The organism is Acinetobacter bereziniae LMG 1003 = CIP 70.12, assembly GCF_000368925.1.
Taxonomy (GTDB): Bacteria; Pseudomonadota; Gammaproteobacteria; order Pseudomonadales; family Moraxellaceae; genus Acinetobacter; species Acinetobacter bereziniae.
The window spans coordinates 748771-806441 of sequence record NZ_KB849756.1; the positions used below are offsets into that span (position 1 = coordinate 748771).

General features: G+C 37.3%; 47 protein-coding genes and 1 pseudogene (2 of these 48 only partly in view). 17 read left to right on the forward strand and 31 right to left on the reverse strand.

Annotated features, from left to right (window positions below):
- Together nirB and F938_RS13580 are read right to left on the reverse strand one after the other, a co-directional pair.
- Positions 1-519: the beginning of a nitrite reductase large subunit NirB gene (gene nirB, locus F938_RS13575; RefSeq protein WP_005032535.1), read on the reverse strand. It extends 2028 nt beyond the left edge of the window; only the first 519 of its 2547 coding nucleotides appear in the window; it begins with the start codon at positions 517-519; the stop codon falls past the left edge of the window.
- A gap of 46 nt (positions 520-565) precedes the next feature.
- Positions 566-1945: an MFS transporter gene (locus F938_RS13580; protein WP_005032536.1), complete on the reverse strand. Its 1380-nt coding sequence runs from the start codon at positions 1943-1945 to the stop codon at positions 566-568.
- Positions 1946-2395: 450 nt separating this feature from the next.
- Between F938_RS13580 and F938_RS13585 the strand changes: the two genes are divergently transcribed.
- Both F938_RS13585 and F938_RS13590 read left to right on the forward strand, forming a co-directional pair.
- Positions 2396-2983, forward strand: coding sequence for an ANTAR domain-containing response regulator (locus tag F938_RS13585; RefSeq protein ID WP_005032538.1), 588 nt, complete (start codon positions 2396-2398; stop codon positions 2981-2983).
- 3 nt (positions 2984-2986) lie between these two features.
- Positions 2987-3976 (forward strand): ABC transporter substrate-binding protein, encoded by a 990-nt coding sequence (locus F938_RS13590; protein ID WP_005032540.1) that lies wholly within the window; start codon positions 2987-2989, stop codon positions 3974-3976.
- A 177-nt stretch (positions 3977-4153) separates the two neighbouring features.
- Here the strand turns inward: F938_RS13590 and F938_RS13595 are convergent, their stop codons facing one another.
- Positions 4154-6256 (reverse strand): TonB-dependent siderophore receptor, encoded by a 2103-nt coding sequence (locus F938_RS13595; RefSeq protein ID WP_005032542.1) that lies wholly within the window; start codon positions 6254-6256, stop codon positions 4154-4156.
- Positions 6257-6866: 610 nt separating this feature from the next.
- On the opposite strand from F938_RS13595, the gene F938_RS13600 reads away from it, so the two are divergent.
- Together F938_RS13600 and F938_RS13605 are read left to right on the forward strand one after the other, a co-directional pair.
- A complete protein-coding gene (locus F938_RS13600; RefSeq protein WP_010590981.1) occupies positions 6867-7364 on the forward strand; it encodes a MarR family winged helix-turn-helix transcriptional regulator in 498 nt (165 codons plus the stop codon).
- A gap of 62 nt (positions 7365-7426) precedes the next feature.
- Positions 7427-7768 carry a DUF6616 family protein gene (locus tag F938_RS13605; protein ID WP_005032546.1) on the forward strand — a complete coding sequence of 114 codons (342 nt, stop codon included), beginning with the start codon at positions 7427-7429 and terminating at the stop codon, positions 7766-7768.
- A 171-nt stretch (positions 7769-7939) separates the two neighbouring features.
- Here F938_RS13605 and F938_RS13610 read toward each other — a convergent pair whose 3' ends face one another.
- The 3 genes from F938_RS13610 to F938_RS13620 all read right to left on the reverse strand — a co-directional run bounded on the left by F938_RS13610 (position 7940) and on the right by F938_RS13620 (position 12489).
- Positions 7940-9331 carry an amino acid permease gene (locus F938_RS13610; RefSeq protein WP_005032548.1) on the reverse strand — a complete coding sequence of 464 codons (1392 nt, stop codon included), beginning with the start codon at positions 9329-9331 and terminating at the stop codon, positions 7940-7942.
- 164 nt (positions 9332-9495) lie between these two features.
- Positions 9496-11061, reverse strand: coding sequence for a CoA-acylating methylmalonate-semialdehyde dehydrogenase (locus tag F938_RS13615; RefSeq protein WP_010590982.1), 1566 nt, complete (start codon positions 11059-11061; stop codon positions 9496-9498).
- A gap of 51 nt (positions 11062-11112) precedes the next feature.
- Positions 11113-12489, reverse strand: coding sequence for an omega-aminotransferase AptA (locus F938_RS13620; RefSeq protein ID WP_005032552.1), 1377 nt, complete (start codon positions 12487-12489; stop codon positions 11113-11115).
- 102 nt (positions 12490-12591) lie between these two features.
- Between F938_RS13620 and F938_RS13625 the strand changes: the two genes are divergently transcribed.
- Positions 12592-13512 carry a LysR family transcriptional regulator gene (locus F938_RS13625; RefSeq protein ID WP_005032554.1) on the forward strand — a complete coding sequence of 307 codons (921 nt, stop codon included), beginning with the start codon at positions 12592-12594 and terminating at the stop codon, positions 13510-13512.
- 125 nt (positions 13513-13637) lie between these two features.
- On the opposite strand, the gene F938_RS13630 is transcribed toward F938_RS13625, so the two are convergent.
- From F938_RS13630 to F938_RS13655, 6 genes are all read right to left on the reverse strand, one after another.
- Positions 13638-13943, reverse strand: coding sequence for a hypothetical protein (locus tag F938_RS13630; protein ID WP_004829019.1), 306 nt, complete (start codon positions 13941-13943; stop codon positions 13638-13640).
- 116 nt (positions 13944-14059) lie between these two features.
- Positions 14060-15070 carry a fimbrial protein gene (locus F938_RS13635; RefSeq protein WP_005032557.1) on the reverse strand — a complete coding sequence of 337 codons (1011 nt, stop codon included), beginning with the start codon at positions 15068-15070 and terminating at the stop codon, positions 14060-14062.
- Positions 15067-17640: a fimbria/pilus outer membrane usher protein gene (locus tag F938_RS13640; RefSeq protein ID WP_005032558.1), complete on the reverse strand. Its 2574-nt coding sequence runs from the start codon at positions 17638-17640 to the stop codon at positions 15067-15069. The genes F938_RS13635 and F938_RS13640 overlap by 4 nt, the downstream gene beginning before the upstream one ends.
- Positions 17641-17778: 138 nt before the next feature.
- Positions 17779-18510: a fimbrial biogenesis chaperone gene (locus F938_RS13645; protein ID WP_004829024.1), complete on the reverse strand. Its 732-nt coding sequence runs from the start codon at positions 18508-18510 to the stop codon at positions 17779-17781.
- Between the two features lie 78 nt (positions 18511-18588).
- A complete protein-coding gene (locus tag F938_RS13650) occupies positions 18589-19128 on the reverse strand; it encodes a fimbrial protein (protein WP_004829026.1) in 540 nt (179 codons plus the stop codon).
- A gap of 632 nt (positions 19129-19760) precedes the next feature.
- Positions 19761-20591 (reverse strand): alpha/beta fold hydrolase, encoded by an 831-nt coding sequence (locus F938_RS13655; protein ID WP_005032559.1) that lies wholly within the window; start codon positions 20589-20591, stop codon positions 19761-19763.
- Positions 20592-21009: 418 nt separating this feature from the next.
- Here F938_RS13655 and F938_RS13660 point away from each other — a divergent pair.
- Positions 21010-21915: pseudogene (locus F938_RS13660) on the forward strand (acetoacetate decarboxylase family protein).
- Positions 21916-22040: 125 nt separating this feature from the next.
- On the forward strand, positions 22041-23399 hold the full coding sequence (locus tag F938_RS13665; protein ID WP_080740827.1) for an amino acid permease: 1359 nt from the start codon (positions 22041-22043) through the stop codon (positions 23397-23399).
- A gap of 167 nt (positions 23400-23566) precedes the next feature.
- Here the strand turns inward: F938_RS13665 and F938_RS13670 are convergent, their stop codons facing one another.
- From F938_RS13670 to F938_RS24500, 6 genes are all read right to left on the reverse strand, one after another.
- A complete protein-coding gene (locus F938_RS13670) occupies positions 23567-24652 on the reverse strand; it encodes a serine hydrolase domain-containing protein (protein ID WP_227567554.1) in 1086 nt (361 codons plus the stop codon).
- Positions 24653-25138: 486 nt separating this feature from the next.
- Positions 25139-26818, reverse strand: a complete 1680-nt coding sequence (locus F938_RS13675; protein ID WP_005032566.1) for a zinc metalloprotease — start codon at positions 26816-26818, stop codon at positions 25139-25141.
- A 621-nt stretch (positions 26819-27439) separates the two neighbouring features.
- Entirely contained in the window at positions 27440-28888 is a 1449-nt protein-coding gene (locus tag F938_RS13680; protein WP_005032567.1) for an NAD-dependent succinate-semialdehyde dehydrogenase, read from the reverse strand.
- 15 nt (positions 28889-28903) lie between these two features.
- Positions 28904-30166 (reverse strand): 4-aminobutyrate--2-oxoglutarate transaminase, encoded by a 1263-nt coding sequence (gene gabT, locus F938_RS13685; RefSeq protein WP_005032568.1) that lies wholly within the window; start codon positions 30164-30166, stop codon positions 28904-28906.
- 365 nt (positions 30167-30531) lie between these two features.
- A complete protein-coding gene (locus F938_RS13690) occupies positions 30532-31710 on the reverse strand; it encodes a hypothetical protein (RefSeq protein ID WP_005032569.1) in 1179 nt (392 codons plus the stop codon).
- A gap of 91 nt (positions 31711-31801) precedes the next feature.
- Positions 31802-31939, reverse strand: coding sequence for a hypothetical protein (locus F938_RS24500; RefSeq protein WP_005032571.1), 138 nt, complete (start codon positions 31937-31939; stop codon positions 31802-31804).
- Positions 31940-32240: 301 nt separating this feature from the next.
- Between F938_RS24500 and pdxR the strand changes: the two genes are divergently transcribed.
- The 4 genes from pdxR to F938_RS13710 all read left to right on the forward strand — a co-directional run bounded on the left by pdxR (position 32241) and on the right by F938_RS13710 (position 37591).
- Entirely contained in the window at positions 32241-33743 is a 1503-nt protein-coding gene (gene pdxR / locus F938_RS13695) for a MocR-like pyridoxine biosynthesis transcription factor PdxR (RefSeq protein ID WP_010591298.1), read from the forward strand.
- Between the two features lie 372 nt (positions 33744-34115).
- Positions 34116-35564, forward strand: coding sequence for an amino acid permease (locus F938_RS13700; RefSeq protein WP_005032577.1), 1449 nt, complete (start codon positions 34116-34118; stop codon positions 35562-35564).
- 506 nt (positions 35565-36070) lie between these two features.
- Complete coding sequence (locus F938_RS13705) at positions 36071-36703, forward strand: TetR/AcrR family transcriptional regulator (RefSeq protein ID WP_004829051.1); 633 nt, start codon at positions 36071-36073, stop codon at positions 36701-36703.
- A 54-nt stretch (positions 36704-36757) separates the two neighbouring features.
- A complete protein-coding gene (locus F938_RS13710) occupies positions 36758-37591 on the forward strand; it encodes a phytanoyl-CoA dioxygenase family protein (RefSeq protein WP_005032580.1) in 834 nt (277 codons plus the stop codon).
- Between the two features lie 191 nt (positions 37592-37782).
- Here F938_RS13710 and F938_RS13715 read toward each other — a convergent pair whose 3' ends face one another.
- From F938_RS13715 to F938_RS13765, 11 genes are all read right to left on the reverse strand, one after another.
- On the reverse strand, positions 37783-38031 hold the full coding sequence (locus F938_RS13715; protein WP_004829055.1) for a hypothetical protein: 249 nt from the start codon (positions 38029-38031) through the stop codon (positions 37783-37785).
- A 1-nt stretch (position 38032) separates the two neighbouring features.
- Positions 38033-38617 carry a recombinase family protein gene (locus tag F938_RS13720; protein ID WP_005032583.1) on the reverse strand — a complete coding sequence of 195 codons (585 nt, stop codon included), beginning with the start codon at positions 38615-38617 and terminating at the stop codon, positions 38033-38035.
- Positions 38618-38932: 315 nt separating this feature from the next.
- A complete protein-coding gene (locus F938_RS13725; protein ID WP_005032585.1) occupies positions 38933-39973 on the reverse strand; it encodes a Csu type fimbrial protein in 1041 nt (346 codons plus the stop codon).
- Positions 39970-42480: a fimbria/pilus outer membrane usher protein gene (locus F938_RS13730; RefSeq protein ID WP_005032587.1), complete on the reverse strand. Its 2511-nt coding sequence runs from the start codon at positions 42478-42480 to the stop codon at positions 39970-39972. Before F938_RS13730 ends, F938_RS13725 begins: the two co-directional genes overlap by 4 nt.
- On the reverse strand, positions 42480-43295 hold the full coding sequence (locus F938_RS13735; protein WP_004829065.1) for a fimbrial biogenesis chaperone: 816 nt from the start codon (positions 43293-43295) through the stop codon (positions 42480-42482). Before F938_RS13735 ends, F938_RS13730 begins: the two co-directional genes overlap by 1 nt.
- A 4-nt stretch (positions 43296-43299) precedes the next feature.
- A complete protein-coding gene (locus F938_RS13740) occupies positions 43300-43806 on the reverse strand; it encodes a Csu type fimbrial protein (protein WP_026040330.1) in 507 nt (168 codons plus the stop codon).
- A 9-nt stretch (positions 43807-43815) separates the two neighbouring features.
- Positions 43816-44370 (reverse strand): spore coat protein U domain-containing protein, encoded by a 555-nt coding sequence (locus F938_RS13745; protein WP_004829068.1) that lies wholly within the window; start codon positions 44368-44370, stop codon positions 43816-43818.
- Positions 44371-44432: 62 nt separating this feature from the next.
- Entirely contained in the window at positions 44433-44969 is a 537-nt protein-coding gene (locus tag F938_RS13750; RefSeq protein ID WP_004829070.1) for a Csu type fimbrial protein, read from the reverse strand.
- Positions 44970-45861: 892 nt separating this feature from the next.
- Positions 45862-47262, reverse strand: coding sequence for an aminotransferase (locus F938_RS13755; protein WP_004829071.1), 1401 nt, complete (start codon positions 47260-47262; stop codon positions 45862-45864).
- A gap of 22 nt (positions 47263-47284) precedes the next feature.
- Positions 47285-48688, reverse strand: coding sequence for an APC family permease (locus tag F938_RS13760; RefSeq protein WP_005032590.1), 1404 nt, complete (start codon positions 48686-48688; stop codon positions 47285-47287).
- A 51-nt stretch (positions 48689-48739) separates the two neighbouring features.
- Complete coding sequence (locus tag F938_RS13765) at positions 48740-50029, reverse strand: flavin-containing monooxygenase (protein ID WP_005032592.1); 1290 nt, start codon at positions 50027-50029, stop codon at positions 48740-48742.
- Between the two features lie 399 nt (positions 50030-50428).
- Here F938_RS13765 and F938_RS13770 point away from each other — a divergent pair, with 399 nt between their 5' ends.
- The 6 genes from F938_RS13770 (at position 50429) to F938_RS13795 (ending at position 56428) form a co-directional block, all read left to right on the forward strand.
- Positions 50429-50842: a RidA family protein gene (locus F938_RS13770; protein ID WP_004829077.1), complete on the forward strand. Its 414-nt coding sequence runs from the start codon at positions 50429-50431 to the stop codon at positions 50840-50842.
- A 24-nt stretch (positions 50843-50866) separates the two neighbouring features.
- Positions 50867-51538: a DUF1028 domain-containing protein gene (locus tag F938_RS13775; RefSeq protein WP_004829078.1), complete on the forward strand. Its 672-nt coding sequence runs from the start codon at positions 50867-50869 to the stop codon at positions 51536-51538.
- Positions 51539-51573: 35 nt separating this feature from the next.
- The gene (locus tag F938_RS13780; RefSeq protein WP_005032594.1) at positions 51574-52560 is read left to right on the forward strand and encodes a LysR family transcriptional regulator; all 987 of its coding nucleotides are present in this window, start codon (positions 51574-51576) and stop codon (positions 52558-52560) included.
- A complete protein-coding gene (gene argE / locus F938_RS13785) occupies positions 52553-53695 on the forward strand; it encodes an acetylornithine deacetylase (protein WP_005032595.1) in 1143 nt (380 codons plus the stop codon). The genes F938_RS13780 and argE overlap by 8 nt, the downstream gene beginning before the upstream one ends.
- A 206-nt stretch (positions 53696-53901) precedes the next feature.
- Positions 53902-55383, forward strand: a complete 1482-nt coding sequence (locus F938_RS13790) for an aldehyde dehydrogenase (protein ID WP_005032597.1) — start codon at positions 53902-53904, stop codon at positions 55381-55383.
- 346 nt (positions 55384-55729) lie between these two features.
- On the forward strand, positions 55730-56428 hold the full coding sequence (locus F938_RS13795) for a DUF1826 domain-containing protein (protein ID WP_005032599.1): 699 nt from the start codon (positions 55730-55732) through the stop codon (positions 56426-56428).
- A gap of 405 nt (positions 56429-56833) precedes the next feature.
- On the opposite strand, the gene F938_RS13800 is transcribed toward F938_RS13795, so the two are convergent.
- Positions 56834-57388 (reverse strand): hypothetical protein, encoded by a 555-nt coding sequence (locus F938_RS13800; RefSeq protein WP_004829124.1) that lies wholly within the window; start codon positions 57386-57388, stop codon positions 56834-56836.
- 101 nt (positions 57389-57489) lie between these two features.
- A protein-coding gene (locus tag F938_RS13805; protein ID WP_005032601.1) for a hypothetical protein crosses the window boundary here: on the reverse strand, positions 57490-57671 show its 3' portion. Its footprint extends 115 nt past the window's final position; only the last 182 of its 297 coding nucleotides appear in the window; the start codon falls outside the window, past its right edge — the gene reads right to left on this strand; the stop codon is at positions 57490-57492.

The following is a 57671-nucleotide window of genomic DNA, read 5'->3' on the forward strand; positions in this document are numbered from 1 at the left end:
TGCAAACTCAACCACATGCGTTTCAAGGTCTAAATCTCTTAAAGCTTTTGCTGCTTCAAGACCAAGCAAACCACCACCAATAACAACACCTGATTTGGCATTTAAACTCGCTGCTCGAATTGCATCCAAGTCATCAATGGTTCGATAGACAAAACAGTTTTCGCGTTCATTTCCCGGAATAGGTGGGACAAATGCATAAGAACCTGTGGCAAGTACCAATTTATCATAGGCAATGACATCTCCCTGATTGGTGGTGATACGTTTATTAACTGTATCAATTGCGATGGCTTTGGTACTTAAACGAAGATCTATGCCATAAGCATCAGCAAAGTCTGTGCGACAAAGGGTTAAATCTTTTGCTGATTTTCCAGTGAAATATTCTGTTAAATGCACCCGATCATAAGCGAGGCGTGGTTCTTCTGCCAAAATCGTAATTTCAATTTCATCACCCGCATGTTCCAACACAGATTCAATAAATTTGTGCCCAACCATTCCATGACCAATCATGACAAGTTTCATCTTCATTCTCCTCAATTCACTTTTGCTTTTGTTATTTGTGATTCAATTAAGCCGCACTGTTGTGTTTTATACTTGTGGTCGCATTTTGTTCCATGCTATTGCGTTCAAGTACAGCGGCTTCAAATAACTTTTGCTCTTTCTCTTTATGTTCAACTGAGAAGCGGATCATCAACACACAACTTGCAGCGATCACCACTAAACCGCCCAATACCATCAATGTGGTTTGAATATCCAACATGCCTTTTAATAAAAAACCCGCTGCGACTGCGCCCACATTTCCACCAGCACCAATGATTCCAGCAACACCACCCAATGCATCACGATCGATAAATGGCACCAGTGCATAGGTTGCACCACAAGCCATATGGGTAAATAAAGCAAATACTGTCATTGCAAGGATCGCTAAAATCGCTGTATTCATTTGTGAAAACACGATGAGAAAAACACCTTCCATCAAGATCATGGCGAACAGCACTTTCGTACGCCCGTCTAAACCTTTCTTGGTCGCAACTTTGTCTGAAACAATGCCACCGAAGGCACGTGCAAAGAGTGCCAATAAACCAAAAATACCTGCCGCCATTCCTGCTTCTTTTAAACCAAATTTAAAATGGTCTACGTAATACATTGCGACAATGTTATGAATGAAAATTTCTATCCCAAAGCATGCTGCATAAGCACCAAATAAGATCCACACTCGATAGTTTTTTGCAGCATGTATTAAAATCGCCATACCGCCTTTCTTATCACTGCCAACCTGTAGCCCTTGTGCACGGAGTTCTTTAAAATTCCCTTGTGGTGCATCTTGCGTGAACTTCCAGTACATCGCCCCAACAATCAGCATCAGCACACCCGGTACAATCAGTGCAACTCTCCACCCCATCGCTTGCTCTACACCAAACATGACCAATGCAGCGAGCATCAACGGCATCAATGCTTGAGTTGCACCACCACCTGCATTTCCCCAACCTGCAGTTGTTGCATTTGCTGTACCTACGACATTTGGGGCAAACATGATACTGGTGTGGTATTGCGTGATGACAAAACTGGCACCTATAGCACCAATCAATAATCGAAAGAATAAAAAGGACTCATAACTATTTGCAGAAGCTACACCAAAAACTGGAATACTGCCGATAATCAACAGTGCCGTATATGTTTTACGTGGACCGTATTTATCACATAAGGGTCCAACGATCAGACGGACTAAAATAGTGATGGCAACAGCAGCAATATTGATATTGGCGATTTGATCTTTGGTTAAATGAAATTCACCCGCAATCACAGGCATTAAAGGTGCACAGGCAAACCATGCAAAAAAACAGACAAAAAAAGCGAGCCAACTCATATGGAAGGCCCGCATTGCTGCGCTGCTGAAACTAAACAGATTAATTTTTATTGCTTTTTTAGCATCTAAATTTGAAGACATAGCTTCGATCTCCTGAACTGAACGCATATAAGTTGCTGTTATGCACAAGGCATATCAGTAACGATCAGAACGGACGTCGTTGGCCGTCTTGCAAATTTTGAAAGTCTTCTTTGACTTACCCATGTACAAGCATAGTTCGTGCCAATATTTTTAAACCACTGTTTTTAAATTTAATTTCATTCCTTTAGGTTTTATTAAATAAAAATAATCATGACTTCAGAATTAAAATATAAAGACCTAAACACTGATCTCCCCTTTATATTCGCTACACATGCATGTTTAGAATGCAATTTGCTTCAATAGAGTGCATTTTATTTTTCCCTTTTTCCAATTCATCATCCACAAACCAATCCATCATCCATAAACAAGTCAGAGTGCTGTAAAAGAATTGGCATCTTAATTGCTTATCATTGAGTCAATCTTTATGTCTAGACACACTCAAGTCGTTGCATGTCAAAATTAAAAATTGCACTCATTGATGATGATATAGAACGCGCATCTTTTATCAGATCATCGTTAATCGAACATGGCTTCGAGGTTGTTGCTTGCCTAATGATTGACCATTTAAATAGTACAGACTTACAACAGTTACATGCTGATGTAATTTTGCTCGATATGGATCATCCTCATCGTGACATCATCGAAAGTTGCGTCAGTCAGTTTGATTTACCGACTGTTTTATTTACCAAAAATTCGCAAAAAGACACCATAAAAAGTGCCATTGAAGCAGGTGTAACTGCCTACATCGTGGATGGAATCGATCCTGAAAAATTAGAAAGTATCTTAGAGATATCAATCGAACAATTTAAAAAACACAAAAAATTGCTCAAAGATTTAAACGAGACCAAATGCAAACTTGCAGACCGTAAAGACATTGAAAAAGCTAAAGTGATGTTGATGCACATGCATCAAATCGAAGAGGAAAAAGCATTCAGTTTATTGCGTAAAAATGCCATGAGTCATCGTATGACAATGGGCGAAATGGCGCGAAAATTAATTGAAGCACAGGCTTTGCTTCAATCACAATTTAAGGAATAACCTATGCAAACACTTGAAAAAATTAATATTCAATTAGGTTATATCCCATTATTGGACTGTACTGCAATCCTTTGGGCACAGCATCAAGGCTATTTCACGGCACAAGGTTTAAATGTCACATTGGTCAAAGAGCCATCTTGGGCAAGTCTGCGTGACCGTTTGGCTTTTGGTCTTTTAGATGTAGCACATTGTTTATCGGCAATGCTTCCAGCCGCTGCTACAGGCAATGATCAATTGGGAATTCCTTTACAAAGCACATTAGTACTCAGCACCAATCGCGCATTTATCAGTCTCAGTCAAAAGCTCTGTTATGATTTAGACATCTCTGCTCAAGACACACCACAACAGTCCGCAAGCAAAATTGTTGACTCAATCAAACAAGGTCATCAAATCAAATTGGCGCATGTATTTAAACAGTCTATTCACCACTATTGCTTAAGAGAATGGTTAGCTTTGGCAGATTTAGACACTGCAAAAACACATCAATTGTTAACACTACCCCCACCTTATATGGTTGATGCCATTTCAACTCAACTGATTGATGGCTTTTGTGTTGGTGAGCCTTGGAATATTCAAGCACAAATTCAAGGTCATGGTCTGGTCATTGCGGAAAGCAAGCAAATTATTCCTGAAGTTGCAGACAAAGTTTTAGCAACGACGCAAGAATGGGCACAAACACATCCTCATACGTTACATGCACTTGAAGTTGCCATTCAACAAGCACAACAAGACTTGAGATCACTTGAATCCCTTCAACAAGTCTGGCAAATGTTAGAACACAGTGAAATTATACGTTTTAATTGTTCTGATTTGATTCATACCCAAGCCTTTTATAAGATTCAAAATATTATTCGATCTTTTGGAATGCAAAATGCACCCAAAGCTGAAGATTTTGAATGGATATTGCAACAGATGTGTGCGTGGGAAAATTTAAAATTGGATCAATCACAAATTAAAGCAATTGCTGTTCAATGTGTAGGAAAAGTATCTTAAATTGCTAGATCAATGACCTCGTGAAATACACAAGTTTTTTATATATGTATGCATATGAGGCTTATTTAACCTATCACCCATAAGGATAAATACAATTATTTGTTCTCGCCCCCTGAACATTCACAAAATTCTTTCAGCACGAGACTTTAAAATGAAACTCATGCTGAGAGGAATGGATTAATACTTAAACTTCACATTTAAGCGCACCATCATTGGATCACCCCAATTGACCAATTGAGCATTCGGTGTCGTTCCAGCTAGATATTCTCGATCAAATAAGTTTTTAATACTCAGCCCTACACCCCAATTTTTAGCCTCATATCCTGCATTGACATCAAATAATGCATAACTTGGTAGATAGACGAAGTCAGCATTACGTTGTGCAGTTCGAGAACCTTGATAACGAATGCCAGCACCAATATTCCAACCTAATTTATCTGGACTAAAATAATATTGAGTTGACAATGAACTGGCATTTTTAGGCACATAGTTACTACGCTTACCAATGTCGCTGCTGATCACACTTTCAGTCACTTTTGCCGTTGGGATATAACTGTAATTCGCTGAAATATTCCATTGATTGGTGATTGCTGCTGCTATTTCAGCTTCAAACCCTTTAGTGACTTGTTCACCTGTTTGAATCGAAAAATTTCCAGAAGCATCTGTTTCTGTGACATTTCTGCGAGTTAAATCATAATAGGCTACATAACCTTGTAAACGCTGATCAAGTGCTTGTAATTTAACCCCAACCTCGGCTTGTTTACCCTTTTCAGGATTCAATAATTGTCCATTTTCTCCTGCATCGGTCACAGGCATAAATGAAGTAGAGTAGCTGATGTAAGGTGCAAACATATCATTAATGCGGTACATCACTGAACCACTACCAGTAAATGCACGATCTGAGTTCTTAGTGCTGGTATTTTTTAAAACATTATCAATTTCGATTTGTGTCCAATCATGACGACCTGATAGCCCGATAATCCAATGATCATCCACCTTAATGGTATTGCGGAGATAGAGCCCTGCGTACTGACTATAAGTCAATGCTTGAGTTGGTGTACCTAATTTTGTGCTGGTGATTCCATAGACAGGACGATCTGCATTAAAAGCATTAATGGTATCTGTTCGACGTGCATAATCACTTCGTTCACGCATCATATCGCCCCCAACCATCACATCATAATTGACCTTTCCAAGATCAAAATTACGTTGCAAATTGTTGTCTAAGGTATAGTTCAAGTCCTGTTTATCTTGGTTGTTAATTGCACGTTTTATTGTCGGTAATGTATTGCTTCCTGATGCCAATATCGGATTGCCCTGTGTATCTGTTTTAGTGATGGCAAAGTTCTGTTTAAACACCCAGTCATTGTCAAAATAATGGGCATAATTTGCACCGAGACGATAAACATCAACATCATAACCATGATCAAGTTCACCAAAAAATAGGCTTGATGGATAGTTTTTATAATTGCCTTTGCTATATGGAATGCCTTGTTGACGAATATATTCACGATGTTGATAACTGGCAATGACAGAAAGATCGTTTTTATCACCTAAATCAAAATTGTAAGATGGTGCGATATATTGATTTTTAAAATAAACGTGATCAGTAGGGTCATCCTGATCAGATACTCGTCCGACAACTCGAAAAGCACCTTTTGCACTATTACTGGGTGCATAGTTAAGATCAAATGTTCCTTCTTTTAAACCATAACTTCCATAACTCAGTGTACCTTTATAGGCTGTTTCAGCTTGTGGACGCTTAGTCGTTAAATTTACCAGTCCTCCAGGCAAGGCAAGTCCAAAGCCCACGGAAGTTGGTCCTTTGACTACTTCGATGGATTCTAAACCCGAAATATCTTCAGCACGCAAAACATTATCAGATGCCTGTATCCGTAGACCATCAATAAAAGTTTGCGAACTTGAAATCTGCCCACGAATAATAAAGTCATCCCACCCACGGCGACCATATTGTCCTGACGTGACCCCTGCCACACCTTCCAAGGCTTCAGCAACAGTTTTCGCTTGCTTTTGTTCAATCTGTTGCTGACCGATTGCACTAATCGACTGAGCTGTTTCAAATAAAGGCGTATTCGATCTTAAAACAGCATTTGCTGTTTTTGCTGCATAAGGCTGCTGATTATTTTCTGCTTGAACCGTGATGGTGGGCAGTTTTTGAGTATCTGCATGCTGTTCAAGACCAACTTCAGTTTGTGCATAGGCAGTACTTGCCATGATGGCAAGTACAGAAAATGTCAGGGAGGATTTGTTAAATTGCATTAAACAACAGCCAAAAAAAATTTAATCGCAATTATAATCATTTTCATTTAAATTTCTAATAATTTTACATAAAAAACTGACTTTTAATATCGTTAAATTTAGCCCTTTAAATAAAATATAGAAATGCTAAGTTATTGACATATTCATAGTTATTCTTGAACTCAGGACATATATTGAATTGTATCTAACACCTACCGATGAGCTTAAAGATATGCTCACTCCAAGGTTTTCATTCTATTCTGCTCTAATTGATTTATAGTAATTGTAAAAAAATCTGTCAAATTTTCTAAGCTTTTAACTACTCTATCCATGATTGTTTTTGATCCACTTTAGCAAATATCTATATTGACTGATTTCTAGACTCCAAAAAAATAAAGATCAAAAAAGCAATCCAATCACCCACTTTTATTCAATCATCAAAATTTGATTATGAAAAATATCTTTATAAAAACTTAAAACACATCATTTTAAATTTATTCTTTAAATAAAAAATTCAACAATTTCATCAATATTTTTTGACTCAAATTTAACTAAAGCTTGACTCAATTAAGTTGACAATATTTGATATGACGCATATAGTTAGCCACCATACTATATGGCAGCTAACAAAATGAAGCTAGAACAAAAATACCGAGCCCTCTTGGATGAAGCGAGCAAACAAAACATTGCGAACCTTGAAAGTATAAAACTATGCTTTCAAACCCTTTCACTCGCATCTTTGATTGATCATGACTGTGCAATGCAACTCGCCCCACATGGTTTAACCGAAGGTCGTTTTATCGTTCTATTCTTATTAGATGCATCACCTCAAGGTTTAGCTCCAAAAGATATTGCTGATAAAGCAGGTATTACGCGTGCAACAGTGACTGGTTTGTTGGATGGATTAGAACGGGATGAACTCATCATACGTCATGCTGACCATGATGACCGACGTGCTTTAAAGATTCATCTGACCAAGCAAGGCAAACAAACAGCGAAAACTGTGTTTGGACAACATAGTCGTTGGATTGCACAGATTTTTGGCAACTTAACGATACAAGAACGCATACAGCTCACTGCGCTTTTGGAAAAAGTGAGTCAAAACCTGATTCATGAAAAAGAAGCTTAAAACATCAAAATCAAATCACGCACAATTAAAATTTTAAAACCACCGAAGAAAGGAAAAATTATATGTATCATTATCTCGTTGAATTATATACACCAAATACCACTTGGCAGACACTTCCAAATGAACAACGAATGGAATATCTGAGTAAAGTTGGCGAGGCTTTAGGAAACTTATCAAGTATGGGGGTTGAAGTTTTGACTCTAACGGAAACCATTTCTCCAATTGACCAAAGTACAGCTCATCAATATTTAGGAATTTGGCGTTTTTCCAATTCACAAGCGCGCGAAGCACTCCTTGATGGTATTCGTGCCAGTGGTTGGTATCAATATTTTGACCATGTGAATGCTGCAGGTGCTGAAGCAAATTTCCCTCAACATATTCAAGCTTTGGTCAATGGTGGGTAGAAACACTCAAGAATATCCCTACAATTGATTGAACGAATCAAATTATTTTTTAAATAAAATTTATCCACTTTATCAGCCAACGAATAGAGGCTTCAAAGTGGATAAATTCTGACAGCTTGATCAACTCAATTTAGCAATGTTTGATCTTTTGACCAAACTGGAGCAAAGTCTCTAATCTACTTGTACGACTACTCTTTTGGTTGTTTTATTCTTACGGGTCACCAGTACACCACATATCACTACGATAGAAGTTACACCCAAGGACAAGGTTGTTTCATAACTATACTGTGGTGATAAAAACATATAAGACAACACACTCATGATGATGGCAATTACAAACCAAGTCAGCCAAGGGAACATCCACATTTTAAAGCTAATCTGCGCACCCCTTTTTTCCAACTGATGTCGTGAACGCAATTGCGAAACAGCGATCACCAAGTAAACCACCAAAGCAATAGAGCCTGTAGTTGACAGTAAGAAGCCAAAAACCTGCCCTGGGAACATATAATTCACAGCACAACAAATCAAGCCAATAAAAGTCGAAGCAAATACAGCAATCGTCGGTACACCTGAACCATTAATTTGAGTAACCAGTCTTGGTGCTTCTTGGCGTGCTCCCAAAGCAAACAGCATTCGTGAAGAAGTATAAACCGCCGCATTCATACAGCTCGCAACCGCAATGAATACCACCATATCCATAATCAATTTAGTTTGAGGGACATTTAGGCTCACTAATACATACTGAAATGTACCTAACTTTTGTAAGTCGGGTGAACGCCAATCGACCAAAGCAACAGCAAGAAAGATTGAGACAACAAAGAACAAGATAATGCGATAAAGCACTAAATTGGTCGCGCGTTTAATTTTTTCCTGAGGATTTTTTGATTCGGCTGCTGCGATAGAGAGGATTTCAATACCAAAAAATGAAAATGCAGATATTAAGATCGCTGACAACACACCGCCCATGCCATGAGGCATAAATCCACCATTGGAAAATAAATTTCCCACACCACTTACATCTCGAGCCAAAGGCCAAAGTCCAAATACTGCTGTTGCACCAATCACAATAAACAACAAGATCGCAATCACTTTGATTAAAGCAAACCAGAACTCAAACTCGCCAAAACTTTTTGTGCTAAAGAAGTTGGCAAGACTCAGTAAAATAATAAATGCAAAAGCATAAATCGCACTGGAGACTTGTGGAAACCAAGCATGTAAAATTTCAGCACCTGCAATCGCTTCAATCGGGATCACCAAGACCCAAAACCACCAATACAACCATCCAACGGTAAAGCCTGCCCAAGGACCAATCGCTTTACGTGCATAGGTAGAAAAAGAACCTGTATCGGGTTGTGCAACAGCCATTTCTCCAAGCATGCGCATCACTAAAAAAACGATCACACTGGTAATAATATAAGCAAGTACAGCAGCAGGACCCGCCTTTGCAATTGCAGCAGAAGAACCAACAAATAAACCTGCACCAATTACACCACCGATACTAATCATCGTGATATGTCGGTTGGAAAGTCCTTCACCTAGTTTTGTTGTTTTTGCACTATTCATATTTTTTTCCTTAAAATAATCAGCAGCAGTTTCCATTTAAAATCTGAGCTTTGTCACAACGCTCTGAAAAATGGTCATGCTTTTATAAAACTGTGAATTACATTTTTAAATTCCTATTAAAAATAAAGAGAGAAAACCAAGGATTTTCTCTCTGGATCGCAACGCTAATTTAAAGTTGGCATTGCAAATTGTTTGCACTCACGGATTTGAGCTGAGGGCCAACGTTGGGTAATGGTCTTGCGACGCGTATAAAAACGCACACCATCTGGACCATAAGCATATAAGTCACCAAACAATGAACGCTTCCAACCACCAAAACTATGGTAGGCGACTGGTACAGGCAATGGTACATTTACGCCCACCATACCTACTTGAACATGGCTGGTAAAATAACGTGCGGCCTCTCCATCACGTGTATAGATACAAGTTCCATTTCCATACTCATGCTCATTAATCAATTGCATCGCCTCTTGCATGGTTGCTACGCGGATCACCTGTAAAACAGGACCAAAAATTTCCTGTTGATAGCTGACCATTTCTGATGAGACTTGATCAATCAAAGTAGGACCAACAAAAAAACCTGTTTCATAACCTAATGGCTTCGCATTGCGTCCATCCACAACAATTTTAGCACCTTGTTGTTCAGCACTTTGGATAAAAGCTTCTACTTTCTCTTTATGTGCTTGTGTAATGAGCGGTCCAAAGTCATTTTGCTCATCGGCGTAGTGCCCATACTTTAACTGTTGCATTTCCAGTTTGAGTTTTTCGATCACAAGATCGGCAACCTCATCACCGATTGCCACGGCGACAGACAATGCCATACAGCGCTCACCAGATGAGCCAAAAGCAGCACCCAACAATGAGTTGACTACATTATCAATATCCGCATCGGGCATGATAATGGCATGATTTTTTGCACCGCCTAATGCCTGACAACGTTTGCCTGTTGAGGTTGCTGTACGATAAATATATTCAGCGATCGGGGTAGAACCAACAAAACTCATGGCTTGTACTTTTGGATGATGGAGCAAAGCATCGACTGCTTCTTTATCACCATTGACCACATTGAACACACCATCTGGTAAACCCGCTTGTTTCAATAATTCAGCTAAATATAGGGCTGCGGATGGAGTCTTTTCTGAGGGTTTCAGGATAAAGCAGTTGCCGCAGACAATTGCCATTGGAAACATCCACAGTGGCACCATCGCAGGGAAATTGAATGGGGTAATTCCAGCAACCACACCTAAAGGTTGAAATTCGCTCCATGAATCAATATCTGGACCGACATTTTTTGAAAATTCACCTTTTAAAAATTCAGGTGCTCCACAAGCATATTCAACATTTTCAATGCCACGTTGCAATTCACCTTTGGCATCATGACAAATTTTGCCATGTTCCTGTCCAATTAATTCACAGAGTTTATCTGCGTTTTCTTCAAGTAATTGTTTAAACTTAAACATTACTCGCGCTCGCTTAATCACAGGTGTATCACGCCATTCCGGGAATGCTTGTTGCGCAAGCTCAACGACTTGATTGACCAGTGCAGTATCAGCAAGTGCCACCTGTTTGCTAACCTGACCTGTTGCTGGATGATACACAGCTTGTTTTCTGGTGGTCTTAGCAACCAGACCACCTTGAATAAAATGTCCAACGACATCAACCGTTTCGATTGTTTCTGTAAAACCTGTATCTGATGATGCTGGACTAAAATTTTCTAAATTATTCATCACTTTTCCTTGTCTACCGTCATTTTCCATGAGCTTTGATTTCATCTACAAAACTTATTTCACTTGGTATAAGGTATCTCCAACAGCATTCATTAATCGAGATAGCTGTGCTTCGGTACTGTTAAACATCGGTCCAAATTGAATGGTGTCACCACCAAAGCGAACATAAAAGCCTGCTTTCCACAACTTCATTCCTATTTCAAAGCCACGAATTGTCGCATCTCCATCACGAGGGGCTAATTGTAAGGCACCGATTAATCCACAGTTACGAATATCAAGAATATGAGGTGCACCTTTTAATTCATGAATCAGTTTTTCAAAACTTGGGGCTAAAAGTGCAGACTGAGAAATTAAATTTTCTTTTTCAAGTACATCCAAGGTTGCTAATGCTGCTGCACACGCGACTGGATGCGCTGAATAGGTATAGCCGTGGGTAAATTCAACCGCATGTTCAGGCAGATCTTGTTGCATAAAGGCATCATAGATTTCATGGCTCGCCACCACGCCACCTAAAGGAATTGCACCATTGGTAATTTGTTTAGCAAAGGTCAATATATCTGGGCTCACCCCAAAATATTCCGACGCAGTCCATTTTCCGATACGTCCGAAACCCGTAATGACTTCATCGAAAATAAGTAAAATATCATGTTGATCACAGATTTCTCTTAGGCGTTGTAGATACCCTGTAGGTGGCACAATACAGCCTGCCGAGCCAGACACTGGTTCTACAATCACTGCTGCAATATTAGAAGCATCATGCAACTCAATCAGCTTGAGCAATTCATCCGCCAACGCTACGCCACCAGTTTCTGCACAGCCTTTGGTGAAGCTCAAATGGGATTGTAAAGTATGAGGCAAATGATCAACATCCATCAATTGCCCAAACATTTTGCGGTTCCCACCAATGCCACCTAAACTGGTACCTGCAACATTTACCCCATGATAACCACGTGCTCGACCAATCAATTTGGTCTTACTTGGTTTTCCTTGAATTCGCCAATACGCGCGTGCCATTTTGATCGCGGTATCTGCGGATTCTGAACCTGAATCCGTAAAGAAAACATGTTGTAGTTTTTCAGGCATATGCTGAATAATTTTTTCAGCCAATTGAAAAGCCAGAGGATGACCAAACTGGAACGCCGGTGAATAATCCAATTTCGCCAGTTGTTGACTGACTGCCTGTTGAATTTCAGTTCTCGTATGCCCTGCACCACAGGTCCATAAACCTGACAATGAGTCATAAATTTCACGCCCATGGCTATCAATTAAATACGATCCTTGTGCCCCAACGATCATACGTGGATCTTGATGAAAATTACGATTTGCAGAAAACGGCATCCAGTAAGCTTGATAGTTCAAATTCATCTGCGTATTGGATTGACTTGCTTCCGCTGCATAGTCACGGTCAGTTGATGTATCGATCTCAAACATAATCACTCTTCTTGTTTTAGGGTTATGTCTTGAGTGTACAAAGCGATATAGTTTTGATAAATTCAAATTATCTTGAGTTTAGATATAAAAAAGTAAAGCTAAATGAAACCGAAAAAATTAAACCAAGTGACTGATTTTGATATAAAGTTGCTTAAAATTTTTAAAACAGTATGTGATTGCCACAGCTTTACTGCTGCCGAAAGTATCCTTGGCATTAGCCGATCTGCGATTAGTTTACATATGAGTGATCTTGAAAATCGTTTAGGTATTCGGCTTTGCCAACGAGGGCGAGCGGGCTTTGCACTCACCGATGAAGGGCGTGAGGTTTTACAATACATTGAAATGTTGACCGCCTCGATTGAAGACTTTCGTGCCAAAATCAATCAAATGCACAATCAATTGAAAGGTGAATTCAACATTGGGATCATTAATAATCTGGTCACCATGCAAAGTGCTTATATCACCAAATCTTTGGCGCAACTCGCTGAAGAAAATTCAGAAGTGGTGATCAATATCAGCATGAGTACATTGTCCGATATCGAATGTCGTGTTTTAGATAACCGTTTACATGCAGGTGCCATCCCCTTGGTCAGTCCACTGTCAGGATTGGATTACTTTCATTTATATCAAGAAAACTCATTTTTATATTGTGGGGAAAATCATCCTTTATTCAACCACACAGGTAAAATCAACCCAAAAGACCTCAAGCAATGGAATACAGTGCTTCCAAACTATGCCATTAGCCCAGAAGCAATGAAGTTACATCAGTTATTAAACTGTTCTGCTACTGCAAGTGATCGAGAAGGAATCGCTTTTCTTATACTGACTGGTAAATTTATTGGTTTTTTACCCGATCACTATGCGAGAAAATGGGTCGTAGATGGCTTTATGAAACCTATTATGCAAAATGTTATGCATTATAGTACACCTATATGTCTTATTACACATAAAGGCAAAAATGTTAATATTATTTTAAAAACTTTTATGGATATTTTAAAAAGAATAGTTCCACCGATTCAATAATGTTTACTTCAACAAATATATTAAAAAGTGCTTTAAATATAATCTAATTAAAAACTAAACCATATTTAAAGCCAAACATAATATAAATATTAAAATAAACGTGATGCAATTAACATAATTTCTATTTAGTAATAATCCACAACCAATATTTTATGTAGATCACTTTCTAAATCTTCGATATTGAGGTGAACCATGCTATTGCCTTGCTTTTCAATCAAGCTGTTAAAGCTAAGGCTATCAACGTTTGCTTTGCTTTTAATCGCTTCAACAGTGCTATCAATCATTTTGCAATTTGAATTATTTGAATCTCTTTCACAGGTAAATTCTACTATATCCCCGTAAAACATGATCTCCTCAGCAGATGCATTTAAACTTAAAATCGATATACTAAATGTTATTAATAAAAAGGCTAATTTTTTAATTAACTCCATCTCAATCCCCTTTAAAGAAATGGTGTAGTTAATTAATTACATAACCTTATTATTAATACAAGATTATCCAGTGGATAAATAAAAAAATAATTGAAGTAAAATATGATTTACTTCAATTAATCATATTCAATTGTGACGGTTGCCATAGCTCGGACTTTTCCGGGGGTCACTTTGGTTGCTGTTTGATAGTAACGTGCAGTCATTGGAACATTGTATTGAATGTTGTCATTTGACTTTAAAGTACCCAATTCCAGCTTGTCATTTTTAGCAATTACACGATTGGCATTCTTATATTGAGACTGCAATTGTACGCCCACACCTGAAGCACTGGTTCCAGTAGCGTTAGTATTGGCAAGGACATTCTGCATGCTACTACTCACCGCATCATAATCAAAACTTAGGCTAATTTTATTGGTTTCTTCATAACCTGTTGGATTTTTACCGCCATTACATAAAATGTTCAGGTCAAATGCTTGTTCGCCTTGGGTAGAACCGACACCTTTGAAATCAGCTTTATTCACGGTTGGAAGGTTTACCGTTTTATTGATATTACCTAATATTTCACATGAAGACGAAGCAATGGTAATGGCATTGCCATAAACTGTACTGGTTAACCAAGGTGGGTTTGGGCGATCTGCTGAACGATAGCTACTATATGTACCCGGAACGAGTGCACCCGAGCCTGTAGAAGTTCCAGTTTTTACAATTTCAACAATAAAAAAACCTTCAGCCAAAACACGTCTACCCGTTGCAGTACGTCGGTAAGGATAATAATCAGCAAAACCAGGAGCTGACGGTGCTTCTCGATATAAACGGATACCAATACCATCAATATTGGTATTAAAAACAGAATTACCGATAGGGCTCAATGAATAATTTTGAGTATGAACTGCCTCAAGCGTACCAGAACTGCCACAACTATAGGTTGACCCATTCGGTTTGATTGGAAAGGAAGCTTTTTTCAAAACTTTGCCAACAGCATCGCTTGGTCGAACAACCACACGTCCTACTGCCATACTGACATCTACTGTTGAGAACCCTCGATCAGGTATACAAGCAGCATAAGCCCCTGAACTGACTGCTCCAGCTAAAAGCAGGAATACACTGTTTAAAACTTTATAGTTCATTGACACACACCTTCCGCCATGATCATGGTTTGCTTTTTGTCTGCTGCTTGCGCCGAAACATCATACTGAATGCGACATTGCTCATCGGCATTTTCGCCCCATTTAACCGTTACTGTATCTGCCGTGGTATTGGTTCTCAAGTAAACCATACTGCCCTGCGCAACCATACCGACATTTTCACCTTTTGTATCATATACTTCTGCTGCAAAAGGTAGCGTGTCACCATTCTCTTTCATACTGTGAATATAAATTGCCTTACCCAGTTTAGTCACAAAACTGACTTGTGAAATTGAACCTGCATAAGGAGCGATACGTTGGCTGGTACCATCCAACTCAACATCCGCAGACATACCTTCAGGGTCAAGTGTAATGTCATTTAAACGATAAGGTGTCACATATGGAATAACGGCATAACCTGATTTATTGATACTTAAACCCGTCGCATTATTGACTTTTGCACCTGCTGCTTCAGGAGCATAAACCAAGACCATGGTTTGACCTTGATCAGGTCCAAACAATACGCCTTGAGGATGTGCAACAATATTACCACGTGCTGTCAACATTGCTTGTTCATAACCATCAGCAACACTATAAGAACCACCTACAGTTGCATAGTTTGTACGATACTGTGCATTCAAGTTAGCACTTGGATTGTCGCCATAACGCGTCGATACAGACGTACCATAGTTAAAGCGATCACCAACCACACCACTCACACCCACTGTCGCATTATCTTGCGTCATGATTGAGTTTAAGTTGGCTGAGCTTTTCTTAAAGGACAATGGCAATGATAATGTCAGCATATACTCAGTATCATTACTGGTTACTTTTGTGGCTTTATTTTCGATATTACGATTGATCGCTGACAAGCCATAAGTCAAACCACGGTAAGAATTGCTATAACCGACCTGATATTGACGTGTCGTTTCTTGACGATTCCAATAATCTCCCCATGAACCTGTCACGTACATGTTCCCCCAGCCTTCTGGAAGTCCTTGATTTAACGTGATCTGAAATTCACTACGCTGTTTGCCAACATGCGTAGAACTAATGCCTTTCTTGTCTAAATCTTTAACTAAGATAGCATCACGTAACTTATAGAAGTTTTCAGTAGAGTATCGATAAGCCGCCAAAGTTAAATTGGTATCTGTAGGGGTAATCAACTTACTGTAGCTGATTCGGAAACTTTGCCCACTTTCACTTTTACGGCGCTCAAAATCAGCTTGAGAGTGTGTCACATCGAGTGCGACTGCACCAATCGGTGTAGCAAATGCACTTCCTAGTGTCACAGCTGAATAATCTTCAGAGAACTGTACACCACCATACGCTGTAATTGAGTTGTTGACCCCGCGTTGATATTTACCCTGTACGATAAATGGATCAAGGTCGATATCTTTATCACGGAATTGCCCCATTGAAACAGAATAACGGCTCATTCCCGGACGTAGCATTTGTACAACAGATGCATAAGGAATTGAATAACGCTGAACTTCACCATTGGCTTCTAAAATAGAAACCTCTAACTCACCACCAAAACCTGTAGGATAGAGGTCATTAATCTCAAAACTACCCGGCGCTACCGTCGTTTGATAAATAAGTTGACCTTGTTGACGTACTTCGACTTTTGCATTGGTTTTTGCATTGCCGCGAATACGTGGTGCATAACCAATCATGCTGTTTGGAAGCATACGGTCATCACTGGAGAAATCGACACCACGATAGCCGTATGAATCAAAGATTTCACCATCAGTGAAGCTTTCACCTAAGGTCAATACACCTCTGTATTGAGGAAACGCACGTTGAACATAGGTGCTGATCGCGTCATAACTTGATTTAGAAGTATGATCAACCGTTGTTCGATCTTGCCACTGCCATTGACCATTGTGACGAAATTGCCAACCCGCTAAATTTGCCCCAGCAGTTACTGAAGTAAAGGCATTGGTGGTTTCTTCACCACCCTGCAATTTATTAAAAGTTTTGTAGGCACTGGCATTATATGAAAGAAATGCAGCATTAATGCCACGATCCCAAACACTTGGGTCAACATAGCCTTGTGCATTTTTTTGCATAGCCACTTGTGGAATAGAGATGTCAACACGTAAACGTGAGGTATCAAATTCATAAAACGAATCTTCTACCCACTGTTCAATTTTCTGACATCCAGTTGGATAAGTGCTTTCGCCTTTTTTTAATACTTCTGCTTTAACGCCATATTCTAAAAGTTGGCTTGAGTTAAAGCAGGTATAGGCATTTTGATTATTTTCAGTGGCTTTAAACACCATACGGTGTTTGCCAAACCAATTTCCATTGACATAAATATCGACATTGTAATCGCCAGGTAAAACAGGATTACCATATTTAAAACGATTAACATCAATCTTTTTAGCGTCGCCAATTAAAAAAGCCGAATCAAATTCTGCTTCTGCAGCAGTCGGAGACTGTTCTGTCCCGTCTAAGTCAGTTTCAGTTGCATTAACTAGAGCTGGAATGCTAAGTGTAATCACGCCACAAGCCACATAATAACGAATATGTCGCTTGATCCACTTATAGCTTTGTTCATTTTTTTGCATAAAGAAGTCTGCCTATTGACAAATGAATAGGTTTTTAATTCGCTTACTCTCAGTTAAATGGAATGATTAAAGGTGTTTCATCATTATTCAAAGGTGCTTTAAATGACGCATCACAGTGAAATTTAAAGCCTTGCCAATTTAAGGCAATTTAATATTGCGCTCTACACGACCACCATAATCATTGATTGTGGTGAAAGTCATTTTTGCGACATTCGAACCTTTTAAGTTCACAGTTCCATCAGAAAACGGTTTCAACATTAAACCTTCAGCAAGTAAATCAACGCGTTTACCTGACTGATCTTGCATAATCGAAGTCAAGGTAATATAAAATGGCGTCGGGTTTTTAATTGCCAACTGTGTCCCATTACTGCTCCATTGCAACTTTTCAGGTGCTAAAGCAGCATCTTCTTTAATTCCGCTCGGACGATAGAAAAACTTAATACGTGAACGAATCGCGAGTTGTAAAAAGTTCTCTGGCACAACATTTTGATCTTTAGCGGAAGGCTTCGGTGGAATATCCAAAATATTCAACCAAAACAACGTTTCTTGAGTTTTACTTAATTCATTTGCTTTAGGCATACTGCTAATACGTAAAGACTGTCCTTTTTTTGCTTCTACCCGTGAAATTGGTGGTGCAATCATAAAAGGTGCTTTTGATTGATCAGGTGTAGATTTAGCATCACCCTCATCAATCCATGCTTGAACCAATGCAGGATTATTTCCGTTATTACTCACTTGTAAGGTAATTTCACGTGAATCAGATGGATAAATCACACGTGTACCATGAATAATGATTTCAGCATTTGCTGCACCAAACGGAATTAAAAGTGCCAGTAAACCTTTTTTAAAAAAGGAATGATTCAAGAACATAACGATTATCTCTACCTAAAATAAAGTAAAAGAGCTAAGTGGGCTAACCCACTTTAGCTCTGCACAATTCAATAAAAATTATTGATAGATAATAGTATATTGAACTGAAGTTGTAACTTTACCAGCAGCAGCAGCGTCAGTTGCATAGTATTCAGCATAGTAGTTAAGATCAGCTGAACCTTTATCAGCAACGTCTACCCATTGAGAGTTCGTTTGCGCACCAGAAGCACCAGCAGCAAGTACTGGAATGAATTGGTTGTTAGAACCTAAAAGTTGAACTTGAACGTTTTTAGCACCGTTTGCAGTTGCATTTTGGTTGTTTAAACGACCAGTACCGAAGTCAACAGTTGAACCTGGTTCGAAGTAAGTTGCAACTTTACCTTCTGAACAGTTTGCTAAGTTGATTGTGAAAGGAGTACGACCAGCAACATTACCAGTTTTAGCAAGTGTTTGCTTAGATACAGTTGGAAGGCTTACTGTAAAGTCTTTACCTTGTGGTGTAACGATGTCACAAGTTTTATCAGTAACTAAACCGTTAATTGTAATTGTACCATCTGCTGCAAAAGCACTAGAAACCCCTAAAACTGCAACTGATGCCGCTAAAAAAATCTTTTTCATACCAAGTGTCCTATACAAACAAAAATGATTAGTGTTGGTCGATGTGTATTATGCACACTCAGACAAAAATGTAAACAATGTCACACTTTTTAAAGAAAGAGATACGATTCCTAGCAAAACTATCAATTTTTGAGATCAATTATTTATTTATATTTTTTAATATCTTAAATAATCATTAAATTGATTTTTCAGTTTTAATTAAATTATTATTTTTTTGTAACTGAGCTGTAAACAAGCATAATTCAAGTGATTTTGACTTTAGATTGAAGTTTTAATAAACAAGTTAAAAAGCTCAATGAATTGAATAGATTACTTATTAATGTATAAAAATCATGCTATTTCTTAGCAAATAACTGAATGCCCCAATATGAACAAAAAATAAACAAAGCATACATTAATACTTCCTTTTTATTGTATTACGAGCCGCAAAATTGAGATCAAATATTGTGTGTTTTTATCAATGAAATTTAATATATTAAATAATGCACTTAAAAATCAGACTAAAAATTAAATTAAAAATAATTTCAAATACTTAAATTAAATTTTAGATGAGATTATTCTTCTCCTTACTACATCAACCGAGCAAAAAATAGAGACATCACTGCCTCTATTTTAAATTCATGTCGATTTGATTAAGCACGAATAAATGCTAAAAGATCTGGATTGATCACATCAGCATTAATGGTCAACATGCCATGTGAGTAACCTTCATAGGTTTTTAATGTACCATTTTGAACCAGTTTCGCAGAAAGAACACCTGAGTTTTCATAGGGTACGATCTGATCATCATCGCCATGCATGACCAAAACTGGCACTGAAATTTTTTTAAGGTCTTCCGTAAAGTCTGTTTGGGAAAAAGCCACGATGCCATCATAGTGTGCTTTTGCACCTCCCATCATACCTTGACGCCACCAATTTAAAATCACAGGCTCTAACCTTTTGCTATTTGGACGATTAAATCCGTAGAAAGGACCGGCTGGTAAATCGTAATAAAACTGCGCACGGTTTTTAAATAACTGACTTTGTAAATCATCAAAAACTTCTTTAGCTAAACCGTTTGGATTATTTTCTGTTTTTAACATTAATGGTGGTACTGCACTGACCAAGACGGCTTTAGCAACATTCTCCTCTCCATGTCGAGCAATATAGTGTGCAACCTCTCCACCGCCAGTCGAATGTCCGATATGCACAGCATTTTTAATTCGCAAATGCTTAACAACTTCTGCGACATCATCCGCATAATGATCCATATCATGCCCATCCCAAACCTGACTTGATCGCCCATGTCCTCGACGGTCATGGGCAACGACTCGGAAGCCTTCATTTAAAAAGAACAATAATTGTGCATCCCAATCATCCGAGCTAAGCGGCCATCCGTGATGAAAAAACAAAACTTGTGCATCTTTCGGTCCCCAATCTTTATAGAAAATTTCCACACCATCTTTTGTTGTAACATATGCCATGCTTATTTCTCCCGTTTGAGATTTACATTTCAATTGTTGATCTATGTTTTAATCAATGCGTACAAATCCCATTCCCATTGGAAATGAATTGTTGGATTACATTTCAATACTAAGATTAAAGTAAACTTGATGGTCAACACTTTTAGTTATCGCCTGATAGTAAAAATGTAAATCAAAAAATCAGTTGAAAATAACGGTTTTATGTTTGAGCCTTGATCGCTATCAATTTATTTTTAAATTTCAGTTTTAAAAAAGGTCTCCATCTTACAATCTTGCAACATGCTTCCCAAGCATATTTATTTTTTATATTTTTCGACTTGACCTTAAAGTCCACTTCAAACTTATAGTGATTACATCAAGCTCTAAGCCACTCAATCCATATGGTTTAGTCCTGCTTCCCATGTAAAGGTTAACTAAAATGAATACTGATAAGCAGTTTACTGAAGTTGAATTTGGACAATATAAGGTCAAAGTCCCATCAGGTGGATATTATGATCGCTTTAGGATGAATCCCGATTTGGATCAAGTCGCTTAAGACGCTACTGTTGGAAATATCGATTTTTTTCGAAAAATTCCTAAGAAGCAAATAGCATCAAGAGTCGGACTGGTTTGGGCGCCGAATTTCTATTATAAGAGTTCTAATGTTCAACTTTTAATGTTGGCACCCATTCAACAACTCAGAAACAAACTTCCACAACCATTAGAGCCACTGCAAGCATTCCCTGGTTATGGCTTAGTGGCACTGACATTTTTCCATTATGATGTTTGTGATAATGACCCATATAACGAAGTTTCAGTCGCAATTGTTGTACGCCAACCACAAGCAAAAGGTTCACATGCCTTAGAATTATTCCGTTCCATGCGTCAACGCCATTTCTATGCTCATGTTGTCGCGCTCCCTGTAGATACTGAAATTGCACGTATCAGAGGAGTACATGGCTATCAACTTCCTAAATGGCTGACTGAAATTCATGTCAATATCAATACATCGACAATCCATGCATATCTCACAGATACTATAGGTCAACCAGATCTTAGTTTAACGACAACAACACCGAAATTAAAGAAACTAAAACCAGAATCTCGAATCAGTAAAACAACGATGTTGCATCAAGTTGATCATCAATGGCAGCAAACTCAGGTTTTGACCAACACACTTTCATTCACTCAAAAACTCTTGCCAAAACATGTTAAATTGATTCGTCATGGCGGACCACTAAGTCAGTTATTAAATGAATTAGATGCATCCACCATCTTACGCTTAGATGTTGTTGAGGATGCACAAGTGGTGCTGCATTTGCCAACTCAAGTCAATTTGAAATGAGTTTTTCTACAATGTAAATATAATTTAATTTTCACCCAAAATATCCATGCACTGAGCGCATTTTCGAACTAGGCGGCTGATCATCTATCTATTACAATACCCGTTTTTAGTCAGCGCATTGTATTTTGAACCAATCTTCTCCCCAATTAAAACGTGGACTTAAAAATCGTCATATCCAATTGATCGCTATGGGCGGCGCTGTGGGTACTGGACTATTTTTAGGTTCTGCACAAGTCATCCAATCTGCTGGACCTTCGATTATTTTGGGCTATGCCATCGTGGGTTTGATTGCATTTTTAATTATGCGTCAAATGGGGGAAATGATTGTAGAAGAACCAGTGGCTGGTTCTTTTAGTTATTTTTCACAGAAATATTTGGGAAGATTTCCAGGCTTTTTATCTGGCTGGAATTATTGGGTCGTCTATATTTTAGTCGCGATGACTGAACTCACCGCAATCGCCAAATACATCCATTATTGGTGGCCACATATACCTGCATGGGTATCCACTCTATTTTTCTTTATCGTGGTTACAGGCTTTAATTTAGGCAATGTTAAGTTTTATGGTGAATCTGAATTTTGGTTAGCCATTATCAAAGTGACTGCAGTCATTTCAATGATTGTGTTTGGATTATACTTATTACTTACAGCAGGCGCAGATTCAACAGCAAGTTTTAATAACCTATGGCAACACGGCGGGTTTTTCCCGCATGGATTTTCAGGGTTATTTTATATGCTTGCCTTTTTAATGTTTGCCTTTGGTGGTATTGAATTGATTGGTATGACTGCTGCTGAAGCAGAAAATCCTGAGAAAAGTATTCCTAAAGCCATCAATCAAGTCATTTTTAGAATCCTAATCTTCTATATCGCTTCTCTTGCCATCATCATGTCTTTAATTCCATGGAATCAACTTGATTTGGGTGGTTTGGACAAAAGTCCATTTGTGATGATTTTTAGTCACCTTGGTATTGAATGGGCAGCTCATCTGCTCAATTTTATTATTTTGACCGCGGCACTTTCTGTTTATAACAGTGGTATGTACGCCAATAGCCGTATGCTCCACGGACTTGCTATTCAAGGCAATGCACCTACGATTTTTGCCAAAGTAACGCAACAAGGCGTACCCGTGCCTGCGGTGGTATTCTCTTCTGTCCTTATTTTTGGTTGCGTTTTGCTGAATTATTTTATACCAGAACAAGCATTGAGCCATCTTATGTATATGGCTGTTGCTGCATTGGTTTTAAATTGGGCAATTATCAGTTTTACCCATTTAAAGTTTAAAAAAATAGCTCAGATAGAAGGTACTCAGACTAAATTCCCTGCGTTATTTTCGCCTTTCAGTAATTATCTCGTCCTGACTTTTATCGTGATGATTTTATATATCATGTGGACACAAGGCTTTAAAGAGTCCGTCATTTTAATTCCAATCTGGATTTGCCTTATGTTTGGATTATTTAAAATAATGACTTGGAATAAATCAAACTAATTTAAAACAGGCTTATGAGGAAAAATAAGCCTTGTTTATGATTAATATAGGTTTCGCTTTAAAATTGCACAAGTAAGTGTTTATCCAAGAAGGATTTTTATCACACTTCGCTATTTTTATTGTTCAATTATAGCATTAAACATGTGACTCAAACTCTGATTACAATGCTAAAAGCATATACGCACTGAATTACATAAAATATTAACGATATCACTTTTAAGCATCGTGAATTCAAATACCTTATGCTGATCTGGCAAAATCATATCTGTAATTGGTTGGGCTAAATATAAGCCATTTTCACTATTGGTCAAAAATACAAACCCATCACCCGTTTGTACAGAAGCAAAAACAAAAGATCGATAGCCGGGATTATTTCCCCAATGCCATATATAAGTGTTTTTCTGTTTTTTTTCGACACCCCATCCTAAGCCCCAACTTAGATTAAGTTTAGGCTCGACCATTACAGTTGATTGAGTGATTGCTTGAAGTAATTTGGCATCATTTAATACTGCTTCTAAGAATTTTCCATAATCTTCTGCTGTGGTATATAGAGAAAATGCAGAAACAGGCTCAGTAAGTTTTATAATGTTTCGTGGCTGAGCATTAGACTTAGTTCCGATGAGAAGCTTTTTCTCAATGTCAGTATTCCAAACAAAACTGCTATGTACCATACCAAGCCTGTTAAATACTTTATCTTTCATGACTTGATCTAATGGCATACCAGTCACATTTTCAACAGCGCGCTGTAACAGTATAAAACCTTCCCCTGAGTACATCCATTTTTCGCCAGGTGTTGCATTAAACTTTAAGGGTCCTGATGCCCAATTCGGTAAACCAGAAGTATGATTTAATACCATCCGAGCAGTGATCATTTGAAGGCGACGATCAGTGACCAGATCATAAGGTTGTTTTTTCAAAGGATCATGTTGATGCCGATAGCCTTGAACTAAATATTGGGTTAATGGCGCATCAAGTTCCAATTTACCTTCGTCAACCAATTTCATAACGACATAAGCAAAAACAGGTTTACTGAGTGAAGCTGCTTGAAAAATACTTTCGGTATCTTGTTTAGACGGTTTGGCACATCCGTTGGCAGAATCCAAGGCAACAATTTTCTTATTCTTTATTACAGCAATCGCGAGATTACATACATTATTTTTCTTCGAAATTAATGTTAAACTTTCATGAAAGTTTATAGGCTTAGATTTATTTTTTGGCGTATGCACACATCCGATTAGAAGAATTGATGGCATTAATATGAAAAATAAAAGCTTAAATTTTCTTGTTAAAAATATAATATATTTTAAAAAATAAATCAAAATCCACATAAGATATAACAACTCAATTTTTTTAAAACTCAAAAATAACAGTTAAATAATAATTAAGCTATTAATTTTTCACCCAAAGACAATCCTTGCACCAATACAGTCTAAAATATAAAAAGCAAACCTTAATCAACCTAATTAAAAATATAAAACTTCAACACAATATACCAAAGCATTAAACGATAATTAGACTTCTTTAAAAATTTCTTTTTCAAAAATATAAATCAACATAAAAATCTCCTCATCCTAGCCTTCTCCATAAGGAATAAGGAACTTTCAATATCCATATCAGTCCTTCAAAATAAAGATTCTTTACTTATGAAGGAGACCTACTAGAAATATGATATGGAATAAATCAAACTAATTTAAAACAGGCTTATGAGGAAAAATAAGCCTGTTTGTGTTTTTTACAGTTCAATAATTAGCCTCTTTCCCGACCCAAACCCATAATATAACTGTAATACGTTGATTTAGACGAATATTATCAATTTGATATTTAGATAATATATTCACTCTATTTTTAAACTTAGAAATAGCATTACTTATGGTGTAGTCATAATCCATTAAATTATCTGTATATCCCTGATACGATTCAAATAATTCCCCATATTCAAAAATATGCGTTAATCCTAATGCATGACCAAGCTCATGGGCATACGTTTCCAAAAAGCCTTGTTCAACACCATCTTTAAAGAAAACAATAGCATTATCAAATTCATCTTGACTAGAAAGTTCTCCTTTAAAATAGTTTAGACTTGGATAAGCTTTAAAACTTGCACTTCCTGAGATTCCACCCCAGTTATCGTTTCGATTTTCAGGTGGTACAGCTCTCATACGAATCGGTGTGAAAAAAATAAATGTTCTTCTTTCTAAATCACTATATGGCGATCGTAATTCTACCCACATTTTACGCCAATAGAGTTCTTTTAACTCTCTAATAAACTCTGTATAAATAGCCTCAGTTAGATTAAACTTTTTCTTTCTTTTTAAATTATTTTCCTTAATTTCATTTTCACCAGTTATATTTTCCAAATATTTGATGCCATATTTACTCTTTATCTCATCTTCCCACCATTTTTTTACAAAACTTCGGACTTCTGGATCTGTTTTTGACAATAAATCTAAATCAAAAAGCTCTCTTTTCACAACCTTAAATACCATCAGAGATTGATTAAAATATCTGTTTTTAAGTTCCCACTCATAGTTTTTGGGTTTTTCTAAAATTTCTCCTTTAACTTTAACATCAACTTCAACCATACTAATGACGCTGATCGCAGAATTTTGACCAATATATATCACCCCAACCTCTTTATCCGGACATCCATTTCGTGATGCGATAACTTTAATGTATTCATTGTTTTTTAATACTGCACCCGAACAACGAATTGTAATTGCATTATTTTTTTTATAACTATATCTATTGGTTTCTACAATTTTTTTAACAGTTCCACCATTAACTGTTGTTATGTCTTCACGAGCATCTAGTTTTTTAAATTCTCGTTTTGTGTTGATAAAGCTACTTAAAGGTTCACATAAGGGTTTATATTCAATACTATTTTCATTTTCAAATACTGTCTGAGCATTTTGATTATTATTAAATGTTGATAGTGTGATGAACTTACTCGAAGCCTGAAACTTTAGAATAGTTCCATTATCTGTCAGAGGTTCTTTTTCATCAATCAGTCCTTGGTCATTTTTGTCAGTAAATTGCTGATGAATTTCTATATCTAAACATACACCATCTTTATTTATTTCTTCACTGCCATATATTCCTTTATAATTTGAAGCAAAAAAATAAAGCCAAGATGGGAAATATGAAAAATTATCTTTAAGATGATAAGTACTATCCGTATTACTATACATAACTTGATAAAGTGAACTGTAGTTGGGAACGATTAGAACCGTATCTTTTTTCCCTTCAATATTAAGCAAAGGATAGATATATTCATCACGCACCCAATCAAACCCAAACTCTCCATGATATCGATCAGAAGGTCGACCAATTTCATATGGACGTCTAAAATGGACAGTAAAATTTCTTACACAATCTGCGCTTAAAGTCCCTAATTTAGGGCTAGATTCAATTTTACTCATGAATTAATCCTTAATTTTTGAATTTTGATGAGTGTTTTTAAATTTTATTGTTGTGATTCTAAATTAAGATACCGTAAGTGGTAGTTAATAAAAATATTTATAATCTCAACCCTTTAGAAATAAAATTCTAATTTTCATATCAAATAATATTAACTGAATAGTGCATAAGCATGATCAATTAGATATATATCACATGAAAGATGCTATTCTTTCATAATCACTGATCATTTTTCTATACCTATTAAGCTTTAGTGTATTGCAAAAATGTAATTAAGAAATAAGTGCTATTGGCTTGATCTCTTTTAAAAATCAAACCAAATTGAATTCAATTTTTAAAGAACAAAAATGATTGATAAAAAGATGGACACTTACTTTCGTCTCATTGCTACAGCTGAACAAGAGTTGATTGCAAACAATGGTCATATGAAAATTAGTGTGATTTGTTCTTTATCGTGATGATTTTATATATGATGTGGACACAAAGCTTTATAGAATCCATGATTTTTATTTGCTTTAAGTTGGGATTATTCCAAGTCATGACTTGGAATAAATCGAAACCCATGTAATTGGTTCAACATAATCATTTTTTGATTTATGAAAGAGATTCACTATAAAAATTGCTTATACCGATAAATCTACACAGAGATATTTCATTTCGAGGTATTCATCAATCCCAAACTGAGAACCTTCACGTCCCAAACCTGATTGCTTAATCCCACCAAATGGTGCAACTTCATTTGAAATAAGACCCGTATTTATCCCGACCATACCGTACTCAAGTGCTTCACCCACACGCCATTGACGTGCAGTATTCTGCGTAAATAAGTAACTTGCTAATCCAAACTCAGTATCATTCGCCATCGCCACAGCTTGTTCTTCATGACTAAAGCGGAACAATGGCGCTAAAGGACCAAAGGTTTCCTCCTTTGCTACATCCATATCCTGAGTCACTTCAGTCAAAACGGTAGGTTCAAAAAAAGTTCCACCTATACTTGAACGTTGCCCACCCACTTTTATCTTGGCACCTTTACTGACTGCATCCTGAATATGAGATTGCACCTTAGCAACAGCTTTCTCATCAATCAATGGACCTTGGGATGAACCCTCAAGGCGACCATCACCAACTTTTAACTTTGCGACAGCTTCAGTTAATTTTTCAGCCAATTGATCATATATCCCATCTTGTACATAAATACGATTTGCGCACACACAAGTTTGACCACTATTACGAAATTTGCTCTGCATAATACCTTGAACAGCTTGTTCAAGATTTGCATCATCAAAAACCAGAACTGGGGCGTTGCCGCCTAATTCAAGGGACAGTTTTTTAATTGTTGGTGCGCATTGTTGCATTAAAATACGCCCCACTTGTGTCGAACCTGTAAAACTGAGTTTTTTTACAGTGGCACTTTCACACAGCATTTTACCAACTTCAATCGCATCACCACTGATATGAAGTAATACATCTTGTGGTAAACCTGCCTGAACTGCTAAAACTTCCAAAGCATAGGCAGTTAAAGGCGTTTGCTCAGCAGGCTTCACGATCATAGAGCAACCTGCGGCTAAAGCAGGAGCTGCTTTTCGTGTAATCATTGCTGCTGGAAAATTCCAAGGAGTTATTGCTACAGTCACACCAATAGCCTGTTTAATAACCAATAAACGTTGATGTGATTGCGTTGGTGTAAGCACATTACCGTCAATACGGCGCGCTTGCTCTGCAAACCATCGAATAAACGATGCTGCATAAGCAATTTCACCTCGTGCCTCTGCCAAAGGTTTGCCTTGTTCAGCAGTTAATATCTGCACTAAATGCTCTTGATTCTCTATGATTAATTTATACCAATTCCAAAGTATATCCGCGCGCTGTAATGCTGTATGAGCTTTCCAAGTCGTTTGTGCTGTTTGTGAACGCGTAATAACGTCCTCTACAGCCTCACGATTGTAAGCTTTTACCCATGCTAATGATTGATGTGTTGCAGCATCTTTGACTTCGATATAATAGCCATCTTTAGGCATTTCGAAACAAACGTCTGAATGCTGTAATAAATATCTTAAGTGATTTTGAAGCATTTCAAGTCCTTTTGCTTATGATGCAATTAAGTTTGCAAATCCTTGTTTTAAAATATTCAATGCTTGGCTAAATTGTGTAGCAGGAATCGTTAATGGATATAAGAAACGAATCGCATTACCATGACGACCACAAGTCAAAATCAATAAACCATTTTCCATTGCATAACTTTGTATGATTTTAGCTTGTTCACCTGTCTCTAATTCAACTGCAATCATGGATCCAAGTGCACGAATATCTGTAATCATGTGTGTTGTCGTTTTAATCGTATTTAGAAGTGCAACTAACTCTGCCCCTAATACATTTGCACGATTACACAAGTCTTCACTTTCAATCACATCTAGAACAGCAAGTGCTGCAGCGACACCTATTGGGCTTCCAGCATAAGTCCCACCTAGCCCCCCAGGATTTGGAGCGTCCATGACATCCGCTCGTCCTACAACACCAGAAATTGGAAAACCACCGCCCAAACTTTTTGCCATGGTGATTAAATCTGCTTTCGCTTCATAGTGGTTCATCGCAAATAATTTACCTGTACGCGCAAAACCAGACTGCACTTCATCAGCGATCAGTAAAATACCGTGTAGGTCACACAAGGAACGTAAACGCTTTAAAAATTCAGCAGGCACTACGTTAAAACCGCCTTCGCCTTGTACAGGCTCAAGTACGATCGCTGCAACATCATGTGCAACAATATCCTCTGCAAAAATATCTTCAATGCTTCGAATCGCATCATCTACCGTTATACCTTTCAACTCGGATGGATAACGTGCATGAAACACGCCTCCAGGCATTAAACCAAAGTCACTTTTATAAGGCGCGGTCTTACCTGTCATTGCCATGGTCATAAATGAACGACCATGAAAAGCATTGCTAAAAGTAATAATGCCATGACGCTGAGTGAATGAACGGGCGATTTTTATTGCATTCTCTACAGCTTCTGCCCCTGTTGAAAAGAATGCACATTTTGCCTTGCCATTAATTGGTGCACGTTCATTGATATGCTCAGCAAGAGAGACATAACTTTCATAAGGTACAACTTGATATGCGGTATGGGTGAATTTTGATAGTTGTTCAGTAACAGCACTAATAACTTTGGGATGGCGATGCCCTGTATTTAATACACCGATTCCACCAGCGAAATCAATAAATTGATTACCCTCCATGTCCCAGATCGTCGCATTTTCAGCTTTTTCAGCATACCATTGACACATCACACCAACACCTCGAGGTGTTGCTTGTTGTTTACGTGTATTTATTGAAATGTGCTTACTACTCATGTCATACCTCATTATTTTTCATTCATAAATGGTAAATCTTAGTATCTCAATCATATGGTTGATGAGATGCAGGTCATTGATCCAATTTTGCACTTTTAGCAATAAGAGACGAGAGCCACTTTGGGTGAGTTAAAGAGAACCAATTTATAATTTTTCAGAGATGTATAAAGTTTTAAAGTTAATCAATTGCGAAGCTCTGAACAAAAAGTATTTGTTTATAGATGTTTTTTTGTTGAGCTATTATGAATTAAGATAAGTATGAACAGTGAGACATTTAGATATTGAAAGCGCCTTCTCCCTAAAGGATTTAGGCAGAAGGATTATTTTTGTTGGCTTATATTAAGAATAAGTTTATAACTTTAAAATTAGAATTTATAGATAAACAATAAATTCAACAACTTACCATTCCCAGCAAAATCCCCTTTAGCCAAAGAATTCGCATCTCCCCCAATAAATACATCATTTTTGCCAATGATATATTCAGTAACTAACGAAAACTGATGAATATCCAATTGAGCCCCCAAAATAGTTCGGAAAGATGTCGCAAAACCTGATTGATCTTTATCAAACACTGCATAGCTGATATAGGGTGATAAATCATAGTCTTTATAAAAATCATCAATGTGATAATCAAAATTTGCGACATAATAATTAGCTTTGTTTGCCACATAATATTTTGATTCGAATGAACCTACTGTTGTATAGTTTGGTTCAACCAAAGATTCATTCTTGGCGCGATTCTGCCCAGCTGTCACTGTTAAATTTGCCTTTTGATAATTTAAATGACTAAAAACATTCCATGCATTTCGATGACCTGTTCGTCCATTGTTGTTTTCTAAATCGGAATACCAATAAGATCCTCCTACATTCAGTTTTATTGGAGAACTATCTAGTGGAATTTTTTGATTAACTCTAGCCACCCACATATTTTTTTCTTTAATCGTATCATCGAGACTTGGATTATCAGGTTTAACATAGTTTGCAGAATAGCGGGCAGCGTCCCCAAGACCTCCATAATTCCCCCCATCTCGAGCAAAATAAGCCAAATCTAAGCGGGTATTTTGTCCAAGTTGTTGTTGCCAATTTATCCCTAGATTGTGAGTGTCTTCTAGCCCTACATTATCCAATGAACTACCATACCAACTGCTCGTCCAAAATCGACTAATACCAAAAGGCATGTCTTGTAGACCAACCGTGATTCGACTATCAGCAGTCAGTTTATATCCTAAATTCGCGTTCACGAGTGTTGAAAAATCACACAAAGTATCTTCTTGATAACAACGATACTCCACATTTCCATAAAATTGTTTTGCATCATATTTCAAGTCAATTTTGGCTGCATTGAATTTTAATTTGTGGTCATTATCAGAATAATCTTTATCCTGATAATTCGCCCTCACCCATCCTGATATCGTAAGTTTACCTAAATTTGTATCTGCATTGCCCCATGACACGATTTCCGCTTTTGCTAGAGTTGGAATGGTGACTAATGCAGCACTGTTTACCAATACAAATAACTTTATAAAAAAATGTGGTGACGTCATAAAAGTTCCCTAATTAAAATATGTTTAAATCAAATTATTTATAAAATTAGAATTTCGAGTTTCAATCATTCTCAATAATCAAAATTGAATTTTATCCAACAGGAAAAATATCCTGCATTTTAGTGGGATCAATAAAATCTTGCCTTGGATAGACTTGCTGTTTTAGATCTTGCTTCAAAGCCTTCGCGATTAGTCGTTGCTTTAAAAAACATTGCGGTAAAGTGTTCATTATTTATTCCTATTTTTTATCTGCTGTTGCATTTCCTTGCCTCAGCAAAAGTTATTCATTTTGAGTAATGGACCTATAAATTGATTGACCCATGTTTTTAATAACACAATCTGTGTTATTAAAAATTAAGCTCAGATTTTTTGCTTTTATCAAAAAGTCTGTATATGCTCTGACATATAAAAAAATCATATTTGCCGTGATTGTTAAGAAAAATACGCAGAGCATTGACCTAATCTCATTATTTTGCATCGTTGATATTATGCTCGCGAGAGCCACTTTTAATTTTTGGGAGAGAGCCAATTTGCAAAGCTTACTTGGAGATTATTTACTACAACGCTTGCAGCAAGATGTTGAAGGAACACTACAATTGCGTGTTTTTCGCTGTTTGCGCAATGCAATTATTCAGGGTGTCCTTGCTCCCAAGACTCGTTTACCCGCTTCACGAGATCTTGCAAAAGAAATAAAAGTATCACGCAACACAGTGTTAAGTGCTTATGAACAATTAAGAGCACAAGGATATGTTGAAGCCCGCACAGGGCAAGGGACTTGGATTGCAGAAAAAATACCTGAATCCTTCTTGATCAAAGCAGAAAATAACATTTGCCTCACTGAAGAAAATAAACAAAACGAGTCCTATAACCTATCTCAAAGAGGTTCTTATCTGGTCGGTTATTCGGCAGCATCTCCTTATCAATGGGGGGCTTTTGTTCCAGGTGCACCCGATGTAACCGAATTCCCGCATCATATATTCAGTCGAATCCAGACCCGTTTAAGCCGTGAACCCAGTGTTAGTCAATTGATTTACAGTAATGAAGGTGGATCTATTGAATTACGTCAAGCACTTGCCGAATATCTTACGATTGCACGGTCTGTGCAGTGTGATGCAGATCAAATCATCATTACCGAAGGCACACATCAAGCCATTGATTTAGTTTCACGTACCTTAAGTGATTTAGGAGATGACGTCTGGATTGAAGACCCTGCCTATTGGGGAATTCGTAATATTTTACGCATCAATGGTGTTCACATACGTGCTCTGCCTGTGGATCAACATGGTATTATTCCTGACCTTGATGTTAAAGAATCGCCAAAGTTAATCTTTGTCACTCCCTCGCATCAATATCCTTTGGGATCACATTTGAGCCTTGAACGACGCAAGCAGCTCATCGCATTTGCTCGTCAGCATAAAAGTTGGATTATCGAAGATGATTATGACAGTGAATTCAGATTTTCAGGACAACCTTACCCCTCTTTACAAGGTCTAGAAGACGATTCTCCCGTCATTTATATGGGAACATTCAGTAAAACAATTTATCCAGCATTACGTATAGGTTATCTGGTTGTTCCCAAAAAGCTATTTTCACCTTTACGAGTTGCAGCTTCAGAATTGTATCGAGGAGGTCATTTACTAGATCAGACCATATTGGCTGAGTTTATTCGTGAAGGGCATTATGAAGCACATATTCGCAGGATGCGCCTTCTATACAGTAAACGCCATGCCTTCTTGGTTGACTTAATCCATAGGCATTTGGGACAAAATTTTCTTCACGAATACAATACAGCAGCGGGTTTGCACCTTATTTTAAAATTACCAAGTGACAGTAATGATGTATTGATTGCTGCAAATGCCTTAGAGAAAGGCGTAAAAGTTCGAGCCCTTTCTCAATATTACACCAAACAATATTCTACCCAGCATAAGGGGCTATTGCTTGGTTTTGCTTGTGTCAATGAACAAAAGATACTGATTGCTTTCGGTATCTTATTAGAATGTTTACGTGATGCAGGTATTCAAACTTTAAATTAAGAAATAATCGTAACTCAGTATTTTAATCATAATTCAGCTTTAAAAAATCTCTTTATAAATTTTCTATTCATGCGCTGCCTAATTCGTTTTTTAATACACTTTTCATTATTTAAATAAATTGGCTCCTTTAAATACATAAAAAATGGCTCTAGTCACCTCATAACAAAAAAGAGAGATTACCAACACTATAGCTTAGGACAGCCCGATGGCAACAGTGTGATCACTCAAGCAAGCAGTCGTGTCATCACATTTTAAGCTGGCTAAATTTTAAGTCGATACTTAAGCCATCAGTCATCGCTTCAATGGATAAATAGTTCATGGATGGAGATAGCATCACCTTGCAACCATATAAAGAATATTAAGGGAAATAATATGATAACAAATCAACCTAACTCAATAGATGATTCATCTCAAGGTCTAAAAAGTGGACTTAAGCCACGTCACCTTACAATGATTTCAATTGCTGGAGTAATAGGCGCCGCTTTATTTATAGGTTCAGGAAGTGTGATTTATTCCACAGGGCCCGCTGCGCTTATAGCCTACTCATTAGGAGGGCTTCTCGTTCTTTTAATTATGCGAATGTTAGGTGAAATGGCTGTACTCAACCCAGACAGTGGATCATTTTCAACCTATGCAGACCGAGGAATTGGTCGTTGGGCAGGATTTTCTATCGGGTGGTTATATTGGTCATTTTGGACTTTATTAATGGGTTGGGAAGCATTTGTTGCGGGAAAGATCCTTAATAGTTGGTTTCCGTTTATTCCGATTTGGGGCTATATGTTACTGGTGACAATAAGCCTAGTATGGGTAAATTTACGCAATGTCAAAAACTATGGTGAGTTTGAATTCTGGTTTGCCATGATTAAAGTAGTTGCGATTGTCCTCTTCTTGGTGATCGGAAGTTTAGCGGTTTTACACCTTTGGCCTTGGGGTGATGCCTCTATGCTAGGTGGTGTTACTCATTTGACTTCTAATGAATTTATGCCAAATGGATTTTCAGCCGTGATCACGGCATTACTTGGTGTTATGTTTGCTTACATGGGTGCAGAAATTGTCACTGTTGCAGCTGCCGAGACAAATAACCCTGCGAAAGAAATTCGAAAAGCATCAAACTCAATTGTATGGCGAATCATATTATTCTACGTTGGTTCAATGTTCATTACTGTTTGTTTAATTCCTTACAATAACCCTTTACTCAAAGACCCGACTTGGGGAACATACAGTGTAACTTTAACTGCGCTTGGTATCCCAGAAGCTAGACATATTGTCAATTTTGTAGTTTTAACTTCTGTATGTAGTTGCTTTAACTCTGCGTTATACACCTGTTCACGGATGATGTATTCCCTTTCAAAACGTGGTGATGCACCCAAAAGTTTCGCATCGACGAATCGCAATAATAGTCCTTGGATTGGGGTCATCTTTTCAAGTATATTTTCAATAATTGCTGCATATCTAACTGCAACAGAAAGTATGAATATTTATGACGTTCTTATGCTAGCAACAGGTACCGTTTCATTATATGTCTATCTCGTTATCGCGATTTCACAGTTAAAACTGCGTAAAAAACTTGAAGCTGAAGGAAAAGAAATTCCATTCAAAATGTGGTTGTTTCCTTGGCTAACCTATGTGGTGATCATTTTTATTGTTGTTGCTTTAATTACGATGGTCATTGAAGGAACTTATTTTAAAGAGGTTTCCTATACAACCCTTCTTGCGGTATTTATTGTTGCTCTTGGCATCTGTGCTCAAAAGTTTAATTGGGGTAAAGATTCTCTCAACAAAACGAAGCAAGACAAAATCAACTTAACTGATCATTCTTGATGAGCCAATTTAGCACAAAAACTCACAAGCCCTAACACCATTTTATTGCTAAAACCGCTTTAGCTAAGGCTTATGCATTTTGAAAATAGATAAAGTCTGTTGACACTTCACAGATGCTTGCGACAGCGAAGTGTCAATAGACCCTAAGTCGAATTAAATTACATCGCAGTAACTCAAATACGCCTCATATATAGTGTGTTATTCAGATCGTAAGACTAATCATCATTTCATCAAAATAAATACACAACAAACATTTGTTCGTCATACAAGCCTAGACATTCTCTATGTATAGCTTGGGTACTTATTCTCCTTTCTTTCCAGAAATTATAAAGAAACCGATCTATTTAATCATTGACTCATCGCTATTCAACAGGACTGATCATTTTTCTAGACCTATTAAGCTTTAGTGTATTACAAAAATGTAATTAAGAAATAACTGCTATTGGCTTGATCTATTTCTAAAATCAAACTAAATTGAATTCAATTCAATTTTTAAAGAACAAAAAATGACTGATAAAAAGATGGACACTTACCTTCGTCTCATTGCTGCGGCAGAACAAGAGTTAATCGCAAACAATGGTCATATGGAAATTAGTGCGATTGCTAAACGAGCAAATAGCTCTGTAGGACTCACCTATCACCACTTTGGTTCCAAAACAGGTTTAATCGCTGCAGTTGTTGACCAATTTTATGAACCACTCAGAGAAATTGCTTTAGGTAACGGGATTTCAATAGACCTCGAGTGGCGTGAAAGAGAAAAGGCACGTACCAAAGCAATCATTGATTATTTTTATAGTCATCCTCTAGCACCCTTGATTGCAGGTCGTCTTGCTCGTGAACCTGAAGTACTCGATATCGAACGTGCACATATCCAAGCTTTAATCGAACAAGGTGTTCGCAATATTGCTCAAGGGCAAAAGTTAGGACTAATTCCTCTTACACTTGATCCTGAAATCACAGTAGCCATGTTAATGGGTGGCTTACGCCTTGCCATAGATCAAGCTTTGCTTACAGAGCAAAAGCCATCGAATACAACATTGTTGGAACAGCTTTGGTTACTGATCAGCAATACTTTACAACTTGAACCTATCCCAACACCCCATACATCCAAAGTCGTTATGAATAAAAAACTGAACTAAATACTGAGCATCAATATTTTGTTTTAAGGAACATCAAAAAGGGAGTTTTGAAGGATGAAGCAATTCAATATTCATGAATATCAACAGCGTGATCAAGCACAAACATATCGTCAGTTACAGACAGATTCGGAGCGAAATACAGCTGAAATTGATCAAGATTTCGAAAAATTGATGCGCGATGGCTATGTCATTATCAAAAATTTAATTTCTCAAGAAAGCTGCCAAGCAATTAAACAAGAAGCATATGCCTTGCTTGAGCGAAAAGGACGAAATTCATTCGAGGGACTGCAAACACAACGTGTATATAATGTCCTCGCTAAAACGCGCGTCACTGATCAACTTGCAGTACACCCACAAATTCTAGGTTTAATGGATCGTTTGTTTGAACCAGGCTTTCTACTTTCACAAAGCCAAATGATCAATATTCTTCCAGAAGAGTCAGCACAACATTTACATTATGATGATGCATTCTATCGCCTACCTCGCCCTAGAAAAGCACTCGGTGCAGCAACAATTTGGGCAATTGATGACTTTACTGAACACAATGGAGCGACAGTGGTTGTGCCGAAAAGTCATTGTTGGGGTGACGATCAAATTGCTCAAAGATCAGCAGCAATATCTGCTGTAATGCCAGCAGGCTCTGTATTGTTTTTTCTGGGTACAACATGGCATGGTGGAGGAGAAAATCAGACCAAAGCACCTCGCTTAGCGGTGACACATCAGTACTGTGAGGCTTATTTACGACAGCAAGAAAATTATTTGCTTGAGCTATCAAAAGAGACTGTAAAGTCGCTTTCACCTCCCCTTCAGGCACTGGTAGGATACTCCATCTATCCACCCTTTATGGGCATGGTCGATGGTATGCACCCACTTAGAACATTGGAATAATGGGTTTTAAGTTTTAAAATAACCAAATGAATGTCATCATTTGGTTATAGGGCTTCATGGGTTTACTTTTATAGTAGCTTTTATTATGAATTTTCCTTTTATCCTAAACATCTCTCATCGAGAGAAGTTACCTTCGATATTTATATCACTCAACACACAAATGTTTTGATCAAAGAATTTAAATATAAAAATTAATTTCTCAAATCAACAGCATATGTGAGAGAACCATATAAAAAAGTAATACGCCTTCCCTCATAAGCAACATTTAAAACCTTATACTTAATCAGACCATCTACAGAGTAAATCTCAATTTGATGAATTTTATCACTTACCCAAGGATTTTTATTAAAATGATATCTTAATTGAACAGCCATCGTTTTTTCTATATTGTCTTTATGCCTAGCTCTTACTAAACGATTTATTTTGGTTTTCTTTTTCATTTTAATCCTCATAATTAATATTTGCAGTTGCCTGAGAAAGTAGTCGTTGAATGACCGATCTAGCTACAGAGTATTGTCGAGCTAAAGCATATACACTTTGCCCATTTTTAAATTTTTCTATAATTTCTTTTTTCTTCTTTTTAGTTAATATCTCGGGTCGACCTATTTTATTTATCTTTTTACGCCCGCCCATTTTTTCGAGTTTAACTTTTCGATCAAAATCAGAACACATTTTTAAAAAATGGAAGAATATTTTTTTAACATCTCCTTTTATTTCTTTTTTTGAAAACTCTAAACACACTAAACGTATCCCCTTTTTAAAAATAGTACTGACATTTGAATATATTTCTTTAAAATCACTTCCTAATGAATCTATTCCATCAATGATTAAAAGATCTCCACTTTCAAGTGTATAATTAATTAATATAATTAACTTTTGTCTAAATTTTAATGGTATCCCGATCTTCACCTGCTCAAAAATAAATCTATTTTTTGGAATTTCATAACCATACTTTTTAAGATAATCAACATAATTAAAATCCTCCTTTGAGACCTCTTCAGTTCTAAAATATGCATAAGCACGCACAATAGTTCCTCTTTAAACAACAATACCTATATCCAAAATTCAAGAAATATTTAGAACCATCTAATATTTAAAAATACATATGGAACATTTATTTATCAGCAAGACAATCTTAACCAAAAATAAGGGTTCATTATAAAACTGATAGATATATTGTTTAAAAATTTATTTTATTTCTTAATTATTATATAATTTAATTACCAATCATAATTAGAGCAGCGCTTTAAATAAGAATTTAAATCTGCTCTAAGTATAATCAGTCATATCATATAGATAATATGACTTATCTATTCATAAATTAATCTTGGGGTTTTCATCTTAAAATTCGACCTTAACAGTTAATTTATCGCTATACTTACCTGCAGGTAAGTTATCTGGATTGAAATCAAGAACTTTTGCAGTAAATGAATAACCTTGCTGCGTTAATGCATCATAATTACCAGCATTGGTTGTTGCATTGGCACTTGACCATCGTTCACTTCCCCAATTCCCCCATCGCTCAGTCGTTGAGTTTTTATAAATTTCATAAAGTAAATAATTATTTCCGCTATTTGACTTCATTGCACGCTGAAATCCATTTTGTAGATATAAACCATCATCCAAACTTACCATATAGGGTGTTTTTGCTGAGCAACGAATCCCCATAGAAGTCTGTACAGGTTCAAACTCATTGGCAAAAGCAGCCGTTCCAAAGTTAATATCATTGGTTGAAATTCGGCAATCAGGCAAAACTTTAATACTCAAATTCAATGTCGCATCACGCCCCGATCCCCAATTCATTCCCCCTCCCCATACACCGCGAAAAAAACCAGGACTTTCTTCAAAAAATCCTATTCCACCTATAGCAACGAAAGGTACGGAATAATACCACTTTACTTTGAAAGGCGTATTGGCTCTATATGTTCCAGGAGGTATAGATTGTCCAGAAGATATTTTCGCATAAAATGGTAAAGCACCATCCACTGTAGAAAAAATATTGAGCAATGAAAAAGTACTCAGATCTCGTTCTGCACCAATCACAATCGGATTGTTATTAATATCCAAATAATTAACTATTAAATTTTCACCCGTTTGGTCATTAATAAAATTGGTCGGCATTTCACTCACCATATATTTTAAATAAGTTCTATTCGCTGCTGCTAAGCTAAAACCTACGCATGATAAGCCTGCACTAAATTGATTGGATTGTGTTCCATTTTCCAACAAACTGATCGATGAGATGGTCCCCATACTGGTATTTCCACTGGAATTAACTGAACAAATCGCTTGGCTCTGACTAGAAATAAGCATTAAACCTGTCAGCACAATACCCGTCGGTATCAAGGTTTTTAAATTCAAGGTTTTTATATTAAAAATCATGGTTGTACAACCTCACGGCAAACAACAGGCTTAACAACAGCAATTTGCTGTTGCGCTTGTTTGAGATCCAATAAAAAGTCTGCTTTGCATAGCTTTTTATCTGATAACTGAATACTGATGCTATTTTCAGCCTTTAAATTTTCAAGATATGCAATTCCGTCCATGCCTACATAGCTAGAATCATGATCAGCACGATGAACCACAGCACCGACAGCAATCGGTTGTCCGTTTTCCTGAACAAGGTAAACGTTCGCGGCATAGGATTGTTTGATTGGGAATTTGACAACGACACCAGAACCCAGTTTTGCAGCAATTCGTTTTTCAACTTGGGTGGCATTAAAGTTAGAGGCTAAATTAATTGGATTAATGCTATATTTGGCAGCGTAATAAGGCGTGACCGATGGTACAAAAATGTAGCCTTTAGAATTACTTTTCCCAATCAGATTATTTTCATAATGTACAGGGACATCGGCGGTCTTATTGGTATCGATCAATGCAAAAGACTGTCCAAGTCGATTTGAAGCAAATATATCTCCAGACATTAAAATGACTGAACCTGACAGACCTAACCAGTAGTTATAATTTTTATCCCCTGACATACCTACATCAGTATTCACATATCGGTTACGATAACTTACACGTGCCTGATTAAAGTCATCGCTATTCTCATTATAACGTCGACTTACATCAAACCCAAAGCCGCCACCCGTTGGAATATTCTGGTTAAAATTAACATAACCATAGTCTCCCTTTGACTGTCTGCTATAACCTAAATTTGTTGAGGTATTGCGTTTTGCTAAAGGAACAGACAATTGAAATGCAACACTCCAATCTTTTTCAACGAAATCGCGATTGGCACTCAACGAAACGGTCGCACCACGCATATAAGGTGGCAAAATAGGTGCCCATGACAGATTCATCAACTTGTTTTCAATATCATTGGTTTTGGAGCGAATATAAGCAACACCAAAACTACCTGAATTTTCAGTTGCAAAGTAGGTATTCGCTACCCAATTTTTGGTACTATTTGCAGAAATCAAATTGCTGTATTGAAGCTTAGAAAGATCAGCATATTCTTTGTCACGCTGTGAATGATTTAAACCAAAACCAAAACGTTTCTGATTGTAGCTATAACCCAATGTATATTGATTTCCATTGAGATTTTTATTTTCAAAACGGTTTAATTCACGGTCAGCCCAACTCTGAGAAACAGAGCTGCTCAACACCCCAAAATGCTTAAGTTTCATGACTGAACCAACTCCAGCCAATCGAATAGCATTTGAAAGTTCTACACGTCCCTCAGTGGTTAACCAGTCATTTACGCCGTAACGTGCATCGGCTGAACCTGCAAATTTGCCATATTCAAAGTTCTTAATTCCATAATCTTCTCTTACCTGCCCCATAGATAATGAATAGTCCAATAGACCAGGTTTAAGTAAGGTATTTGAAACATAAAATGGAACTGCAGTAGACACCTGACGCCCTACACTGTCAGTCGTCACAATCACAGCTTCGCCTTTACCATTGATAAAAGGCATATTATTTAAAATAAAAGGACCTGATTGTATTTCAGTAGAGCTGGTTTTTTGCCCATTAATCAATAAATCAACTGTACTCGGTAATGCTGCTTCTCCTTTAAACTGCGGTAAAGGATAAGTAATCAAATCTGGTCGTGTACCAAAATTACGCTGAATTTGTAAACCGCCTAAGCGAACAGAACTCCCCCAAGCGTTTTTATTGCCAGTCGTGACATCGCCTGCTAAATAGGACAATACCGTGGTTGGATCATCATATTGCCAAGTCGTATCATAACGTCGATAGCCATCATTGTTGAGTTTCGAGTCATTTACAATAGATTTTAAATCTGTTTTCTGATAAATACCTGTATTTTTCAGTACACCATAAGGAGAGAAAAAACGCTGTTCAGTAAATAGTGATGTACTATTTCCCCCCTTCTCAGGACGATAACTATAAAAATCGTAGTTATTCAGTAAACCTGTTCCAGACTCTGCTGTTTGTGCCTTAAACCAAGAATCCTGTCCTCGCATTTGCACAGGCATCCAACTGGCAGGTATATCCACACTAAAATACTGTTTTGCTGAATTGTAATCATATTTCAGTTCAGGGATTTGGTTTAAAGCAACCCAGTCTGATGCCTTCCCTGAAAACCCTAATGTAAAAATCTCTAAATCAGTCAGTATTGTTTCAGGCTGGCTGTCTATATTTTGAAGTGGGATTTTGATTTCCAATTCATCTAATTTAGAGTGTTGAATAAAATAATAATCGCCCTTAACAATCACAGGAACGACCTGTTGAGTTGCATGCTGATTGACGATTAAGTCTAAATAAAGTTTAAATAACCCATTTACTTCAGAAACATCTTTCGGTGCTGGCGGTAAACTATTTGCATATACATGCGTTGCAAATGCAGGAAGATTAGACATCAAAATAAGTGCGAGACTTCTGCATAAAAAAGAAGGTGGATTTGAGTCGGAGATATAGCGCATTACTGCCCTCCTTCTTTTTTCATTTCAATGAGAGCTTGTTTAGTACCTGAAGTATCTACACCATACAAAGTATTCTGCTGATTCAAACGCGTAAATACTGACTGATCCAACTCAAATTTCATCGTACTGTTTGCCAGGATATATCCAAAGGCTGCTTTCCCGAGTACGATTTGCTCTGAATTGGGACTCAACTGAATACCCGAAAGCCGAGAGAATTTCATTCCTTTATTTTGAATATAAAGCTCTGGTACACCTTGTGGGTTGTTTTTAATCCACCAGCTCAATATCGGCTTTGCCAATGTATTTTTGGCATTTATTTTTTGTGAGCTTTCACTCAAACCACTCCCCAATCCATTTCCATAAGCAAAAAGCGGAATTGAATAACGCATCTGAAAACTTACAGTGGATGTATTCTGATCTGAATTTGAATCTAAGTTAATGGGTAATTCATCAACAACGATTCGATAAGCATCTTCTTTTCCAGCACCTGTGTTGATCGCTCTCGTCAATCGCAACATATGTTTCTCACCCGCCTTTATTTTAGCAACAGGCGGGCTGGGAATGATTTCAGTTTGCTCTTGGTAGGAATCTTGTTGATTTGTTTGATCCCATTTAAAAACTCGAACCTGTACCATCGCATCAGATTTTCCAGTATTTTCTAACCATACTGCTGATGCTTTTTCGTTTGCTTCAATTTTTGGATAAATGGGCCAAATCAAAAAAGTCGCTTGGGCAAATACTGATGAAGCCATTATCGACACAAATACAGCAGATAATGTTCTGCCTGACCATAATTTCATTTTATATACGTTCATATCATCACCAGGTAATCGTTATTGCGACCATATCTTTATAAAGTCCAGCCGATCGTGGTTGATTGTTGTTATCTAAATCTGTAAAAGCATACACAGAAAAATTCAATAACGGATCTGAAACAGTGGTTGGGGTAAGTGTGTAGGCATTTCCACTTACATACTCACTCAGCAAATTAATATCTCGATATAGTTGATAAGATATAAACTCATTTTCTTGAGCATGTTTCATCCGTCGGGAGGAATTTGAAAAGTAATCTCCGCTATTCAACATGATCTTTACAGGCAATTGCTCAGTACAACGAATATTCCAACTTTGTGCAGTATTCGACCCACCCCACAAAAGTTTGTCCTGCGACACCACAGGATGACGACCAAAATCAATTAACTGTTCAACTTTGCTCAACTCACACCCTTTATCTATGGTCGCTTGAACCTGAAATGTGGCTGTAGTTTGTGAGTAAGCACCCGCTGCATTCAACATTAGTAGAATACTCAAAGCTATTTTTTTCATGATTTTTCTTTAAAATTCAATAGTAATTGGAATCGTATCGGTATAATGACCCAGAGAAACTGGCTGCCCGTTATTGACAGTCTGCCCAATTAAATCAAGTGTCTGTGGTTGACCATTGTTATTCAAAGTAATGAATTGATTTGGTCTAAGCACATCTCTATTACTTCCATATAAAATATTGTAAGCAAGATAATCGGTGCCATTACTCATTGCGCGGAAGTAATTTGTACGAAAAGACAATGGCACTTGCCCATCATTTTGACCATTTCCGAAAGTGATTTTGATTGGCGAATTATTCAAACATTGAATCGTTAGACCTGAACCAGAAGCATTGGTTAAGCCAGTCTCAATAACATGATTAAATGAAGCCATTGTTTCGCCAAAATCCAATTGACCTAGATTTAACCCACTTGCCCCACTACTCACAGTTTGGTTATTGACCTGACAGGAAGATTCAAGCTCTATCTGCAATTTGAGCTTAGCGCCCAACTGCCCTGCATGTACAAATGTTGCAATAAAACCACAAGTTAGAAATCCCACGCATTGTTTAAAAAATAAATGCATACGCTCCTCCTCTAGGCAGATTTGCTACGCATAACAAATCTGCTCATTGTTACGTATACAGATTAGAAATTAACAGTCACTAATAAAGTATCTTCATAGTCACCTTGTGCTTTTGCAGTACCGCTATTCGCAGCAATTGCACCAAAAATTGGCACCTGTTCAGCTGCGCCAGAAGCAGCGGTAAAATTTTGTGGTGTATTGATTGCATAGGGTGTTGTACGTGCAGCATCACGGTATACGTTATAGCTTACTGTGTCCGCGCTTGCTGTGTTCTTAAGACTACGGTCAGCACGTTGCCCACCATCGATTGCTACAGTAAAGTTAACAGGTGTCGTACTGTCACATTTTACATTGAGATGACTCCCTGTCGCTGAAGCTGCAACTTGCGCAGTCAGGATGTTGTCCCAATTTCCCGATGTTTTTCCAAAATCCAACGTACCAAACTGGTTAATATTACCTGCCACTGAAGAGCCTTCTACAGCACAACCTGTTGAAACATTGAGTTTTACATCTACCTGACCAGTGACAGCAGCCTGTGCAGTTGCGATATACCCTGTGCCCAACAGTAAAGAAAGTGTTAATTTTTTAAGAATATTCATACTAAATCCCATGATATGTATTATTTGTTAACTGCGACACATTAAATGTGAATGCGAACAAATCATTACATGCGACTCAATACCGCTCAATAAACACACAAAAGAATAGAAAAAACCACAGAATAACCTATTGATTTTTATATAAAAATTTAAAAAATCATATGTACTAAATTACACAATAGTTTAAAACATATGAATAAAACATATTTAAATCAGAATTTTAGTAAAAAAATTAAAAATTATTATTTAATATCAATAAATTACATATAACAAAAATGCAACCCCCTACATTCTTTTTTTATAGTTAGCTTAAAAATAAGACTTCATCGAATGATGATCAAGAGTTGTATTGATTTAACGACTTCAATGATAAAAGAATGAGCGACATGCTGGATATTAGATTTTTGCGAAAATAGTCAAAGAAGTGATTTTCAATGAGGGGAAGTATTTTTATTAAGTCATATCAAACATCACACAAATTAAACTCATCATCACTATTCTTGAAAACTCGCATCATATAAATAAAGTGTTTTCAATGCCTGCAATTTTGTCCAAAATTTCGCTTAATTTGTGTAGAAGGTGCTCTACTTTTCTTGGGAGAAAAGTAGCAAAAGCCCTTTGTTGGTCGAAGGTAGATACTTATCACTCTTGAGTAAGGGCAGTATCTATACCACCAAACGCGATAGCAATTTCAAATAAAATAGGCAAAAGGAAAAGCAAAATTAATTTACATTTTGAATTCTATATAAAATTTTTGCTGGAATAAAAGTAAGTTGAATTAGCATGAGTTTAACTTAATTCGATGAATCATATAATTTGTTATAAAAAATCAAGATTTAAATGTATTTCATTTAAATCTTGATTTCTTTAAAGTTAATTTATTTTTTTCAGATTAAGCAGCTAAATGACCTTCAAATCTCAAATCAGCTGTTGTACTTAAAATTGCTTTGCGTAAAGTTCTAACCATGAAGTCTACATGTTGTTTATTGAGGATTAATGGTGGAGACATGATGTTCATATGTCCGACAGGACGAATAATTAAACCCTCTTTCTGACAGTATTCAGCGATTCGAGCACCGACATTGACAGAACTCGGGAAAAGCGTTTTGGTTTTTTTATCGGCTAAATTTTCAATACACATCATAAATTTCTTACCGCGTACCTCTCCAACGATGTCTAAATCAACCAGCGTTTTTAATTGATCTTCAAAGTATTGTCCGACATCTTGAACGTGTTCAAGCAAATTTTCACGTTCAATAATTTCGATATTCTTTAAAGCAGCTGCACAGGAAACAGGATGCCCCGAATAGGTAAAACCATGGGTAAATAGTGCCCCATCTGCTTGAGGTTGATTGATGACCTCATAAATCTCATCAGAAATAATTGTTGCCCCCAAAGGTAAGTAACCAGAAGATAAACCTTTGGCACAGGTAATAATATCTGGAACAATCCCGAATTCAGATTCCGAAGCAAAGAAATACCCAATACGCCCAAATGCAGTCACCACTTCATCTGATACATATAAAACTCCATATTTACGGCAAATTTCTAAAGTTTTTGTATGGTAACCCTCAGGTGGCACAATCACTCCGCCAGCCCCCATAATCGGTTCGGCAAAAAATGCAGCGACATTTTCTGGACCCAGTTCCAAAATTTTATTTTCGAGCTCCAGTACCTTTTCATTGCAAAATTCGTCAAGACTCTGACCTTCTGCTCTGCGGTATGGATTTGGACATGAAATATGGTGTACCAATTCACGGTCAATATCAAAACCAATATGATCAAACTCAACACCTGTGAGTGACATACTGATATAGGTACTACCGTGATAACCATCTTTTCGAGAAATTAACTTTTTCTTGGTCGGTTTTCCCAACTGATTAAAATAAAAGTGAATCACACGTACTGCTGTATCATTAGCAACTGAACCCCCGCAACCAAACAGCACATGATTTAAATTTCCTGGTGCCAATTCTGCTATTTTTGCCGACAATTGTGCAGCAGGAATCGAAGTATGATGCCCAAATGCAGAATAATAAGGGATTTGCATCACCTGTTCTGAAATGGCATCAGCGATTTCTTTGCGTCCATAGCCAACATTGACACACCATAGACCACCGATTCCATCTAGATATTTATTTCCCTCTGCATCAAAAACATAACATCCTTCGCTATGTGCAAGAATCATTGCACCTTCATCTTTAAAAGTCGCAAAGTCAGTCCAAGGATGAATATGGTGTTCTTTGTCTTTCTTCCAAATTTCAGTAATTTGTGTTGTTGATAACTGTTTCATGTGATAACTCCTTGTTAAAATTTCATTTCATCAAGCTTTCGATTGAGTGAGGTTGAAAGAGTTGTTGCTTCATTGCCAATTTGATCCAAAGAATGCTGATGATGGTGGTCAGTCCAATAACAACACCCACCCAAGTAAATATTTTGACTCTCAAATCAGGCGTAGGAACGGCATAGAAAATCGTTAAGACCATCCCAACAATGCCGCTGATTTGTAGGAATGGATAAAATGGTGCTTTATAAGGTCGGGACATTTTGGGATAACGTTGACGCAGAACCATGACATTGATATGTGCAATGATGTAAGCGATCAACCAAGAGATACATGCCGCTGTTAAGAGAACTTTAATGACTTCGGTTTCACGCTGCGATAACAACATTGGAATCATGATGATGACCGCAACGAAAAGCACACCCACCCATGGCACATTATTTTTCTGATTGACTTGAGCAAATATGGATAAAACTTGTTTATTCAGCGCCATTCCCTGCAACATCCGTGGTAAGGCAGCTAAGGTCGCATTTAAAGTACTTAAGGTTGCAAATAATGCACCAACAGCAATAAACAACAATCCTGTCGGACCAAAGACCGCTGTTGCATATTCAATATGTGGGGTCAAAGAATTGACCAGATGATCTTGAGGTAAAAAAAATAGCGCTCCCAAACCATATAATGAAATCGTGATAAATATCGTGCTAAGCCCGATATACATCGCTCGGGGAATATTTTTACTGGCATTTTTTGATTCCTCGATCATCGGGACCACAAACTCTACCCCGACAAATCCCCAAAATGCTAAAGCAACAAGTGCTACAGTATTGCTATCAAATTTTATGTGGTGATCCACGACTTGAGTATGTGGATAATACCAACCGGTAATTGCAAAAATTCCCAGCAAAAGTAGTAAAACAACCATGACAAAAGCCACGATATTTTGAACTTTTGAAAAAATATCAATTTTCAGCAGATTTAAACCGACTGAAATAAATAAAATAATAAAACCGATGCCAAAATAAGGTACATCTAGTTTAAATATCTTTCTAATGACATCATCAATTAAAATCAATTCTGCTGAAACAGCAAACATCGCAACCAAAATATAACCGCAAAATACCGAAAGCATCGCGGGCAAATGCCCAGTTGCTACTAGGCTATAATCACTGATACTGCCACTCTTAGGAATGAGAAGCGCTAACTCTGCAAATGAAGTTGCATAGCTGATAGCTAGAAAAAAACCGATGATCAGTGGGATAAAAAAACTGATCCCACTTAAACCAAAGCCTTGCAAAATAATCACCATCACCCCTTGCGAGAGGACCAAGCCAACGGCAATAGCGATTAAATTAAACAAGCTTAGTTTTTTCTCACTCATTGTTTTCGCATGATAAATTAAACTGCGTCCATGCTTATTATTTTGTCCTGTCATCTGCTCCTCCCTCCTAGAGTGAAGATTAAAGATTTGAATTTAAATATTATTTCATGCAGTTTTTTCTTGTTGGATGAATAAAAGTCTTTGTGTTTTATCTTGATATTCTAAATATTTACGTTGAATATCGATGTGCCCTGCAATACGTTTGGCATCATGCCATACCCCCCAAATAAAACTTGAACCGCGCCCATATAGATAAGGCAAGCCAACAAAATAAACCCCTGGTTCAGTGGATACACCTAACTTATGATTGGGTTTACCATTCACATCAAAGGCATTTACATCTAACCAATCATAGTCATAGCCAAAACCTGATGCCCAAATAATTGAGCCAATGCTGGCTTGAGCTAAATCCAGCGTTAAGATCGGTTGTTGAATACATTGAGCATCTTTCAAGATATGGCGAGCTTCTGGTTCTTCGGTTAAATCGATACCCGTACGTCGAACATACGCGTCTGCGGCATCTAGAAATTCAAAATATGCCTGATCACTTTCTTGTAAATTCTTTTGCAGATCATCGTGAAAACTTACGTTATCTTGATCAAATTGTTTTGTCATCCCTACAAGCGTAATGCCTTCAATTGCCAATCGTCTAAAATCAATCGATTGCCCTCCATGTGCCCCACTGACCGCCAAGCCTTTTAAAGGTCCTGTATCGGTTTTGCTGCTGTCCCATCCGCCCAATACACCTAGCCACCACACATTATCACGTTGCCGATAAACACGAGGTGGTCGCTCATGACGCCCCACAGATAAATAGACTTTTTTGCCAGCACGATTTAATTCATCAGCAATTTGCACACCTGAAGAACCTGCCCCTACAACCAAGACAGCACCATCTGGCATTTGCTCTGGGTTCTTGTATTGATCAGAATGTATCTGGTACAAATCTTGTCTTTTCGGTGCTATCTCAGGAATCATGGCTTTTTGAAATGGCCCTGTTGCCACCACAACCCGATGTGCTTTTAAGGTACCTTGAGATGTTGCAACAATAAATCCTGCCCCTTGCGGATTGGTTTGTACTTTTTTGACTTCTACATGTGTATAAATAGGCGCATTAAATCGCTTGGCATATTTTTCAAAGTACTCCGCAACTTGATCATGGTGTACAAAACTATCTGGATCTGCATCAAACGCCATATTGGGAAAGCGATCATGCCAACAAGGTCCATTGGCCACTAAAGAATCCCAACGGCGTGTACGCCAAGCTTCCGCTATTCGATTTTTTTCTAAGACCACATGAGGAATGTTTAATTCAGTCAGATGTTCACTCATTGCCACACCAGCTTGACCTGCACCAATAACCACAGTATCTATTTCTAATTGATCTAAACTCATTTTTAATCCTTGTCGAACTGAGTCATTTATTTTCAACAATTCATTGTTGAATCCACTCCAATGTTGTATTTCCCAGCTGTAACGGGTTGTATATATGCTTTGCTTTATATTTCGCTTTGCAGACGTGAAATATCGAAAAGAACAAAAACATTGTTTAAGAAAAATATAGGCAGTTGATGAGTAAAGAGAAAATAGGATATCCAAAACAAATGAATCAAGAAAACTGAACCCAAAAACCAAACCAATGAAATTACTCAATAAATTTTAAATATTTTTAAATTTTTATTGCGCTTTAGATTGCTACGGAAAAACTAAATTAATAGAAAGGAAAACACAAATTGTGACTCTAAGCGAAGTCAGCATACTAGATGAATACTTTCATTGACTTAGGACGCAGCTGTGAAACATACCCGTATTCGGACTTTTAATACTCAAAAAACCTATCCAGAACAAAACTTGGACAATGATCTTTGCCAAGCTGTGGTGGCACGTGGTCGCACTGTATTCCTTCGTGGGCAAATTGGGCAAAATCTAGATACATCTGAAAGTGTCGCGCTTGCTGATGTCAAAGGTCAAACTGAACAAGCCATGTTTAACATCGACATGCTGCTTAAAGAAGCAGGAGGTGAGTTAGCTGACATTTGTAAAATCACCATATATATCGTCGATCCACGTTATCGTGAAGATGTCTATCGTGTCGTAGGTAAATGGCTTAAAGGCGTCTATCCCGTTTCAACTGGAATCGTTGTTTCTGCTTTAGCTCGACCTGAGTGGCTTGTAGAAGTCGATGCGACTGCTGTGATTCCTGATTAAAATAAGCAACGACACGAGAACGTTATGACATTTTCAATTATTGCAAGATGTAGTGAAACAGGACAATTTGGTGCTGCGATCAGTTCATCCTCTCCCGCTGTTGCCGCAAGATGTATTCGTGCCAAAGCTGGTGTCGGGGTTGCAGCAAGTCAAAATATAACCGACCCAAGTTTGGCCAACATTTTACTTGAAATGACCAAATACAATATATCACCACATCGCGCGATCACGGAATTAACTAGAAATACAGATTTCATAGAATATCGACAGTTGAGTTTATTAGATGCCGTGAATGAGCCTTTTGCATTTAGTGGAGAACACACCTTAGGGATTTATGCACAACATATTGGGAAGCATGCAGTATGTGCAGGTAATTTACTCGCAAATGATCAAGTGCCCCATGTTATGCTGAAACAGTTCGAACAAAGTAAAGGTGTTTTAGCAGAACGTTTGCTCAAAGCACTAAAAGCTGGAGAACAGGCTGGTGGGGAAGCTGGAGCAATACATTCTGCTGGTCTTTTAGTTGTTGACAAGTTGGAATGGCCAATCATTGATTTACGCGTAGACTGGTCAGAGCGACCCATTTCCGATCTCATCGAACTATGGCAGATTTATCAACCGCAAATTGATGATTATATATTAAGAGCATTAGATCCAATGCGCGCGCGTAGCTTTGGTGTTCCAGGAAATGAATAAACCTTTTTAGGGTATACAATGGAGGTGTATCCAAAGTGTTAAATCGAATTTCTTTAAGACAAATGGAATACTTTGTTGCAACCGCAGAATGTGGCAGCATCATCATTGCTTCGGAGAAGATACATGTATCCTCTCCATCTATTTCCGCTGCAATTGCACATATTGAAGCCGAATTACAAACTCAACTCTTTATCCGACAACATGCCAAAGGCTTAATCCCAACCACTGTGGGCAAAAGTGTCATGTTGGAATGCAAAAAAATCTTAAATCAAGCATCCAGCCTATACTCACTTGCGGCTGAATTTTCAGGTTCAATTCGTGGACCTTTAAAACTTGGGTGCTTTCCTGCTTTTACACCGATGATTTATGCCGACATCATCAATGGCTTTTCCAATTTATATAAGCAAGTTTCTTTAGATCTCTATGAAGATGATCAACAAGCTCTTCTCAATGCACTGATCCGTAACGATATTGATTTGGCTTTAACCTATGACCTGAATATAGATGCAAATATTATTCATTTTGAACCATTAACCAAGTTACCCCCACACGCACTGGTCAGTGAACAGCATCCCTTAGCTTTATTGCCTGCTGTCACCCTAGAGGAACTCTCAACATATCCCATGATTCTTTTAGATATGCCCTTTAGCAATGAATATTTTTTATCGTTATTTAGCACTAAAAATCTCAAACCCAATGTTGTCCGCTCTTCAAAGAATATTGATGTGGTTCGTTCTATGGTTGCCAATAATATTGGTTATACTATATTAAATGTTCGCCCTAAAAATAATTACAGTCTTGATGGTAAGCGATTGATACGAATACGCATTGCTGAAGAACATCGCCCCATGTATATCGGTATAGCAACCCCTAAAAATGTACCAAAGAATATTGTCGTTGAAGCATTTATTAGTCGTTGTAAAAGCTTTATCTCTGATCAATTTATTTCTGGTATGAGCTCTGCTCATTTCTACGATCCCTATATAAAAAACCAAACACAAAAGGACGCCTCAGATGTCTAACTTATCTAGTATTCAATTGCTTCAAAAACTTATTGAATTCGATACGACATCGCATAAAAGTAATTTAGCGCTGATCTCTTATGTCAAAAATCTACTTGAATCTAAGGGAATCAGTATATTTTTAAATTCAAATGCTGAGCAAACCAAAGCCAACTTATTTGCAACGATTGGACCTAAAGACCGAGCTGGCATCTTATTGTCTGGGCATACGGATGTCGTTCCCGTTGAAGGACAAGCATGGAGTAGTAATCCATTTCAAGCATTGATCAAAGATCATAAAATTTATGGTCGGGGTACTGCGGATATGAAGGGGTTCATCGCCTGTGCAATTCACGCCATGATCAAGGCAGTAGACTTGCCTCAACTAAATAAACCACTACATTTATGTCTTTCTTATGATGAAGAAATCGGTTGTATTGGTGTACGCGGTATTCTTGGTTTGCTCTCCGAATTTATTATTCAACCAGAGCTTTGTATCATTGGTGAGCCCACCAGTATGAATATCGCAACAGGTCATAAAGGTAAAGCAGTATTCAAAGCCATATGTCATGGTCAAGAAGGTCACTCTGCTTTAGCACCATTGTATGTCAATGCAATTCATAATGCGCAAAGTTTGATTGAGGCGATTCGCATTACGCAAAAAGAGATCGCAGAAGGTTCTATTTTTGACACGGACTATGATGTACCCTTTAGCACGGTACACATAGGAAAAATACACGGCGGTAAAGCGTTAAATATCGTGCCCAATGAATGTATCTTAGATTATGAGATTCGTAATATTGCTGAACAAACAACAGATACCATACAAGAAAAAATTTTTAATTATATTGAACAGAGTCCTTCTGCAAAATTTGTCAATATTCAGGAAATCAATCAATACCCCGGACTGAATACATCGACGACCATTCAAGCGGTTAAATTCTTACAATCACTGCTCAAACCCGAAACTGAATTACAGAAAATATCATTTGGTACAGAAGGCGGATTATTTCAACAGCAATTGAATACGGCTGTGTTAGTTTGTGGTCCAGGTTCGATTCAAGTCGCACACAAGCCTGATGAATATATCGAAATTTCTCAGATGGATGAATGTGATGCTTTTTTTGAGCGTTTGCTCAATCATATTGCCGCTTAAACATGATGCAGACTGCAAAATTTTATTTCAAAACGATATAAAGGTTCAACTGTTTTACTAGATGAAGTATTGATATCTATAAGAAAATAGGGATGCCTAGTAATTTGTTTTTTCTAAAGCAAAAGCTTATATAAAACGAATTCACAACCTGATCTAAAAATTATACGGTTTATTGTGCCATAACATTAAAATTCTAAGGAAACTCAATGAAACTCAAACAGGATTGGTTGGATCAACTTTCTCAAATTAAACTCCCAAAGTCTTATTTTATAGCAGGACAATATGTTGAGGCTAAACAAACATACCCTATCACAAACCCTGCCACTGGCGAGTTTTTAGTCAGCATGTCAGCATGTGATGCACAAGAAGTCAATCAAGCTGTGCAACATGCCAGAAATACATTTCAAAGCGGGGTGTGGTCACGATTAGCTCCACGTGAACGTAAACAGAAACTCAAAAAACTTGCAGAACTGATTCTTGAGCATGCTGAAGAACTTGCCTTACTTGAAAGTCTCAATGTGGGCAAACCGATTCAAGATTCACTCAATGTTGATATTCCCGGTGCAGCATTCTGTTTTGAGTGGTATGCGGAAAGCATCGATAAAATGTATGATGAAATTGCCCCGACCCACCACGATCAGTTGGCGATGATTTTTCGTGAACCCATCGGGGTTGTTGCAGCTGTTGTGCCGTGGAACTTTCCACTGGATTTAGCGAGTTGGAAACTTGCACCTGCATTGGCAACAGGCAATTGCGTGCTGTTAAAGCCTGCTGAACAATCTCCTTTTACGGCACTTAAACTGGCAGAACTTGCCCAACAGGCAGGAATCCCAGATGGTGTTTTGCAAGTCCTTACAGGCTTAGGGCAAGTCACTGGACAAGCCATAGGACGCCACCCTGATATTGATTGTTTGGTCTTCACAGGCTCGACGGAAACAGCCAAAAAGTTTTTAGTTTATTCAGCTGAATCCAATATGAAGCCTGTTTGGCCTGAAACAGGCGGAAAAAGTGCCAATATTATCTTTGCAGATGCAAATATTGATCAAGCCCTTGATAAAGCGATTTTTGGGGCTTTCTATAATCAAGGTGAAGTGTGTTCTGCAAATTCGCGTATATTATTGGAACGCAGTATTGCACCACAATTTATTCAAAAATTTGTCGAAAAAGCCAAAAATATCAAGATTGGGCATCCACTTGATCCCAATACCCAAATGGGTTGCTTAATTGATCGCCAACATGCCAACAATGTACGACTAGCAATTGACCAAGCTAAGGCACAAGGTGCTGAATGTCATAGCATTACTTTAAATTTAGATGATGATTTAGATCAAGCAAGCTATATTGCGCCAACAATTTTGACTGGCGTTACAGCAGAATTCGATATCTTTCACCAAGAGGTTTTTGGTCCAGTGGTGAGCATCACGACCTTTGAAACTCAAGAAGAAGCAATCGAACTTGCTAATCACTCAATCTATGGACTTGCCGCTTCGATCTGGACGCAAGATATCCAAAAAGCCATCATTCTTTCCAAGCAACTTTTAGTTGGGACTGTATCCATCAATACCGTAGATGCTTTAGATGTCTGCACACCTTTCGGTGGATACAAGCAATCTGGCTTTGGTCGTGATTTATCGCTACATGCAATCGATAAGTTTACTCAATTAAAGACTACTTGGATTCAACTTTAAGCCATCGTTTTTATATGAATAGATGCGATGCATAGCGCTTAGGTAACATCAGAATGTAAGTATAGCCTGCATGATGCTTTTTCAAATTTAATCTGACAGTTTAATCCAATTATAGTGACTGTCAGATTGATATTTATTTGAAGAATATTAATCAATTAACGATATAAAATTTTAATATAATTGAAAAGAGTTGAGCCTTTTATGATTTTTGTCATGTAAAATTCTTTAAATTATATCCACTATTGCTACAATATCCTACTATAGAGACAGTGTTATAGCTTTTAATCCCCACCTCTAAAACTAAGTTAAAGTCTTCAATCTATTTTCCCTATTATGATCCATCTCTATGACCCATACTTTTTCAGACCATCCTCAAATTCGCCTTGTTTCTAGTTTTGACGAACTGATCAAAACAGCATTTCAAGGTGATACCAATGCAATGTGTTGGCACAGAAATTTAACGGGCGATTTTAAAGAGATTGTGTCTAAACTCGAGTTAAAAGAAAATATTACTGAAGTTTCTGAGGAAGATCTTTTTGCTTTAAAACTTACTGAACAAGGTGAACTGGCAAGAGAAATCATTTTAAAAGATATAAAACAATTAACGCTGCTTGGTGCTTCGCCTACACTAAACCTCATTCAATATTATGAACGTGATGAGGAATTAGAATTCATTTCAACTGATGTTTATTCCTTCCATGTTGACCGCTCTCCGATTGAAACAGATACTTTCTTATGCACTTATCATGGCGCGTCTAGTGATATTCTACCAAACGCTGAGGCTGAGCAAAAAATACTTATTCCTGAAATTCGAGAAAAACTTAAAGCACTCCATGATGGGTCAGCAGCAGAGTTTGAAAACTTTTTAAAAGACTATTTTTTTGATTTACATTATCAGCCTAAACCCAACGCCGTACCGATTAACTTAGGCTTAGGTCATCTTTGGCGTTTAGCCGTTGATCATCCAACACAGCAAGTTTTGCCTTGTGTTCATCGAGCCCCAGTCGAAAGTGATGGAGAGTATCGCTTGTTGTTGATTTGTTAGGGGGGCGTGTAGGATCAAGTCAGAAGGTAATATACTTCAATCATCGGTATAGTAATTTATACCTCGATTTCCTTAAATTACTCCGCAATAAACCTTTTTTACTTCCTAAGCCCCTTTCAAAATATACCTTATAAGTTGAATTATTGAAATTTGAGAGAATAAGTTATAACTATCGCATGTTCGACCAAATGCAGAAGCTTGAATATATCCCCCAACATCTTTTTCCTTACCAAGTTTACCTACAGCAGTTTCTCGCCTATCTCGTACGCCTGTATTTTCCAAATCTGGAGTAAAAATAATTTATAAAAAGACAGAATAGATTCAATATATTAAATTTTTCAAATAAAATACGATTATTCTATTCTGTGCACTCAAAGTCAAAAAATTACATTTGCACTGTAAAAACTATAGTACTTCCACATTACCTAATGGTACTTTTATATTACCTACATATTCTTCAATTAAATAAGAACAACCTGAATTAACATTTATTGCTAGAAAATAATTTTTATTTTCTTCAAACTGAACTTTAAAAATCTTTGTTTTACAGAACTCTGTTCTAGCACCATTATTATAGCTGTATGTCATGGAGATTAGAATAGGTCTATTAGCTGGAACTTTAAACTCGCCATAATTTAAATTATTTGTTGGGACATTAGGCATACCCAAACTTTTAGGAGTATATTCAAATTTTGTTGCTCCTAACATACCTGATGTCTTTACACTCGTGAAAGCATCTCCTTTATCTTTATCATTTTTTATATCCTCTTTTTTGATAGAGTTTGGAAAAATTCGTATACTTTCACCTAACCCATAAAAAACCCGAACATTTGCAGTTTTACCAGTGACAGGTTCTTTATATCGAACTCCCTGATTTAAGATTGAATCATTTATTTTATTTATACTTGCACAACCAGTTGCAAATATAAATAAAAAAATTAATAATAGGTGTTTTTTCATAAAGACCTTCTTGTATTTTTCCATATAATCAAAATGTCAAATATTTAAAATCATTGACTGCATTTTTCTTGCTGTAATTTATTTAGTAATACGATTTGATTTTAATAACTTTCAATCAAATCATCAAGATTACCTGTAAGGCTATGATCAAATAATGCCAGCGGATTCAGACTCAATAATGCAGCCGCTGCATTCATTGCATTACCGGTACTAGCTATTTTTTTCTGTTTTTTTAAGTCATCTAGATTAACTAATGTACTTTTAAGAGTATCCTTAACCTGAT

Bases quoted from the DNA above. Each gene is read 5' to 3' on its own strand.
- F938_RS13700 (WP_005032577.1), top strand. From the start codon at position 34,116: ATGATAACAAATCAACCTAACTCAATAGATGATTCATCTCAAGGTCTA.
- F938_RS13620 (WP_005032552.1), bottom strand. From the start codon at position 12,489: ATGTTTGAGATCGATACATCAACTGACCGTGACTATGCAGCGGAAGCA.
- F938_RS13640 (WP_005032558.1), bottom strand. From the start codon at position 17,640: ATGCAAAAAAATGAACAAAGCTATAAGTGGATCAAGCGACATATTCGT.
- F938_RS13705 (WP_004829051.1), top strand. From the start codon at position 36,071: ATGACTGATAAAAAGATGGACACTTACCTTCGTCTCATTGCTGCGGCA.
- F938_RS13625 (WP_005032554.1), top strand. From the start codon at position 12,592: ATGAAACCGAAAAAATTAAACCAAGTGACTGATTTTGATATAAAGTTG.
- F938_RS13605 (WP_005032546.1), top strand. From the start codon at position 7,427: ATGTATCATTATCTCGTTGAATTATATACACCAAATACCACTTGGCAG.
- F938_RS13725 (WP_005032585.1), bottom strand. From the start codon at position 39,973: ATGATTTTTAATATAAAAACCTTGAATTTAAAAACCTTGATACCGACG.
- F938_RS13745 (WP_004829068.1), bottom strand. From the start codon at position 44,370: ATGCATTTATTTTTTAAACAATGCGTGGGATTTCTAACTTGTGGTTTT.
- F938_RS13800 (WP_004829124.1), bottom strand. From the start codon at position 57,388: ATGAAAAAACACCTATTATTAATTTTTTTATTTATATTTGCAACTGGT.
- F938_RS13600 (WP_010590981.1), top strand. From the start codon at position 6,867: ATGAAGCTAGAACAAAAATACCGAGCCCTCTTGGATGAAGCGAGCAAA.
- argE (WP_005032595.1), top strand. From the start codon at position 52,553: ATGTCTAACTTATCTAGTATTCAATTGCTTCAAAAACTTATTGAATTC.
- F938_RS13590 (WP_005032540.1), top strand. From the start codon at position 2,987: ATGCAAACACTTGAAAAAATTAATATTCAATTAGGTTATATCCCATTA.
- F938_RS13680 (WP_005032567.1), bottom strand. From the start codon at position 28,888: ATGCTTCAAAATCACTTAAGATATTTATTACAGCATTCAGACGTTTGT.
- F938_RS13710 (WP_005032580.1), top strand. From the start codon at position 36,758: ATGAAGCAATTCAATATTCATGAATATCAACAGCGTGATCAAGCACAA.
- F938_RS13690 (WP_005032569.1), bottom strand. From the start codon at position 31,710: ATGACGTCACCACATTTTTTTATAAAGTTATTTGTATTGGTAAACAGT.
- F938_RS13595 (WP_005032542.1), bottom strand. From the start codon at position 6,256: ATGCAATTTAACAAATCCTCCCTGACATTTTCTGTACTTGCCATCATG.
- F938_RS13740 (WP_026040330.1), bottom strand. From the start codon at position 43,806: ATGAAAAAAATAGCTTTGAGTATTCTACTAATGTTGAATGCAGCGGGT.
- F938_RS13655 (WP_005032559.1), bottom strand. From the start codon at position 20,591: ATGGCATATGTTACAACAAAAGATGGTGTGGAAATTTTCTATAAAGAT.
- F938_RS13585 (WP_005032538.1), top strand. From the start codon at position 2,396: ATGTCAAAATTAAAAATTGCACTCATTGATGATGATATAGAACGCGCA.
- F938_RS24500 (WP_005032571.1), bottom strand. From the start codon at position 31,939: ATGAACACTTTACCGCAATGTTTTTTAAAGCAACGACTAATCGCGAAG.
- F938_RS13610 (WP_005032548.1), bottom strand. From the start codon at position 9,331: ATGAATAGTGCAAAAACAACAAAACTAGGTGAAGGACTTTCCAACCGA.
- F938_RS13730 (WP_005032587.1), bottom strand. From the start codon at position 42,480: ATGCGCTATATCTCCGACTCAAATCCACCTTCTTTTTTATGCAGAAGT.
- F938_RS13670 (WP_227567554.1), bottom strand. From the start codon at position 24,652: ATGCCATCAATTCTTCTAATCGGATGTGTGCATACGCCAAAAAATAAA.
- F938_RS13795 (WP_005032599.1), top strand. From the start codon at position 55,730: ATGACCCATACTTTTTCAGACCATCCTCAAATTCGCCTTGTTTCTAGT.
- F938_RS13760 (WP_005032590.1), bottom strand. From the start codon at position 48,688: ATGACAGGACAAAATAATAAGCATGGACGCAGTTTAATTTATCATGCG.
- F938_RS13635 (WP_005032557.1), bottom strand. From the start codon at position 15,070: ATGAACTATAAAGTTTTAAACAGTGTATTCCTGCTTTTAGCTGGAGCA.
- F938_RS13580 (WP_005032536.1), bottom strand. From the start codon at position 1,945: ATGTCTTCAAATTTAGATGCTAAAAAAGCAATAAAAATTAATCTGTTT.
- F938_RS13645 (WP_004829024.1), bottom strand. From the start codon at position 18,510: ATGTTCTTGAATCATTCCTTTTTTAAAAAAGGTTTACTGGCACTTTTA.
- F938_RS13735 (WP_004829065.1), bottom strand. From the start codon at position 43,295: ATGAACGTATATAAAATGAAATTATGGTCAGGCAGAACATTATCTGCT.
- F938_RS13715 (WP_004829055.1), bottom strand. From the start codon at position 38,031: ATGAAAAAGAAAACCAAAATAAATCGTTTAGTAAGAGCTAGGCATAAA.
- gabT (WP_005032568.1), bottom strand. From the start codon at position 30,166: ATGAGTAGTAAGCACATTTCAATAAATACACGTAAACAACAAGCAACA.
- F938_RS13630 (WP_004829019.1), bottom strand. From the start codon at position 13,943: ATGGAGTTAATTAAAAAATTAGCCTTTTTATTAATAACATTTAGTATA.
- F938_RS13765 (WP_005032592.1), bottom strand. From the start codon at position 50,029: ATGAGTTTAGATCAATTAGAAATAGATACTGTGGTTATTGGTGCAGGT.
- F938_RS13650 (WP_004829026.1), bottom strand. From the start codon at position 19,128: ATGAAAAAGATTTTTTTAGCGGCATCAGTTGCAGTTTTAGGGGTTTCT.
- F938_RS13775 (WP_004829078.1), top strand. From the start codon at position 50,867: ATGACATTTTCAATTATTGCAAGATGTAGTGAAACAGGACAATTTGGT.
- F938_RS13755 (WP_004829071.1), bottom strand. From the start codon at position 47,262: ATGAAACAGTTATCAACAACACAAATTACTGAAATTTGGAAGAAAGAC.
- F938_RS13790 (WP_005032597.1), top strand. From the start codon at position 53,902: ATGAAACTCAAACAGGATTGGTTGGATCAACTTTCTCAAATTAAACTC.
- F938_RS13750 (WP_004829070.1), bottom strand. From the start codon at position 44,969: ATGAATATTCTTAAAAAATTAACACTTTCTTTACTGTTGGGCACAGGG.
- F938_RS13675 (WP_005032566.1), bottom strand. From the start codon at position 26,818: ATGAGTAAAATTGAATCTAGCCCTAAATTAGGGACTTTAAGCGCAGAT.